The organism is Cupriavidus sp. FW305-26 (genome assembly GCF_058787975.1).
Map to the genome: position 1 here is coordinate 1 of NZ_JBYTAH010000053.1, position 47,744 is coordinate 47,744.

Annotated in this window: 54 protein-coding genes and 4 tRNA genes; 53 read left to right on the forward strand and 5 right to left on the reverse strand. The window is 63.6% G+C overall.

The features are described 5' to 3' along the window. Positions 1-337: 337 nt before the first annotated feature. The 11 genes from AC3WQZ_RS24920 to rplL all read left to right on the forward strand — a co-directional run bounded on the left by AC3WQZ_RS24920 (position 338) and on the right by rplL (position 5,764). Positions 338-423, forward strand: a tRNA-Tyr gene (locus tag AC3WQZ_RS24920). Positions 424-474: 51 nt separating this feature from the next. Beyond that, positions 475-548: transfer RNA gene (locus tag AC3WQZ_RS24925), tRNA-Gly, on the forward strand. Between the two features lie 37 nt (positions 549-585). Further along, a tRNA-Thr gene (locus AC3WQZ_RS24930) sits at positions 586-660 on the forward strand. A 45-nt stretch (positions 661-705) separates the two neighbouring features. After that, complete coding sequence (gene tuf, locus AC3WQZ_RS24935) at positions 706-1,896, forward strand: elongation factor Tu (RefSeq protein ID WP_010810470.1); 1,191 nt, start codon at positions 706-708, stop codon at positions 1,894-1,896. Positions 1,897-1,980: 84 nt separating this feature from the next. Further along, positions 1,981-2,056, forward strand: a tRNA-Trp gene (locus AC3WQZ_RS24940). A gap of 59 nt (positions 2,057-2,115) precedes the next feature. Then, positions 2,116-2,496, forward strand: coding sequence for a preprotein translocase subunit SecE (gene secE / locus AC3WQZ_RS24945; RefSeq protein ID WP_010810469.1), 381 nt, complete (start codon positions 2,116-2,118; stop codon positions 2,494-2,496). Positions 2,497-2,506: 10 nt separating this feature from the next. After that, entirely contained in the window at positions 2,507-3,088 is a 582-nt protein-coding gene (gene nusG / locus AC3WQZ_RS24950) for a transcription termination/antitermination protein NusG (RefSeq protein WP_010810468.1), read from the forward strand. Between the two features lie 159 nt (positions 3,089-3,247). Beyond that, entirely contained in the window at positions 3,248-3,679 is a 432-nt protein-coding gene (gene rplK, locus AC3WQZ_RS24955) for a 50S ribosomal protein L11 (RefSeq protein WP_010810467.1), read from the forward strand. Continuing rightward, positions 3,680-4,375: a 50S ribosomal protein L1 gene (gene rplA / locus AC3WQZ_RS24960; protein ID WP_010810466.1), complete on the forward strand. Its 696-nt coding sequence runs from the start codon at positions 3,680-3,682 to the stop codon at positions 4,373-4,375. A gap of 423 nt (positions 4,376-4,798) precedes the next feature. Further along, positions 4,799-5,320, forward strand: a complete 522-nt coding sequence (gene rplJ / locus AC3WQZ_RS24965; RefSeq protein WP_010810465.1) for a 50S ribosomal protein L10 — start codon at positions 4,799-4,801, stop codon at positions 5,318-5,320. Between the two features lie 69 nt (positions 5,321-5,389). Further along, entirely contained in the window at positions 5,390-5,764 is a 375-nt protein-coding gene (gene rplL, locus AC3WQZ_RS24970) for a 50S ribosomal protein L7/L12 (protein WP_010810464.1), read from the forward strand. A gap of 158 nt (positions 5,765-5,922) precedes the next feature. On the opposite strand, the gene AC3WQZ_RS24975 is transcribed toward rplL, so the two are convergent. Then, the gene (locus AC3WQZ_RS24975) at positions 5,923-6,303 is read right to left on the reverse strand and encodes a hypothetical protein (protein WP_162166395.1); all 381 of its coding nucleotides are present in this window, start codon (positions 6,301-6,303) and stop codon (positions 5,923-5,925) included. On the opposite strand from AC3WQZ_RS24975, the gene rpoB reads away from it, so the two are divergent. The 8 genes from rpoB (at position 6,184) to rpsJ (ending at position 21,999) form a co-directional block, all read left to right on the forward strand. Continuing rightward, the gene (gene rpoB, locus AC3WQZ_RS24980; RefSeq protein WP_010810463.1) at positions 6,184-10,290 is read left to right on the forward strand and encodes a DNA-directed RNA polymerase subunit beta; all 4,107 of its coding nucleotides are present in this window, start codon (positions 6,184-6,186) and stop codon (positions 10,288-10,290) included. The genes AC3WQZ_RS24975 and rpoB overlap by 120 nt on opposite strands. A 125-nt stretch (positions 10,291-10,415) precedes the next feature. Beyond that, positions 10,416-14,663, forward strand: coding sequence for a DNA-directed RNA polymerase subunit beta' (rpoC, locus tag AC3WQZ_RS24985; protein ID WP_010810462.1), 4,248 nt, complete (start codon positions 10,416-10,418; stop codon positions 14,661-14,663). A gap of 185 nt (positions 14,664-14,848) precedes the next feature. Beyond that, a complete protein-coding gene (gene recQ / locus AC3WQZ_RS24990) occupies positions 14,849-16,696 on the forward strand; it encodes a DNA helicase RecQ (protein ID WP_010810461.1) in 1,848 nt (615 codons plus the stop codon). Between the two features lie 347 nt (positions 16,697-17,043). Continuing rightward, complete coding sequence (gene rpsL, locus AC3WQZ_RS24995; protein ID WP_010810460.1) at positions 17,044-17,421, forward strand: 30S ribosomal protein S12; 378 nt, start codon at positions 17,044-17,046, stop codon at positions 17,419-17,421. Between the two features lie 225 nt (positions 17,422-17,646). Continuing rightward, on the forward strand, positions 17,647-18,117 hold the full coding sequence (rpsG, locus tag AC3WQZ_RS25000; protein WP_010810459.1) for a 30S ribosomal protein S7: 471 nt from the start codon (positions 17,647-17,649) through the stop codon (positions 18,115-18,117). A 117-nt stretch (positions 18,118-18,234) separates the two neighbouring features. After that, positions 18,235-20,343, forward strand: a complete 2,109-nt coding sequence (gene fusA / locus AC3WQZ_RS25005; protein WP_010810458.1) for an elongation factor G — start codon at positions 18,235-18,237, stop codon at positions 20,341-20,343. A gap of 78 nt (positions 20,344-20,421) precedes the next feature. Then, a complete protein-coding gene (gene tuf / locus AC3WQZ_RS25010; RefSeq protein ID WP_010810470.1) occupies positions 20,422-21,612 on the forward strand; it encodes an elongation factor Tu in 1,191 nt (396 codons plus the stop codon). A 78-nt stretch (positions 21,613-21,690) separates the two neighbouring features. After that, a complete protein-coding gene (gene rpsJ / locus AC3WQZ_RS25015) occupies positions 21,691-21,999 on the forward strand; it encodes a 30S ribosomal protein S10 (RefSeq protein ID WP_006160488.1) in 309 nt (102 codons plus the stop codon). A 193-nt stretch (positions 22,000-22,192) separates the two neighbouring features. Here the strand turns inward: rpsJ and AC3WQZ_RS25020 are convergent, their stop codons facing one another. After that, complete coding sequence (locus tag AC3WQZ_RS25020) at positions 22,193-23,194, reverse strand: AraC family transcriptional regulator (RefSeq protein ID WP_439671050.1); 1,002 nt, start codon at positions 23,192-23,194, stop codon at positions 22,193-22,195. Between the two features lie 285 nt (positions 23,195-23,479). Between AC3WQZ_RS25020 and AC3WQZ_RS25025 the strand changes: the two genes are divergently transcribed. The 34 genes from AC3WQZ_RS25025 to dsbD all read left to right on the forward strand — a co-directional run bounded on the left by AC3WQZ_RS25025 (position 23,480) and on the right by dsbD (position 44,469). Then, positions 23,480-24,709, forward strand: a complete 1,230-nt coding sequence (locus AC3WQZ_RS25025) for a dienelactone hydrolase family protein (RefSeq protein ID WP_492301447.1) — start codon at positions 23,480-23,482, stop codon at positions 24,707-24,709. 84 nt (positions 24,710-24,793) lie between these two features. Beyond that, the gene (locus tag AC3WQZ_RS25030; protein WP_010812400.1) at positions 24,794-25,582 is read left to right on the forward strand and encodes an SDR family oxidoreductase; all 789 of its coding nucleotides are present in this window, start codon (positions 24,794-24,796) and stop codon (positions 25,580-25,582) included. Between the two features lie 33 nt (positions 25,583-25,615). Then, positions 25,616-26,857 carry a styrene monooxygenase/indole monooxygenase family protein gene (locus AC3WQZ_RS25035; protein WP_010812399.1) on the forward strand — a complete coding sequence of 414 codons (1,242 nt, stop codon included), beginning with the start codon at positions 25,616-25,618 and terminating at the stop codon, positions 26,855-26,857. 1 nt (position 26,858) lies between these two features. Then, the gene (locus AC3WQZ_RS25040; RefSeq protein WP_439668335.1) at positions 26,859-27,359 is read left to right on the forward strand and encodes a flavin reductase family protein; all 501 of its coding nucleotides are present in this window, start codon (positions 26,859-26,861) and stop codon (positions 27,357-27,359) included. Positions 27,360-27,658: 299 nt separating this feature from the next. After that, entirely contained in the window at positions 27,659-28,309 is a 651-nt protein-coding gene (gene rplC / locus AC3WQZ_RS25045) for a 50S ribosomal protein L3 (protein ID WP_492301449.1), read from the forward strand. A 12-nt stretch (positions 28,310-28,321) separates the two neighbouring features. Beyond that, on the forward strand, positions 28,322-28,942 hold the full coding sequence (gene rplD, locus AC3WQZ_RS25050) for a 50S ribosomal protein L4 (protein WP_010812396.1): 621 nt from the start codon (positions 28,322-28,324) through the stop codon (positions 28,940-28,942). Continuing rightward, positions 28,939-29,253: a 50S ribosomal protein L23 gene (gene rplW / locus AC3WQZ_RS25055; protein WP_006576245.1), complete on the forward strand. Its 315-nt coding sequence runs from the start codon at positions 28,939-28,941 to the stop codon at positions 29,251-29,253. The genes rplD and rplW overlap by 4 nt, the downstream gene beginning before the upstream one ends. Positions 29,254-29,255: 2 nt before the next feature. Next, complete coding sequence (rplB, locus tag AC3WQZ_RS25060) at positions 29,256-30,086, forward strand: 50S ribosomal protein L2 (RefSeq protein WP_010812395.1); 831 nt, start codon at positions 29,256-29,258, stop codon at positions 30,084-30,086. 22 nt (positions 30,087-30,108) lie between these two features. Next, positions 30,109-30,384, forward strand: coding sequence for a 30S ribosomal protein S19 (gene rpsS / locus AC3WQZ_RS25065; RefSeq protein ID WP_010812394.1), 276 nt, complete (start codon positions 30,109-30,111; stop codon positions 30,382-30,384). A gap of 9 nt (positions 30,385-30,393) precedes the next feature. Further along, positions 30,394-30,723 (forward strand): 50S ribosomal protein L22, encoded by a 330-nt coding sequence (rplV, locus tag AC3WQZ_RS25070; RefSeq protein ID WP_010812393.1) that lies wholly within the window; start codon positions 30,394-30,396, stop codon positions 30,721-30,723. A 9-nt stretch (positions 30,724-30,732) separates the two neighbouring features. After that, positions 30,733-31,530: a 30S ribosomal protein S3 gene (rpsC, locus tag AC3WQZ_RS25075; RefSeq protein ID WP_010812392.1), complete on the forward strand. Its 798-nt coding sequence runs from the start codon at positions 30,733-30,735 to the stop codon at positions 31,528-31,530. A 2-nt stretch (positions 31,531-31,532) separates the two neighbouring features. Then, the gene (rplP, locus tag AC3WQZ_RS25080; RefSeq protein ID WP_010812391.1) at positions 31,533-31,949 is read left to right on the forward strand and encodes a 50S ribosomal protein L16; all 417 of its coding nucleotides are present in this window, start codon (positions 31,533-31,535) and stop codon (positions 31,947-31,949) included. An 11-nt stretch (positions 31,950-31,960) separates the two neighbouring features. Beyond that, positions 31,961-32,155, forward strand: a complete 195-nt coding sequence (gene rpmC / locus AC3WQZ_RS25085) for a 50S ribosomal protein L29 (RefSeq protein ID WP_010812390.1) — start codon at positions 31,961-31,963, stop codon at positions 32,153-32,155. After that, positions 32,152-32,430, forward strand: coding sequence for a 30S ribosomal protein S17 (gene rpsQ / locus AC3WQZ_RS25090; protein ID WP_010812389.1), 279 nt, complete (start codon positions 32,152-32,154; stop codon positions 32,428-32,430). Before rpmC ends, rpsQ begins: the two co-directional genes overlap by 4 nt. Before the next feature lie 279 nt (positions 32,431-32,709). Next, positions 32,710-33,078, forward strand: coding sequence for a 50S ribosomal protein L14 (gene rplN / locus AC3WQZ_RS25095; RefSeq protein ID WP_010812388.1), 369 nt, complete (start codon positions 32,710-32,712; stop codon positions 33,076-33,078). 9 nt (positions 33,079-33,087) lie between these two features. Further along, complete coding sequence (gene rplX, locus AC3WQZ_RS25100; RefSeq protein WP_010812387.1) at positions 33,088-33,396, forward strand: 50S ribosomal protein L24; 309 nt, start codon at positions 33,088-33,090, stop codon at positions 33,394-33,396. Positions 33,397-33,421: 25 nt separating this feature from the next. Next, positions 33,422-33,964 (forward strand): 50S ribosomal protein L5, encoded by a 543-nt coding sequence (gene rplE / locus AC3WQZ_RS25105; protein ID WP_010812386.1) that lies wholly within the window; start codon positions 33,422-33,424, stop codon positions 33,962-33,964. Positions 33,965-33,973: 9 nt separating this feature from the next. Then, positions 33,974-34,279, forward strand: coding sequence for a 30S ribosomal protein S14 (rpsN, locus tag AC3WQZ_RS25110; RefSeq protein ID WP_010812385.1), 306 nt, complete (start codon positions 33,974-33,976; stop codon positions 34,277-34,279). A 27-nt stretch (positions 34,280-34,306) separates the two neighbouring features. Continuing rightward, on the forward strand, positions 34,307-34,702 hold the full coding sequence (gene rpsH / locus AC3WQZ_RS25115) for a 30S ribosomal protein S8 (RefSeq protein ID WP_010812384.1): 396 nt from the start codon (positions 34,307-34,309) through the stop codon (positions 34,700-34,702). Positions 34,703-34,712: 10 nt separating this feature from the next. Next, positions 34,713-35,246 carry a 50S ribosomal protein L6 gene (gene rplF / locus AC3WQZ_RS25120; RefSeq protein ID WP_010812383.1) on the forward strand — a complete coding sequence of 178 codons (534 nt, stop codon included), beginning with the start codon at positions 34,713-34,715 and terminating at the stop codon, positions 35,244-35,246. Between the two features lie 11 nt (positions 35,247-35,257). Next, positions 35,258-35,614 carry a 50S ribosomal protein L18 gene (rplR, locus tag AC3WQZ_RS25125; protein ID WP_010812382.1) on the forward strand — a complete coding sequence of 119 codons (357 nt, stop codon included), beginning with the start codon at positions 35,258-35,260 and terminating at the stop codon, positions 35,612-35,614. Between the two features lie 21 nt (positions 35,615-35,635). After that, positions 35,636-36,154, forward strand: a complete 519-nt coding sequence (gene rpsE, locus AC3WQZ_RS25130; RefSeq protein ID WP_006160449.1) for a 30S ribosomal protein S5 — start codon at positions 35,636-35,638, stop codon at positions 36,152-36,154. Between the two features lie 10 nt (positions 36,155-36,164). Then, the gene (gene rpmD, locus AC3WQZ_RS25135) at positions 36,165-36,347 is read left to right on the forward strand and encodes a 50S ribosomal protein L30 (protein ID WP_010812381.1); all 183 of its coding nucleotides are present in this window, start codon (positions 36,165-36,167) and stop codon (positions 36,345-36,347) included. 22 nt (positions 36,348-36,369) lie between these two features. After that, positions 36,370-36,804, forward strand: a complete 435-nt coding sequence (gene rplO / locus AC3WQZ_RS25140; RefSeq protein WP_010812380.1) for a 50S ribosomal protein L15 — start codon at positions 36,370-36,372, stop codon at positions 36,802-36,804. A gap of 43 nt (positions 36,805-36,847) precedes the next feature. Next, the gene (gene secY / locus AC3WQZ_RS25145) at positions 36,848-38,191 is read left to right on the forward strand and encodes a preprotein translocase subunit SecY (protein WP_010812379.1); all 1,344 of its coding nucleotides are present in this window, start codon (positions 36,848-36,850) and stop codon (positions 38,189-38,191) included. A gap of 23 nt (positions 38,192-38,214) precedes the next feature. After that, complete coding sequence (gene infA, locus AC3WQZ_RS25150; protein ID WP_010812378.1) at positions 38,215-38,433, forward strand: translation initiation factor IF-1; 219 nt, start codon at positions 38,215-38,217, stop codon at positions 38,431-38,433. Between the two features lie 30 nt (positions 38,434-38,463). Next, positions 38,464-38,580, forward strand: coding sequence for a 50S ribosomal protein L36 (gene rpmJ / locus AC3WQZ_RS25155; RefSeq protein ID WP_008642959.1), 117 nt, complete (start codon positions 38,464-38,466; stop codon positions 38,578-38,580). A 19-nt stretch (positions 38,581-38,599) separates the two neighbouring features. Beyond that, complete coding sequence (gene rpsM, locus AC3WQZ_RS25160; protein WP_010812377.1) at positions 38,600-38,965, forward strand: 30S ribosomal protein S13; 366 nt, start codon at positions 38,600-38,602, stop codon at positions 38,963-38,965. Positions 38,966-38,989: 24 nt separating this feature from the next. Further along, entirely contained in the window at positions 38,990-39,388 is a 399-nt protein-coding gene (rpsK, locus tag AC3WQZ_RS25165) for a 30S ribosomal protein S11 (protein WP_010812376.1), read from the forward strand. 303 nt (positions 39,389-39,691) lie between these two features. Continuing rightward, the gene (rpsD, locus tag AC3WQZ_RS25170) at positions 39,692-40,315 is read left to right on the forward strand and encodes a 30S ribosomal protein S4 (protein ID WP_010812375.1); all 624 of its coding nucleotides are present in this window, start codon (positions 39,692-39,694) and stop codon (positions 40,313-40,315) included. Positions 40,316-40,482: 167 nt separating this feature from the next. After that, a complete protein-coding gene (locus AC3WQZ_RS25175; protein WP_010812374.1) occupies positions 40,483-41,463 on the forward strand; it encodes a DNA-directed RNA polymerase subunit alpha in 981 nt (326 codons plus the stop codon). 136 nt (positions 41,464-41,599) lie between these two features. Next, the gene (gene rplQ / locus AC3WQZ_RS25180) at positions 41,600-41,995 is read left to right on the forward strand and encodes a 50S ribosomal protein L17 (RefSeq protein ID WP_010812373.1); all 396 of its coding nucleotides are present in this window, start codon (positions 41,600-41,602) and stop codon (positions 41,993-41,995) included. A gap of 120 nt (positions 41,996-42,115) precedes the next feature. Then, positions 42,116-42,499 (forward strand): divalent-cation tolerance protein CutA, encoded by a 384-nt coding sequence (cutA, locus tag AC3WQZ_RS25185; protein WP_010812372.1) that lies wholly within the window; start codon positions 42,116-42,118, stop codon positions 42,497-42,499. 71 nt (positions 42,500-42,570) lie between these two features. Then, positions 42,571-44,469, forward strand: coding sequence for a protein-disulfide reductase DsbD (dsbD, locus tag AC3WQZ_RS25190; RefSeq protein WP_010812371.1), 1,899 nt, complete (start codon positions 42,571-42,573; stop codon positions 44,467-44,469). Positions 44,470-44,493: 24 nt separating this feature from the next. On the opposite strand, the gene AC3WQZ_RS25195 is transcribed toward dsbD, so the two are convergent. From AC3WQZ_RS25195 to yihA, 3 genes are all read right to left on the reverse strand, one after another. Further along, complete coding sequence (locus AC3WQZ_RS25195; protein WP_010812370.1) at positions 44,494-45,708, reverse strand: magnesium transporter CorA family protein; 1,215 nt, start codon at positions 45,706-45,708, stop codon at positions 44,494-44,496. 22 nt (positions 45,709-45,730) lie between these two features. Next, positions 45,731-46,723: a porphobilinogen synthase gene (gene hemB, locus AC3WQZ_RS25200; RefSeq protein WP_010812369.1), complete on the reverse strand. Its 993-nt coding sequence runs from the start codon at positions 46,721-46,723 to the stop codon at positions 45,731-45,733. A gap of 264 nt (positions 46,724-46,987) precedes the next feature. Then, positions 46,988-47,689, reverse strand: coding sequence for a ribosome biogenesis GTP-binding protein YihA/YsxC (gene yihA, locus AC3WQZ_RS25205; protein WP_010812368.1), 702 nt, complete (start codon positions 47,687-47,689; stop codon positions 46,988-46,990). Positions 47,690-47,744 lie beyond the last annotated feature (55 nt).

The window sequence follows — 47,744 nt, forward strand, 5'->3', positions numbered from 1 at the left end:
AGGTCCGTGAAACAGCTCCGCGCCGATGATAGTGCGGATTCCCGTGTGAAAGTAGGTCATCGCCAGGCTCTTATTCCCAAAACCCCTCGACAGCGTGTGCTGCGAGGGGTTTTGTCTTTTCCGGCTCGTGGTGGCGAGCGGCCTCAGAGCCTCCAGGAGCGACGCTGGAAAGCCCCTATAGGGTGAGAACGCAGAAATCTAAACTGCGCTTGTGGGAGCGATCAGGCGGTTCAAGCGCCACGCTGGAACGCCTTCCCTGGCCTGGCCAAGTACAGCATCCGCAACGGAAAGTGCTTGACAGGCAAGGTGAGAAGCCCCATAATCGATAGTTCTCTGCGGAGAGGTGCCCGAGTGGCTAAAGGGGGCAGACTGTAAATCTGTTGGCTTACGCCTACGCTGGTTCGAATCCAGCCCTCTCCACCAGAATGCAAGACAGCAGCCGGCAGTGCCGGTGAAGAAGCAGGAAAGAACCGGGCGGGTGTAGCTCAATGGTAGAGCAGAAGCCTTCCAAGCTTACGACGAGGGTTCGATTCCCTTCACCCGCTCCAGTCGCGCGGTTGCTGTCAGAGTAGTACGTCAAGTTTCGCCCATGTGGCTCAGTGGTAGAGCACTCCCTTGGTAAGGGAGAGGTCGGCAGTTCGATCCTGCCCATGGGCACCAAATACCACGCACTGGCAATATCGCTACCGAGACAGGAGTCGCGAAATGGCAAAGGAAAAGTTCGAGCGGACCAAGCCGCACGTGAACGTTGGTACGATTGGTCACGTTGACCATGGCAAGACCACGCTGACCGCAGCGATTGCCACGGTGCTGGCAGCCAAGTTTGGCGGTGCCGCCAAGAAGTACGACGAAATCGACGCAGCGCCGGAAGAAAAGGCACGCGGTATTACCATCAATACCGCGCACGTCGAGTACGAAACGGCCAACCGCCACTACGCGCACGTTGACTGCCCGGGCCACGCTGACTATGTGAAGAACATGATCACGGGTGCCGCCCAGATGGACGGCGCGATCCTGGTTTGCTCGGCTGCTGACGGCCCGATGCCGCAAACGCGTGAGCACATCCTGCTGGCCCGCCAGGTTGGCGTGCCGTACATCATCGTGTTCCTGAACAAGTGCGACATGGTGGACGACGCTGAACTGCTCGAGCTGGTCGAGATGGAAGTTCGCGAGCTGCTGTCGAAGTACGAGTTCCCCGGCGACGACACCCCGATCATCAAGGGTTCGGCCAAGCTGGCGCTGGAAGGCGACAAGGGCGAGCTGGGCGAAGTGGCCATCATGAACCTGGCCGACGCGCTGGACACCTACATCCCGACGCCGGAGCGTGCCGTTGACGGTACCTTCCTGATGCCTGTGGAAGACGTGTTCTCGATCTCGGGTCGCGGCACCGTGGTGACCGGCCGTATCGAGCGCGGCGTGGTGAAGGTCGGTGAGGAAATCGAAATCGTCGGTATCAAGCCGACGGTGAAGACCACCTGCACCGGCGTGGAAATGTTCCGCAAGCTGCTGGACCAGGGTCAAGCCGGCGACAACGTTGGCCTGCTGCTGCGCGGCACCAAGCGTGAAGACGTCGAGCGCGGCCAGGTGCTGTGCAAGCCGGGTTCGATCAAGCCGCACACCCACTTCACCGGCGAGGTGTACATCCTGTCGAAGGACGAAGGCGGCCGTCACACCCCGTTCTTCAACAACTACCGCCCGCAGTTCTACTTCCGTACCACCGACGTGACCGGCTCGATCGAGCTGCCGAAGGACAAGGAAATGGTCATGCCGGGTGACAACGTGTCGATCACCGTCAAGCTGATCGCCCCGATCGCCATGGAAGAAGGCCTACGCTTCGCTATCCGCGAAGGTGGCCGTACCGTCGGCGCCGGCGTCGTGGCAAAGATCCTCGACTAAGTTGTTTGATAGCGAACGCGGCACCAACCGGCCGCGTTCGTTGCCAGAAGGGGTTGGCGCCAGCGCCGGCCCCACAGTTGTTTTAGGGGTATAGCTCAACTGGCAGAGCGTCGGTCTCCAAAACCGAAGGTTGGGGGTTCGATTCCCTCTGCCCCTGCCAAATCAATCAGCCGCGTCGCGAAGAGCAATCGTGACGCGGCTTAGTCTCGTTTGCGAAACATGGCCAATCCCAATGTTGAAACCGTGAACGCCAGCAGCGGCAAGTGGATGCTTGGCGTGGCGGTGCTGCTGGTGGTTGCGGGCGTCATCGGTTTCTATGCACTGGCACAGCAACCGTCTTATGTACGTGGCGCCGCACTGTTCGGTGGTATTGCACTGGGTATCGTAGTTGCGCTGGTGTCGGCACCAGGCAAGGACTTTATCGGGTTCGCCAAGGAATCGTATCGGGAAGTTCGCAAGGTCGTCTGGCCGACGCGCAAGGAAGCCGGGCAAATGACGGGGCTGGTCTTCGTCTTTGTCGTCATCATGGCGCTGTTCCTGTGGTCGGCTGACAAGCTCATCGAGTGGGTCGTCTTCTCGCTCGTGCTGGGCTGGAAATAAGAGGTAGCACATGACGGATAACGCTCAGCAGGAAACCACCGCGCCGGAATCGCCTTCGTCGAAGAAGCGCTGGTATGTCGTGCATGCCTATTCCGGCATGGAGAAGAGCGTGCAGCGCGCGCTGCAGGAGCGCATCGAACGCGCCGAGATGCAGGACAAGTTTGGCCGCATCCTGGTGCCGTCCGAAGAAGTCGTGGAAATCAAGGGCGGCCACAAGTCGGTCACCGAGCGTCGTTTCTTCCCCGGCTACGTGCTGGTGGAAATGGAAATGACCGACGAGACCTGGCACCTGGTGAAGAACACCAGCAAGGTCACCGGTTTCGTGGGCGGCGCCCGCAACCGCCCGAGCCCGATTTCGCAGCGCGAAGTCGACAAGATCATGACCCAGATGCAGGAAGGGGTCGAGAAGCCGCGTCCCAAGACGCTGTTCGAAGTGGGCGAAATGGTGCGCGTCAAGGACGGCCCGTTCACCGATTTCAACGGCAACGTGGAAGAAGTGAATTACGAGAAGTCGCGCCTGCGCGTCTCGGTCACGATCTTCGGGCGTGCCACGCCGGTCGAACTCGAGTTCGGCCAGGTCGAGAAGGTTTAAGGAATTTGCCGGTTGCGGCCTGAAAGGGCGGCAACGGGCAACGGCGCCGCCCCGGTGGCGGCGCCAAGAGGAGCGTGAGGCCGTGCCGAAGGTGCGGCGACAGCGCGTTACGACTCAACAGGATCGCATCCCGAAAGAGCGATCCGGATTGGAGTAGAGATGGCCAAGAAGATCATTGGCTTTATCAAGCTGCAGATTCCGGCTGGTAAGGCAAATCCCTCCCCGCCCGTTGGTCCCGCACTGGGTCAGCGTGGTCTGAACATCATGGAGTTCTGCAAGGCGTTCAACGCCCAGACCCAGGGTATGGAACCCGGTCTGCCGGTGCCGGTGGTGATTACCGCCTTCGCCGACAAGAGCTTCACCTTCGTGATGAAGTCGCCCCCGGCCACCGTGCTGATCAAGAAGGCAGCAGGCATCACCAAGGGTTCGCCGAAGCCCCACACCGACAAGGTTGGCAAGATCACCCGCGCCCAGGCTGAAGAAATCGCCAAGGCCAAGAACGCTGACCTGACCGCCGCCGACCTGGACGCCGCCGTGCGTACCATCGCCGGTTCGGCTCGTTCGATGGGCATCACCGTGGAGGGTCTGTAAATGGCTAAGGTTTCCAAGCGCGTCGCCGCCAACAAGGCGAAGATCGAGCGTACCAAGTTTTACCCGATCGACGAGGCCCTGGGCCTGGTGAAGGGCTGCGCTTCGGCGAAGTTCGACGAGTCGATCGACGTGGCCGTGCAGCTGGGCATTGACGCCAAGAAGTCGGACCAGGTGGTTCGTGGTTCGGTGGTGCTGCCCGCAGGTACCGGCAAGTCGGTTCGCGTGGCTGTGTTCGCCCAGGGCGAAAAGGCCGAAGCCGCCAAGGCCGCCGGTGCTGACATCGTCGGCATGGAAGACCTGGCCGAGCAAGTCAAGGCCGGCAACCTGAACTTCGACGTCGTGATCGCTTCGCCGGACACGATGCGTATCGTCGGTACGCTGGGCCAGATCCTGGGCCCGCGCGGCCTGATGCCGAACCCGAAGGTCGGTACCGTGACGCCCGACGTGGCCCAGGCTGTGAAGAACGCCAAGGCTGGCCAGGTGCAGTTCCGTGTCGACAAGGCCGGTATCATCCACGCCACCATCGGCCGCCGCTCGTTCGACGACGCAGCGCTGAAGAGCAACCTGTCCGCACTGCTGGAAGCCCTGGTGAAGTCCAAGCCGGCTACGAGCAAGGGCGTGTACCTGCGCAAGATCGCTGTCTCGTCCACCATGGGCGTTGGCGTGCGCGTGGAACAAGCTTCGCTGTCGGCCTGAGCTGACGGCATGGGCTGACCGGACCCGATAACACCGGTCGGCCGCGAATTGAAGATCCTGGCGTAAGCGGGGATCGGCTCCGGACCTGGTTCTGCCAAGCGGCAGCACAAGGACAGGGAGCAAGGCTTTGGGCAGTGGCGGCAGCCGGACACGTTGTGTTCAGGCAGTCGCCGCTGGTTATCAAAGACCGCTGGTGTCCACATGACCGCAGTCAGGCATGCGGGCTTAATCGGCCGGGAGGTACAAGCAGGGCCAGGTGCCGTGCATGACCAACCCCGGGCAGCCAGCGCAGATGGCGCACCCGAAGGGATTGATGAATCCGGGCCTGTCCCGGGTGATTCGGGCCAATCGGACGCCGTTCGTTTGTGCTGACGTGAAGACTCCGGTATTGCCGGAGGGCTAGCGTCATTTTGGAGCTTAACCGTGCCACTCAATATTGAAGATAAGAAGGCCGTCGTTGCTGAGGTTTCGGCGCAAGTCGCCAAGGCCCAGACCATCGTCGTGGCCGAATATCGCGGCATTACGGTTGGCGATCTGACCAAGCTGCGTTCCACCGCACGTCAGCAAGGCGTGTACCTGCGTGTTCTGAAGAACACGCTGGCCCGCCGCGCCGTCGAAGGTACGCCGTTTGCAAGCCTCGCAGAGCAGATGACCGGTCCGCTGATCTACGGTATTTCCGAAGATGCAGTGTCGTCGGCCAAGGTTCTGAACGACTTCGCCAAGACCAACGACAAGCTGGTCCTGCGCGCCGGGTCGTATGACGGCAAGGTTCTCGACGCTGCCGCCGTGAAGGCGCTGGCCTCGATCCCGAGCCGCGACGAACTGATTGCTCAGCTGCTGGGCGTGATGCAGGCACCGGTGTCGGGCTTCGCCCGTCTGCTGGCTGCACTGGCTGCCAAGAACGCCGAAGGCGCTCCCGCGGAAGCGGAAGCCGCTGGCGCCTAAGGCAATCCAGGCCTCGCATCGAAAGATCGCATTACCGATACCGAATCAAATCTAGTAGGAGTATTTCAAATGGCAATCACCAAAGACGACATCCTGGAAGCCGTTGGCGCGATGTCCGTGATGGAACTGAACGACCTGGTCAAGGCGTTCGAAGAGAAGTTTGGCGTGTCGGCTGCTGCCATGGCTGTGGCTGCTGCCCCGGGCGCCGGCGGTGCCGCCGCTGCTGAAGAGCAGACCGAGTTCAACGTGATCCTGGCCGAAGTCGGCGCCAACAAGGTTGGCGTGATTAAGGCTGTTCGCGAAATCACCGGCCTGGGCCTGAAGGAAGCCAAGGACCTGGTCGATGGCGCACCGAAGCCCGTCAAGGAAGGCGTGGACAAGGCTGCTGCTGCCGAAGCCAAGAAGAAGCTGGAAGACGCTGGCGCGAAGGTCGACGTCAAGTAAGCCATTGCTCGCGTGCCCTTTCGGCACGCGGATGGGGCTGGCAAAGGGAAATTCCCGGCGCCAGCCTTTTTGCGCTTGTGCGAAAGTGTTTTGAGAAGCACTCTTCGCAACAAAAAGTGATGTTTGCGAGTCTCGATGCCCTCGGGCATGCCGGAGTCTCAGCAGAGGCCAAACATCAGTGGCACACTAAGTGGTTGCTGCTGATGTTTGTCTTCTGAACCGACTGCAGAAGACAAGTTTGGTCGGGTGTCCCCCGGGCGAGTACAGGCGTTGCGCTTGATGCGACGACCACACCGCCCGCAGCGTGCGGACACCGTCAGCCAGAGGTTGGTAGCGGCCAACCGCCAAATCCCCTCCCAGTCGCTGAACACCTCAGGTCCGGCCAGGTCCAGCCAGCCCTGCGATGATTCGGAGATCCCATGGCGTACAGCTTCACCGAAAAGAAGCGCATTCGCAAAAGCTTTGCGAAGCGCGCGACGGTACATCAGGTTCCATTCCTGCTTGCCACCCAGATTGAATCCTACACTCAGTTCTTGCAAGCGGAAACGCCGACCGCGCGTCGCAAGACCGAAGGCCTCCAGGCCGCTTTCAACGCAATCTTCCCGATCTCCTCGCATAACGGGCTTGCCCGTATGGAGTTCGTCTCGTATCACCTGTCCAATCCGCCGTTCGACGTCAAGGAATGCCAGCAGCGTGGCCTGACGTTCCACTCGGCCCTGCGTGCCAAGGTTCGCCTGATCATCAACGATCGCGAGAACCCGGGCAAGGTCAAGGAAGTGAAGGAGCAGGAAGTCTACATGGGCGAAATCCCGCTGATGACTTCCACGGGTTCGTTCGTCATCAACGGCACCGAGCGTGTCATCGTCTCGCAGCTGCACCGCTCGCCGGGCGTGTTCTTCGAGCACGACAAGGGCAAGACCCACAGCTCGGGCAAGCTGCTGTTCTCGGCACGTATCATCCCCTACCGCGGTTCGTGGCTGGACTTCGAGTTCGACCCGAAGGACATCCTGTACTTCCGCGTCGACCGCCGCCGCAAGATGCCGGTGACGATCCTGCTGAAGTCGATCGGCCTGACCCCGGAACAGATCCTCGCGCACTTCTTCGTGTTCGACAACTTCACGCTGCAGGCCGAAGGCGCGCAGCTGGAGTTCGTGCCCGAGCGCCTGCGCGGTGAAGTCGCGCGCTTCGACATCGCCGACAAGAACGGCCGCGTGGTGGTCGAGAAGGACAAGCGGATCAACGCCAAGCACATCCGCGACCTGGATTCGGCCGGCACCAAGCTGATCAGCGTGCCGGAAGACTACCTGCTGGGCCGCGTGCTGGCCAAGAACATCATCGACCCGGATACCGGCGAGGTGATTGCCAACGCCAACGACGAGCTGACCGAAACCCTGCTCGAGAACCTGCGCGAAGCCGGCGTCAAGCAGATCCAGACCCTGTACACCAACGACCTGGACCAGGGCCCGTACATGTCGCAGACCCTGCGCGTGGACGAGACCGCCGACCAGACCGCTGCGCGTATCGCGATCTACCGCATGATGCGCCCGGGCGAGCCGCCGACCGAGGAAGCCGTGGAAGCGCTGTTCCAGCGCCTGTTCTACAGCGAAGAGTCGTACGACCTGTCGCGCGTTGGCCGCATGAAGGTCAACAGCCGCCTGGGCCGCCCCAGCGGCGAAGGCGCCATGGTGCTGCAGGACGAGGACATCCTCGAGACCATCAAGATCCTGGTCAACCTGCGCAACGGCAAGGGCGAGGTCGATGACATCGATCACCTGGGCAACCGTCGCGTGCGTTGCGTCGGCGAACTGGCCGAAAACCAGTTCCGCGCCGGCCTGTCGCGCGTGGAGCGTGCCGTCAAGGAACGTCTGGGCCAGGCCGAGACCGAGAACCTGATGCCGCACGACCTGATCAACTCGAAGCCGATCTCGTCGGCGATCCGCGAGTTCTTCGGTTCGTCGCAGCTGTCGCAGTTCATGGACCAGACCAACCCGCTGTCCGAGATCACGCACAAGCGCCGTGTCTCCGCACTGGGCCCGGGCGGCCTGACGCGCGAGCGCGCCGGCTTTGAAGTCCGTGACGTGCACCCGACCCACTATGGCCGCGTGTGCCCGATCGAAACGCCGGAAGGTCCGAACATTGGTCTGATCAACTCGCTGGCACTGTATGCCCGCCTGAACGAATACGGCTTCCTGGAAACGCCGTACCGCAAGGTGGTCGACAGCAAGCTGACCGACCAGGTCGACTACCTGTCCGCGATCGAGGAAGGCAAGTACGTGGTGGCGCAGGCCAACGCGACCGTTGACGCCGACGGCAACCTGACCGACGAACTGGTGTCGGCGCGTGAAGGCTCCGAGCGTGAAACCCGCATGGTCACGCCGGACCGCGTGCAGTACATCGACGTGGCGCCGTCGCAGATCGTGTCGGCCGCTGCCTCGCTGGTTCCGTTCCTGGAACACGATGACGCGAACCGTGCACTGATGGGCGCGAACATGCAGCGCCAGGCCGTGCCTTGCCTGCGTCCGGACAAGCCGCTGGTCGGCACCGGCATCGAGCGCACCGTTGCGGTCGACTCGGGTACGGCCGTGCAGGCGATGCGTGGCGGCGTGGTCGACTACGTCGACGCGATGCGTATCGTGATCCGCGTGAACGACGACGAAGCCGTTGCCGGTGAAGTCGGCGTGGACATCTACAACCTGATCAAGTACACGCGCTCGAACCAGAACACCAACATCAACCAGCGTCCGATGGTGAAGGTCGGCGACCACGTTGCCCGCGGCGACGTGATTGCCGACGGCGCCTCGACCGACCTGGGCGAGCTGGCACTGGGCCAGAACATGCTGGTGGCGTTCATGCCGTGGAACGGCTACAACTTCGAGGATTCGATCCTGATCTCGGAGCGTGTGGTGGCCGAAGACCGCTATACCTCGATCCACATCGAGGAGCTGTCGGTCGTTGCCCGCGACACCAAGCTGGGACCGGAAGAAATCACGCGCGATATCTCGAACCTGGCCGAAGCCCAGCTGGCTCGCCTGGACGAGTCGGGCATCACCTACATCGGCGCTGAAGTCGAAGCCGGCGACGTGCTGGTTGGCAAGGTCACGCCGAAGGGCGAGACCCAGCTGACCCCGGAAGAGAAGCTGCTGCGCGCGATCTTCGGCGAGAAGGCTTCGGACGTGAAGGACACCTCGCTGCGCGTGCCCTCGGGCATGAGCGGCATCGTGATCGACGTCCAGGTCTTCACCCGCGAAGGCGTGACGCGCGACAAGCGTGCCCAGTCGATCATCGACGACGAACTGAAGCGCTACCGCCTGGACCTGAACGACCAGCTGCGTATCGTGGAAGGCGACGCGTTCCAGCGTCTGGAGCGCCTGCTCATCGACAAGACCGTCAATGGCGGTCCGAAGAAGCTGGCCAAGGGTGCCAAGATCACCAAGGAATACCTGGCGGATATCGACAGGTACCACTGGTTCGACATCCGTCCGGCCGACGAAGAACTGGCTGCCCAGCTGGAAGCCGTCAAGGAAGCCATCGAGCAGAAGCGCCACGAGTTCGACCTGGCCTTCGAAGAGAAGCGCAAGAAGCTCACGCAGGGCGACGAACTGCCGCCGGGCGTGATCAAGATGGTCAAGGTGTACCTGGCCGTCAAGCGCCGCCTGCAGCCTGGCGACAAGATGGCCGGCCGTCACGGCAACAAGGGTGTCGTGTCCAAGATCACCCCGATCGAAGACATGCCCTACATGGCCGACGGTACGCCTGCCGACATCGTGCTGAATCCGCTGGGCGTGCCTTCGCGGATGAACGTGGGTCAGATTCTCGAGACCCACCTGGGCTGGGCCGCGCGCGGCCTGGGCGAGCGCATCGGCAACATGCTGAAGGCGCAAGCCAAGGCAGCCGAAGTGCGCAAGCTGCTCACGCAGATCTACAACGAGAGCGGCAAGGTCGAAGACCTCGACAGCCTGTCGGATTCGGAAGTCCTGGAGCTGGCCGAGAACCTGAAGAAGGGCGTGCCGTTCGCGACGCCGGTGTTCGATGGTGCGCATGAGGACGAAATCCGCCGCATGCTGGACCTCGCCTATCCGGAAGAGATCGCGAAGGAGAAGGGCCTGACCGCTTCCAAGCAGCAGGTCACGCTGTTCGACGGCCGCACCGGCGAAGCGTTCGAGCGTCCGGTCACGCTGGGTGTGATGCACATGCTGAAGCTGCACCACCTGGTCGACGACAAGATGCACGCGCGTTCCACCGGCCCGTACTCGCTGGTGACGCAGCAGCCGCTGGGTGGTAAAGCCCAGTTCGGTGGCCAGCGTTTCGGTGAGATGGAAGTTTGGGCACTGGAAGCCTACGGCGCGTCGTACGTGCTGCAGGAAATGCTGACGGTCAAGTCCGATGACGTGAACGGCCGTACCAAGGTGTACGAGAACATCGTCAAGGGCGAGCACTCGATCGATGCCGGCATGCCGGAATCGTTCAACGTGCTGGTGAAGGAAATCCGCTCGCTGGGTATCGACATCGACCTCGATCGCTACTGATCGGGCAGGTGAGGGGAGCCGGTTGCGGCCGGCTCCCTGTCGACACTACAGGCGAAGGATTTCCCACAGGATGAATGCCATCGACCCGGACCAACTCCGGGGCGGTGGCGAAACAAGGAGTTGCAATGAAAGCATTGCTCGATCTCTTTAAGCAGGTACAGCAGGAAGAGCAGTTCGACGCGATCAAGATCGGCCTGGCCTCGCCCGAGAAGATCCGTTCGTGGTCGTACGGCGAAGTGAAGAAGCCGGAAACGATCAACTACCGTACCTTCAAGCCGGAACGCGACGGCCTGTTCTGCGCCAAGATCTTTGGCCCGATCAAGGACTACGAGTGCCTGTGCGGCAAGTACAAGCGCCTGAAGCACCGTGGCGTGATCTGCGAGAAGTGCGGCGTTGAAGTGACGCTGGCCAAGGTGCGCCGCGAGCGCATGGGCCACATCGAACTGGCCGCGCCGACCGCGCACATCTGGTTCCTGAAGTCGCTGCCGTCGCGCCTGGGCATGGTCCTGGACATGACGCTGCGCGACATCGAGCGCGTGCTGTACTTTGAAGCATTCGTGGTGATCGAACCCGGCATGACCCCGCTCAAGAAGAGCCAGATCATGTCCGAGGACGACTACCTGGCGAAGTGCGACGAGTACGGCGAGGGCGAGTTCGTCGCCATGATGGGTGCCGAGGGCATCCGTGAACTGCTGCGCGGCATCGACATTGAGAAGCAGATCGAACAGATCCGCGCCGAGCTGCAGGCCACCGGCTCCGAAGCCAAGATCAAGAAGTTCGCCAAGCGCCTGAAGGTGCTCGAGGCCTTCCAGCGTTCGGGCATCAAGCCCGAGTGGATGATCCTCGAAGTGCTGCCGGTGCTGCCGCCCGAGTTGCGTCCGCTGGTGCCGCTGGACGGCGGCCGCTTCGCGACCTCGGACCTGAACGACCTGTATCGCCGCGTCATCAACCGTAACAACCGCCTGAAGCGCCTGCTGGAGCTGAAAGCGCCTGAAATCATCGTGCGCAACGAAAAGCGCATGCTGCAGGAAGCGGTTGACTCGCTGCTGGACAACGGCCGTCGCGGCAAGGCGATGACCGGTGCCAACAAGCGTCCGCTGAAGTCCCTGGCCGAAATGATCAAGGGCAAGGGCGGCCGTTTCCGTCAGAACCTGCTGGGCAAGCGCGTCGACTACTCGGGCCGTTCGGTCATCGTGGTGGGCCCGACGCTCAAGCTGCACCAGTGCGGCCTGCCCAAGCTGATGGCGCTCGAGCTGTTCAAGCCGTTCATCTTCCACAAGCTGGAAACGATGGGCATCGCCACCACCATCAAGGCGGCGAAGAAGGAAGTCGAAAGCCAGACCCCGGTGGTGTGGGACATCCTCGAAGAGGTGATCCGCGAGCACCCGGTGATGCTGAACCGTGCGCCGACGCTGCACCGCCTGGGTATCCAGGCGTTCGAGCCGGTGCTGATCGAAGGCAAGGCCATCCAGCTGCATCCGCTGGTCTGCGCGGCGTTCAACGCCGACTTCGACGGTGACCAGATGGCTGTCCACGTGCCGCTGTCGCTGGAAGCGCAGATGGAAGCCCGCACCCTGATGCTGGCCTCCAACAACGTGCTGTTCCCGGCCAACGGCGATCCGTCGATCGTGCCGTCGCAAGACGTGGTGCTGGGTCTGTACTACACGACCCGCGACAAGATCAACGGCCGCGGCGAGGGCATGACCTTTGCCGACATCAGCGAAGTGATTCGCGCCTACGAGAACAAGGAAGTCGAACTGGCTTCGCGCGTGAACGTGCGTATCACCGAGTATGAGCTGGTCGACAAGGACGCCGAGGGCGACGCCCGTTTCGCACCCAAGATCACGCTGCAGGCCACCACGGTCGGCCGCGCGATCCTGTCCGAGATCCTGCCCAAGGGGCTGCCGTTCTCGGTGCTGAACAAGCCGCTCAAGAAGAAGGAAATCTCGCGCCTGATCAACACCGCGTTCCGCAAGTGCGGCCTGCGCGAGACTGTGATCTTCGCCGACAAGCTGCTGCAGTCGGGCTTCCGCCTGGCTACCCGTGCCGGTATCTCGATCGCCATCGACGATATGCTGGTGCCGCCGCAGAAGGAAAAGATCATCGCCGAGGCCTCGGCCAAGGTGAAGGAATACGACAAGCAGTACATGTCGGGTCTGGTGACCGACCAGGAACGCTACAACAACGTCGTTGACATCTGGGGCGCCGCCGGCGACCAGGTGGGCAAGGCGATGATGGAGCAGCTCCAGCACGAGGACGTGGTCGACCGCGAAGGCAAGACCGTGAAGCAAGAGTCGTTCAACTCCATCTATATGATGGCCGACTCGGGTGCACGGGGCTCGGCAGCGCAGATCCGCCAGCTGGCCGGTATGCGTGGCCTGATGGCCAAGCCGGACGGCTCGATCATTGAAACGCCGATTACGGCGAACTTCCGTGAAGGCCTGAACGTTCTGCAGTACTTCATCTCGACCCACGGCGCCCGTAAGGGCCTGGCCGATACGGCACTGAAGACCGCGAACTCGGGTTACCTGACCCGTCGTCTGGTCGACGTGACGCAGGATCTGGTCGTGGTGGAGGACGATTGCGGCACCTCCAACGGCGTGGCCATGAAGGCCCTGGTCGAAGGCGGTGAAGTGATCGAAGCCCTGCGCGACCGTATCCTCGGCCGTGTGACCGTGGCCGACGTGGTCAACCCTGAAACCCAGGAGACCGCGATCGAAGCCGGCACGCTGCTGGACGAAGACCTGGTCGAGCTGATCGACAACATCGGCGTGGACGAAGTCAAGGTCCGCACCCCGCTGTCGTGCGACACGCGCTACGGCCTGTGCGGCAAGTGCTATGGCCGCGACCTGGGCCGCGGCGTGCTGGTGAACTCCGGCGAAGCGGTGGGCGTGATTGCCGCTCAGTCGATCGGTGAGCCGGGCACGCAGCTGACCATGCGTACGTTCCACATCGGTGGTGCGGCATCGCGTGCGGCAGTGGCATCGAGCGTGGAAGCCAAGGCAACCGGTACCGTGCGTTTCACGGCGACCATGCGTTACGTCACCAATGCGAAGGGCGAACTGATCGTCATCTCGCGTTCGGGCGAGGCGCTGATCACCGACGACCACGGCCGCGAGCGCGAACGCCACAAGATCCCGTACGGCGCCACGCTGCTGGTGCAGGACGGCCAGGCCATCAAGGCTGGCACGCAGCTGGCCACGTGGGATGCGCTGACTCGCCCGATCGTTTCGGAATACACCGGTACGACCAAGTTCGAGAACGTCGAAGAAGGCGTGACCGTCGCCAAGCAGATGGACGAAGTGACGGGCCTGTCGACCCTGGTGGTGATCGACGCCAAGCGCCGCACGGCTGCAACCAAGGGCATCCGCCCGCAGGTCAAGCTGCTCGACGCCAACGGCCAGGAAGTGAAGATCCCGGGCACGGACCACTCCGTGACCATCGGCTTCCAGGTCGGCGCGCTGATTACCGTGAAGGATGGCCAGCAGGTGCACGTGGGTGAAGTGCTCGCGCGTATCCCGACCGAGTCGCAGAAGACCCGCGACATTACCGGTGGTCTGCCGCGAGTGGCCGAGCTGTTCGAAGCGCGTTCGCCGAAGGACGCCGCCGTGCTGGCGGAAGTCACCGGCACGACCTCGTTCGGCAAGGACACCAAGGGCAAGCAGCGCCTGGTCATCACCGACCTGGACGGCAATGCCCACGAGTTCCTGATCGCGAAGGAAAAGCAGGTGCTGGTGCACGACGGCCAGGTGGTGAACAAGGGTGAAATGATCGTGGAAGGTCCGGCGGACCCGCACGACATCCTGCGCCTGAAGGGCATCGAAGAGCTGGCGCACTACATCGTGGACGAAGTCCAGGACGTGTACCGTCTGCAGGGCGTGAAGATCAACGACAAGCACATCGAAGTGATTGTTCGTCAGATGCTGCGCCGCGTGCAGATCGCCGACGTGGGCGACACCAAGTTCATCCCGGGTGAACAGGTGGAGCGTTCGGAACTGCTCGACGAGAACGACCGCGTGATCGCCGAAGGCAAGCGTCCGGCCACGTACGAGAACCTGCTGCTCGGTATCACCAAGGCGTCGCTGTCGACCGACAGCTTCATCTCGGCGGCATCGTTCCAGGAAACCACGCGCGTGCTGACCGAAGCCGCGATCATGGGCAAGACCGACGACCTGCGTGGTCTGAAGGAAAACGTGATCGTCGGCCGTCTGATCCCGGCCGGTACCGGCCTGGCCTACCACCGCGCCCGCAAGGCGCGCGAGGCCTCCGAGCGCGAACGCGCCCAGGCGATCGCCGAAGAAGAGCAGTCGCTCTTCATCGAGCCGGCGCCGGTGGTGCAGGCGACGACCGAAGGCGAAGGCGACAACGCCTGATCGCAGTAAGCTGTTTGCCGCCGCAAGGTGGCCCGAAAGCCCGGCTGATCCAGCCGGGCTTTTTTTCTTTCCGCCCGCAGCCGGCCCTGTCGTGAGAATGTTCGGACTGTTAGCCCGGCGGGCACGGAAGCGGCCCCCTTAGTGGTATGGTTACGGCTTTTCCGGCTTCAGCAATTCCGTTGTCTATGTCGCACGCGCTGGCGATCCTCAAAGATGTGTTCGGCTACCACGCCTTCCGTGGGCGCCAGGCCGAGATCATCGACCACGTTGCGACGGGCGGCGACTGCCTGGTGCTGATGCCGACCGGCGGCGGCAAGTCGCTGTGCTACCAGATCCCGGCGCTGCTGCGCCAGCGTGCCGGCGACGGCGTCGGCATCGTGGTGTCGCCGCTGATCGCGCTGATGCAGGACCAGGTCGCGGCACTGACTGAAGCCGGCGTGCGCGCCGCAGTGCTCAATTCGACGCTGACCGGAGCCGAGGCCTCGGCGGTCGAGCGCGACCTGCTGGCCGGGCGCATCGAGATCCTCTACGTGGCGCCGGAGCGGCTGATGACGCCACGCTTCCAGGACTTGCTCGAGCGCATTCGGGTCGGGCTCTTTGCCATCGACGAAGCGCACTGCGTGTCGCAGTGGGGCCACGACTTCCGCCCCGAGTACATCCAGTTGTCGGTGCTGCACGAGCGCTTCCCATACGTGCCGCGCATCGCGCTGACGGCAACGGCCGACGCACTCACGCGCAACGAGATCATCGAGCGGCTGGCGCTGGACAACGCCCGCGTCTTCATCTCTAGCTTCGACCGGCCCAATATCCGCTACCGCATCGTCGAGAAGGACAATGCGCGCCAGCAGCTGCTGGCCTTCATCAAGGCCGAGCACACCGCGGCCGACGGCACCCATGACAGCGGCATCGTCTATTGCCTGTCACGCAAGAAGGTGGAGGACACGGCGCAGTGGCTGAGCGGACAGGGCATCAATGCGCTGGGCTACCACGCCGGCATGGATGCCCAGGTGCGCCAGCACCACCAGGCCCGCTTCCGCGAGGAAGAAGGGCTGGTGATGGTGGCGACGATCGCCTTCGGCATGGGTATCGACAAGCCCGACGTGCGCTTTGTCGCCCACCTGGACCTGCCCAAGAGCATGGAAGGCTACTACCAGGAAACCGGGCGCGCCGGCCGCGACGGCCTGCCGGCCAATGCCTGGATGGCCTACGGCCTGGGCGACGTGGTGCAGCAGAAGCGCATGATCGACGAGTCCGAGGCGGACGACGCCTTCAAGCGCGTGTCGTCGTCCAAGCTCGATGCGCTGCTGGGCCTGTGCGAGACCGCAGGCTGCCGGCGCGTGCGTATCCTGGCGTATTTCAATGAGGCCAGCGAACCCTGCGGCAACTGCGACACCTGTCTGGAGCCGCCGGCCACCTGGGACGGCACGCGCGAGGCGCAGATGGCGCTGTCCTGCGTGTACCGCACCGCGCAGGCGAGCCGGGTTCACTTCGGCGCCACCCACCTGATCGACGTGCTGCGCGGCAACAGCTCGGAGAAGATCCGCCAGTGGGGGCACGACAAGGTGTCCACCTTCGGCATCGGCAAGGACCGCTCGGTGCATGAATGGCATACGGTGTTCCGCCAGCTGATCGCCCAGGGTCTGCTGACCATCGACCATGGCGGGCATGGCGCGCTGCTGCTGGGCGAGGACGCGCGCGCGGTGCTCAAGGGCGAGCGCCAGATCATCCTGCGCCGCCAGGCCACCAAGCCGGGCAAGTCCGGCGAGCGTGCCGCACGCGGCACCCGCACCGACCACACCGCGGACATGGACGCAGACATGCTGGCCAACTGGGAGGCGCTGCGCCGCTGGCGCACCGAGGCCGCGCGCGAGCACGGCGTGCCGGCCTATGTCATCTTCCACGATGCAACGCTGGCGGAGCTGGCCCGGACCGCGCCGGGCTCCCTGTCGGCGATGCAGGGCATTCCCGGGATCGGTGCCTCCAAACTGGAGCGCTATGGACAGTCCATCCTGGAAGCGCTCCGCGGGGTCTGACCGAGGGCAGCGTCAGCGCGTCCCGGGTCGGGTATACGGCTTGACGGTATACGATTCCCCTGCTAGGATGCCAGATTCGAGTTTTTGGCTTTGGATTTCGCTCGCCCGTCGGAGAAGTGGCCTTTAGGCCGCGGCCGGCAAGCCTTCCGGACTGGGTTCCCATGGACCGGTGGCGGCAGACGCGGGATCCGGGTGCCGGCTCGCGCTCTTTGGCATGCTGTTACCGCACAGTCCCGTCTCCAGAGCGCGTCCGCTCATCTCTCCCGCCCAAAACCCGTAGTTGCCTCTCCATTTCGGTGCATGCCGGTGCGAGGGGCGTTTTTCGTCAAACCAAGCTGGATTGAACAATGCCAACTATCAACCAACTGGTTCGCAAGCCGCGCGTCTCTGAAGTCGTCAAGAGCAAGAGCCCGGCGCTTGAGAACTGCCCCCAGCGCCGTGGCGTGTGCACCCGCGTGTACACCACGACGCCGAAGAAGCCGAACTCGGCACTGCGTAAGGTTGCCAAGGTGCGCCTGACCAACGGTTTCGAAGTGATTTCGTACATCGGCGGTGAAGGCCACAACCTGCAGGAACACTCGGTCGTGCTGATCCGCGGCGGCCGTGTGAAGGATCTGCCGGGTGTGCGTTACCACATCGTCCGTGGCTCGCTCGACCTGCAAGGCGTGAAGGACCGCAAGCAGGCTCGTTCGAAGTACGGCGCGAAGCGTCCGAAGGCAGCCTAAGCTATAGCAGCCTGGGTCGGAAAGACCCGAAGCAACAAACGATAGCCTGTGGCGCGAGTCATGGTGCTGTCACCAGGCGGCGGTACAACGGAGCGCCTTTTTGGCAACCGTGCCGTCGAGTAAGTGGTCACCCGGCGAATTTGCTGTCTATCGCATGCAAGCTAGTTGGTGGCCGGAGAGCGGGAAAAACTGACCACGCTCTCAACTGAATCTAAAGGAAAGAAGATGCCACGTCGTCGTGAAGTCCCCAAGCGGGATGTTCTGCCTGATCCGAAGTTCGGCAACGTTGAAGTTGCCAAGTTCATGAACGTGCTGATGCTGGACGGCAAGAAGTCGGTTGCCGAACGTATCGTCTATGGCGCGTTCGACCAGATCGAAAAGAAGGCAGGCAAGGCCCCCATCGAAGTGTTCTCCGTTGCCATCAACAACGTGAAGCCGGTGGTGGAAGTGAAGAGCCGTCGCGTGGGCGGCGCCAACTATCAGGTTCCGGTCGAAGTCCGTCCGTCGCGTCGTCTGGCATTGGCGATGCGTTGGCTGCGCGAGGCCGCGAAGAAACGCAGCGAGAAGTCGATGGCGCTGCGCCTGGCAGGTGAGCTGCTGGAAGCATCGGAAGGCCGTGGCGGCGCAATGAAGAAGCGTGACGAAGTGCACCGCATGGCCGAAGCCAACAAGGCGTTCTCGCATTTCCGCTTCTAAGCGCGCGATAGCGTTTGTTGGTTGCCGGGCGGGCTGTGTTTTTACACATCTCGCCCGTTTGTGTTAGGGGCGCGGGCCATGAGATGCCGGCGCCTCACGGACGAATAGAGGATTAAAGTGGCTCGTAAGACTCCCATTGAGCGCTACCGCAATATCGGTATCTCGGCTCACATTGACGCGGGTAAAACCACCACGACCGAGCGCATCCTGTTCTACACCGGTGTGAACCACAAGATCGGTGAAGTCCATGATGGCGCGGCCACCATGGACTGGATGGAGCAGGAGCAGGAGCGCGGCATCACCATCACGTCTGCTGCGACCACCGCCTTCTGGAAGGGCATGGCCGGCAACTACCCCGAGCATCGCTTCAACATCATCGACACCCCGGGACACGTGGACTTCACCATCGAGGTGGAGCGTTCCATGCGCGTGCTGGACGGCGCGTGCATGGTGTACTGCGCAGTGGGTGGCGTGCAGCCGCAGTCGGAAACCGTCTGGCGTCAGGCCAACAAGTACAAGGTGCCGCGTCTGGCGTTCGTCAACAAGATGGACCGTACCGGCGCGAACTTCTTCAAGGTCTACGACCAGCTGAAGACCCGCCTGAAGGCCAACCCGGTGCCCGTCGTGGTGCCGATCGGCGCTGAAGACGGCTTCCAGGGCGTCGTCGATCTGCTGGAAATGAAGGCGATCATTTGGGACGAAGCCAGCCAGGGCGTGAAGTTCGAATACCAGGACATCCCGGCCGAGCTGCAAGCCACCGCTGACGAATGGCGCGAGAAGATGGTCGAGTCTGCCGCCGAAGCCAGCGAAGAGCTGATGGAAAAGTACCTGGGCGGCGAAGAGCTGACCCGCGCCGAGATCGTCAAGGCGCTGCGTGACCGTACCATCGCCTGCGAAATCCAGCCGATGCTGTGCGGCACCGCGTTCAAGAACAAGGGCGTGCAGCGCATGCTCGACGCCGTGATCGACTTCCTGCCGTCGCCGGTCGACATTCCGCCGGTTACGGGCACGGACGAGGACGACAGCGAGAAGAAGCTCGAGCGCAAGGCTGACGACAACGAAAAGTTCTCGGCACTGGCGTTCAAGATCATGACCGACCCGTTCGTTGGTCAGCTGATCTTCTTCCGCGTGTACTCGGGCAAGATCAATTCGGGCGACACCGTGTACAACCCGGTCAAGAGCAAGAAGGAACGCCTCGGCCGTATTCTGCAGATGCATGCCAACCAGCGCGAAGAAATCAAGGAAGTGCTGGCCGGCGACATCGCCGCTGCGGTGGGTCTGAAGGACGCCACCACGGGCGACACGCTGTGCGATCCGGCTGCACCGATCGTGCTCGAGCGCATGGTGTTCCCGGAGCCGGTGATCTCGCAGGCTGTCGAGCCGAAGACCAAGGCTGACCAGGAAAAGATGGGCATCGCCCTGAACCGCCTGGCCGCTGAAGATCCGTCGTTCCGCGTGCGTACCGATGAAGAATCGGGTCAGACCATCATTTCGGGCATGGGCGAGCTCCACCTCGAAATTCTGGTCGACCGCATGAAGCGCGAATTTGGCGTGGAAGCCAACATCGGCGCGCCGCAGGTGGCTTACCGCGAAACCATTCGCAAGACGGCTGAAGGCGTCGAGGGCAAGTTCGTCAAGCAGTCGGGCGGCCGCGGCCAGTACGGTCACGCTGTGATCACGCTGGAGCCGCAAGAGCCGGGCAAGGGCTTCGAGTTCATCGACGCCATCAAGGGCGGTGTGATTCCTCGCGAATACATCCCGGCGGTCGAAAAGGGTATCGTCGACACGCTGCCGAACGGCATCCTGGCTGGCTTCCCGGTGGTGGACGTGAAGGTCACGCTGACGTTCGGTTCGTACCACGACGTGGACTCGAACGAAAACGCGTTCCGCATGGCCGGCTCGATGGCTTTCAAGGAAGCCATGCGCAAGGCCAGCCCGGTTCTGCTCGAGCCGATGATGGCCGTGGAAGTGGAAACGCCGGAAGACTACACGGGTACCGTGATGGGCGACCTGTCGTCCCGCCGCGGCATCGTGCAGGGCATGGACGACATGGTGGGCGGCGGCAAGATCATCAAGGCCGAAGTCCCGCTGTCGGAAATGTTCGGTTATTCCACGTCGCTGCGCTCGGCCACGCAAGGCCGCGCCACGTACACCATGGAATTCAAGCACTACGCTGAAGCACCGAAGAACATCGCCGAAGCCGTGATGTCGGCCAAGGGCAAGTAATTGGAAGTTTGCCGCCGCGCCTGCCGGTGCGGCGGCGCGATGAAACAACAAGACTGCATTCCTATCAGGAGTTAAGAAATGGCAAAGGAAAAGTTCGAGCGGACCAAGCCGCACGTGAACGTTGGTACGATTGGTCACGTTGACCATGGCAAGACCACGCTGACCGCAGCGATTGCCACGGTGCTGGCAGCCAAGTTTGGCGGTGCCGCCAAGAAGTACGACGAAATCGACGCAGCGCCGGAAGAAAAGGCACGCGGTATTACCATCAATACCGCGCACGTCGAGTACGAAACGGCCAACCGCCACTACGCGCACGTTGACTGCCCGGGCCACGCTGACTATGTGAAGAACATGATCACGGGTGCCGCCCAGATGGACGGCGCGATCCTGGTTTGCTCGGCTGCTGACGGCCCGATGCCGCAAACGCGTGAGCACATCCTGCTGGCCCGCCAGGTTGGCGTGCCGTACATCATCGTGTTCCTGAACAAGTGCGACATGGTGGACGACGCTGAACTGCTCGAGCTGGTCGAGATGGAAGTTCGCGAGCTGCTGTCGAAGTACGAGTTCCCCGGCGACGACACCCCGATCATCAAGGGTTCGGCCAAGCTGGCGCTGGAAGGCGACAAGGGCGAGCTGGGCGAAGTGGCCATCATGAACCTGGCCGACGCGCTGGACACCTACATCCCGACGCCGGAGCGTGCCGTTGACGGTACCTTCCTGATGCCTGTGGAAGACGTGTTCTCGATCTCGGGTCGCGGCACCGTGGTGACCGGCCGTATCGAGCGCGGCGTGGTGAAGGTCGGTGAGGAAATCGAAATCGTCGGTATCAAGCCGACGGTGAAGACCACCTGCACCGGCGTGGAAATGTTCCGCAAGCTGCTGGACCAGGGTCAAGCCGGCGACAACGTTGGCCTGCTGCTGCGCGGCACCAAGCGTGAAGACGTCGAGCGCGGCCAGGTGCTGTGCAAGCCGGGTTCGATCAAGCCGCACACCCACTTCACCGGCGAGGTGTACATCCTGTCGAAGGACGAAGGCGGCCGTCACACCCCGTTCTTCAACAACTACCGCCCGCAGTTCTACTTCCGTACCACCGACGTGACCGGCTCGATCGAGCTGCCGAAGGACAAGGAAATGGTCATGCCGGGTGACAACGTGTCGATCACCGTCAAGCTGATCGCCCCGATCGCCATGGAAGAAGGCCTGCGCTTCGCTATCCGCGAAGGTGGCCGTACCGTCGGCGCCGGCGTCGTGGCAAAGATCCTCGACTAAGCACTTCCTGGGACATGCCTGTCGGGCATGTCCCCATTCAACGGGCACGTTGCCCAATCGCTCTTTTAAGGAAATATCATGCAGAACCAGAAGATCCGTATCCGCCTGAAGGCTTTCGACTACCGCCTGATCGACCAGTCGGCCGCCGAAATCGTGGATACCGCCAAGCGTACCGGCGCAATCGTCAAGGGCCCGGTGCCCCTGCCGACCCGCATCCAGCGCTTCGACATCCTGCGTTCGCCGCACGTCAACAAGACCAGCCGCGATCAGTTTGAGATCCGCACGCACCAGCGCCTGATGGACATCGTCGACCCGACCGACAAGACGGTTGACGCGCTGATGAAGCTCGACCTGCCGGCAGGCGTGGACGTCGAGATCAAGGTGTAATCATGCTTCGGGCCGCGCCCGCGGCCTGCTGCAGCAAGACGGCGAACCGTATGGTTCGCCGTTTTTGTTTTCAAGGCTTGCATACAGCAGCCTTGCTCCCCGGATTGCTCCCCTGCCGCGCCAGCTACAGTTGCGCGATGAGCTGAGCGATCGCGGCGGCTGCCCGAAGCGGCAGCACTGAATTCACACAAGCCTAGCCCGCTCCGCGCCGCCGCAAGGTCTGCGCGGGGCACTCCCCGAACGCGCGCCGGTATTCCGCGCTGAACCGCCCCAGATGGGCAAAGCCCCAGCGCAGCGCGGCCGCGCTCACTGACGACACCGACGCGACGTTAAGCAGGTCGTGCCGCACGCGCTCCAGCCGCACCATGCGCAGGTAGGCCATCGGCCCGGTGCCGCGATGCTCGCGGAAGCCGGCGAACAGGCTGCGTACGCTGACGCCGGCAACCTCGGCCAGCACGGCGGGGGTCAGCTCCGCCGCGGCGTTTGCGTGAATATATTCCTCCACCACTTTCACATGGCGCGGTGCCAGCGGCTTGCCGTGCTCGCGCAATGCATCCGACAGGCTGTGCGGCTGCGACGTCAGCAGCGTGCCGATCACCAGCTGTTCCAGCTGGCAGGCGGTCAGCGGATGGCGTGCGGTCTCGGGCGCGGTTGCCAGCATCGCGGCGAGATAGCGCATCAGCTCATACCACGCGCCGCTGCGCCAGGCCATGCCGAGCGCAAAGCGCAGCGGCCGCTCGGACCGCCGGCCCAGATGGGCCGCGCAGATGCGTTCCAGCGCACTGCGTTCGATGCGCACGATCAACTGGTCGTTGTCGGCGCTCCAGCGCATGGCCAGCGCATCGCTGGGCGTCAGCACCGAAGCGCAGTCGGGCGTGGAAACGATGTGCTGGTCGCCGCAGCGGATCTCGGCCTGTCCTTGCAGCGGCATCTGCACCAGCAGGAAGTCGCCGAGCGGGCCGGGGTCGATGGTGACGTCGGCGCCGTAGGCGAGGCGGTTGAACGAGACCGCGCCAAGCGGCGCATGATGCATGCGTGCCTGCAAGCGGGTGCCGCGTATCTCGAGCCGGTGCGGCTTGAACACGCGCCCGACGGCGGCGCGCGTCTCGGCCAGGTCGGTCGAGGCGAACACGCACCGGGCGGGATCGCCGAGCAGGGCGCTCGCCAGCGGTCCGGCGGCGGGGGGCAGCTGCATTGTCTCGCTCCTCTGGCGGGGCCGCGGCGCTGCCGGTGACCGTGCGCGCCGCTGATTCCGGGGCCGGCCCGGCATGACGGCCGGGGCACGGTTTCCCACGCGATCCACTATAGCGGATGGCCTCGCCGTCTGCGCTGCGGCGTTGACCGAGCCCGAAGTTTCCTGCACTAATCGGATAGCCGCTGCGCCCAGCGGCTAGTTTGCTGCGGTGCGGAGCCACCATTATGGAAGCCAGCACGGCAGCCCCACCAGACACCGGAAAGAGAACGACAAGGAGCGCAGGCCATGGGCCAGACCATCCAGATCCAGACCCCCGAAGGCAGTTTCAGCGGTTATCTCGCCGCCCCGGCGGCAGGCAAGGGCCCGGGCATCGTGTTGTGCCAGGAGATCTTCGGCGTCAACGCGACCATGCGGCAGGTGGCGGACTACTACGCCGAGGAGGGCTATACGGTGCTGGTGCCCGACCTGTTCTGGCGCATCGCGCCCGGGATCGAGCTGACCGACCGCGGCGAGGACTTCCAGCGGGCGCTGGGCCTGTACCAGCAGTTCGACGAAGCCGCGGGCGTGCAGGATGTGGGCGCCGCGCTTGAAGCGCTGCGTGCGCGGCCGGAATGCGTCGGCCAGACCGGCGTGCTGGGCTTCTGCCTGGGCGGCAAGCTGGCCTACCTGGCGGCCTGCCGGCTGCCCGACGTGGCCTGTGCGGTGGCGTACTACGGCGTGGGCATCGAGCACGCGCTGGGCGAAGCCGCCAACGTGCGCGGCCGCCTGGTGCTGCATATCGCCGAGAAAGACGGATTCTGCCCGCCGCAGGCGCAGGCTGCGATCCGCGCAGCCCTGGCCGGGCGCGAGAACATCGAGGTCTACGTCTACGCCGGCGTCGACCATGCCTTTGCCCGCACCGGTGGCGAGCACTTCGACAAGCCCTCGGCGCTGATGGCGCACCAGCGCTCGATCGCGGCGCTGCGCGGTGAAATGGGTCCGCACTACGATTTCTCCGCGCTGTGGGACAAGCACTGCGAATACGAATTTGCCACCCGCGATGTCGACGCCACCATGGCGACGATGGTGCCGCAGCCCTATGTGAACCATATCCCGACCATGACCGGCGGGGTCGGCTACGCGCAGCTGCGGCGTTTCTACCAGCACCATTTCGTGCACAGCAATCCGCCCGACACCACGCTGATCCCGCTGTCGCGCACGGTCGGGGCCACGCAGATCGTCGACGAGATGCTGTTCTGCTTCACGCATAGCTGCGAGATCGACTGGATGCTGCCCGGCGTGCCGCCCACCGGCAAGCGCGTGGAGATCCCGCTGATCGCCATCGTCAAGTTCCGCGGCGACAAGCTGTACCACGAGCATATCTACTGGGACCAGGCCAGCGTGCTGGTGCAGATCGGCAAGCTGGATCCGGCGGGTTTGCCGGTCGCGGGCGTGGAGACCGCGCGCAAGCTGCTGGACGAGACCCTGCCGTCGAACACACTGATGGCGCGCTGGCAGCAGAGCGAAGGCAAATAGGCTGCGCCCGCCGCATCGATCCGGAACGGGCCCGCAGAGGCCCGCCCGCAACCATCGCCGGCTGTGCCGGCACAGGAGACAAGCATGAAAGGACTGCAGGGCAAGGTGGCCATTGTCACCGGCGGCGCCACGCTGATCGGTGCCGGCGTGGCGCGGGCCTTTGTCGAGGCCGGCGCGCGCGTGGCGATCTTCGACATCGATGCCGCCAACGGCGAGCGCGTGGCCGCGCAGCTGGGGGCGAACGCGCTCTTCATCGCCACCGACATCACGCGTGACGAGCAGGTTCGCGATGCCGTGGCGCAGGTGGTGCAGCGCTTTGGCGGCGTGGACTGCCTGGTCAACCTGGCCTGCACCTATCTCGATGACGGCTTCCGCTCGAATCGTGCCGACTGGCTGGCGGCGCTCGACGTCAACGTGGTGTCGGGCGTGATGCTGGCGCAGGCGGTGCACCCGCATATGCGGGCGCGCGGCGGCGGTGCGATCGTCAATTTCACCAGCATCTCTGCCAACGTGGCGCAGACCGGGCGCTGGCTCTACCCGGTGTCGAAAGCCGCCATCGCGCAGCTGACGCGCAGCATGGCGATGGACCTGGCGCCGGACCGCATCCGCGTCAACGCGGTGTCGCCGGGCTGGACCTGGTGCCGGCTGATGGACGAGGTCAGCGGCGGCAACCGTGCCCGCACCGATGCGGTGGCCGCGCCGTTCCACCTGCTGGGCCGCGTCGGCGAGCCCGACGAGGTGGCCCAGGTGGTGCTCTTCCTCTGTTCCGACCATGCCAGCTTCGTCACCGGTGCCGACTATGCCGTCGACGGCGGCTATTCCGCCATGGGGCCGGAGCAGAACGTGCCCGCCATCGGCAAGCTGGCCGGCTGAACGCCGCCGAACGATCCTTCAGGAGAAAACGTCATGAGCCAACGCATCGCCATCGTCGGAGCCGGCCAGTCGGGCCTGCAAATGGCCCTCGGGCTGCAAGCCAACGGCTACCGGGTCACGCTGCTGTCCAACCGGACCCCCGAGCAGATCCGCGGCGGGAAAGTCATGTCCAGCCAGTGCATGTTCGACCGCGCGCTGCAGGCCGAGCGCGAGCTCGGGCTGAACTGGTGGGACGATGCCTGCCCGCCGGTGGAGGGCATCGGCCTGGCCGTGCCGCATCCCGAGCAGGCCGGTGCCCGCGCGATCGACTGGGCCGCGCCGCTGGACCGCCCGGCACAGGCGGTGGACCAGCGCCTGAAGATGCCCGCGTGGATGGAGGCCTTCGTTGCGCGCGGCGGCGACCTGCGCATCGCCGATGTCGGCCTGGATGAACTGGAGGACCTGACCCGCGAGCATGACCTGGTGCTGCTGGCCGCCGGCAAGGGCGAGATCGTCAGCCGCTTCGAGCGCGATGCCTCCCGCAGCCCGTTCGACAAGCCGCAGCGCGCGCTGGCGCTGACATATGTGACCGGCATGCAGCCGCGCACGCCGTTCTCGCGGGTTTGCTTCAACCTGATCCCGGGCGTGGGTGAATACTTCGTCTTCCCCGCGCTGACGCTGTCGGGGCCGTGCGAGATCATGGTGTTCGAAGGCATCCCGGGCGGCCCGATGGACCGTTGGGCCGAGGCGCGCACGCCGGCGCAGCACCTGGCGGAAAGCCAGCGCATCCTGCAGACCTACCTGCCATGGGAGGCCGAGCGCTGTGAGCGGGTCGCGCTGACCGACGACAACGGCATCCTTGCCGGACGCTTCGCGCCAACGGTGCGCAAGCCGGTGCTGACGCTGCCGTCCGGGCGGCTGGTGTTCGGCATGGCCGATGCCGTGGTGGTCAACGACCCGATCACGGGGCAGGGTTCGAACAACGCCGCCAAATGCTGCAAGGTCTATCTCGATGCGATCCTGGCACGCGGCGACCAGCCCTTCGACCAGGACTGGATGGAGCGCACCTTCGACCAGTACTGGCAGTACGCGGGCGACGTGGTGGCGTGGACCAACTCGCTGCTGACCCCGCCGCCGCCGCATATCCTGGCGCTGCTGGGCGCCGCGGGGCAGGCGCCGGCACTGGCCGCGCGCATCGCCAACGGTTTCGACAATCCGCCGGACTATTTCCCGTGGTGGCTGGATCCACAGGCCTGCCACCAGCTGATCAACCAGTACGTCGCCGAGGCCGCCTGACATGCACGCCGCCACGCCCGCCACTTCCGTCCATGATCCCCGCGAACTGCGCCGGGTTTGCGGCCGCTATGCCACCGGCGTGGCCGTCATCGGCGCCTGCGGGGCGCAGGGCCGGCCCGTCGGCTTGACGGTGAACTCGTTTGCCTCGCTGTCGCTGGCGCCGCCGCTGATCCTGTGGAGCCTGGCGCTGCACTCGCCGAATGCGGGCCTGTTCGTGCCCGGCGCGCCTTTCGGCGTCAGCATCCTGCGCGCCGGCCATGGCGAACTGGCGCGCCGCTTCGCCACGCCGGTGGCGGACAAGTTCGCGGGCGTCGCCCACGGGCGCTGCGAGCGCGGCGTGCCCTACCTGGACGAAGCACTGGCGACCCTGGCCTGCCGCGTGGAGCGGGCCGACCCGGTAGGCGATCATCTGCTGATTGTCGGCGCCGTCGAGGCATTCGAGGCAGGGGAGGGCGAACCGCTGGTATTCTATGGCGGCGATTTCGTGCGCCTCGCCGCCTGAGCAACCATCCCCCGGATGCGCTTCGCGGCACTTCAACTACCGCCCGTCGCCTCCACACCACACCCCAAGTCACGCAAGCGCCACTACTGCGGCACGCCTGCCTACAACCCTGCAGGCGAATCCGCAATTCATATTGCCCTTTCCAAACCGCTGCGATATAGTGTAAGGCTACCCGTTTCCTCGGGTAGCGGGCTGGCCACTTTGGCCGCGCGCAGTCTTCTTTAGCGCAAGCCCACAGCAAACACAGTTTTCGTGTATCAATCAGCCCCGGCCAATCGCAGCTGGGAATGGAGCAAACCATGAGCCTTGGCCTTGTAGGTCGCAAGGTTGGCATGACCCGTATTTTCACGGACGACGGTGAAGCAATTCCCGTTACCGTGGTCGAGGTCGGCGACAACCGCGTGACGCAAATCAAGACGGACGAGACCGACGGTTATACCGCGGTTCAAGTCACCTTCGGCGCACGACGCGCAAGCCGCGTTACCAAGCCGCTGGCGGGTCATCTCGCCAAAGCCGGCGTGGAAGCCGGCGAAATCATCCGCGAATTCCTTATCGATGCAGCCAAGGCTGCCGAACTGCAAGCTGGCGGTTCGCTGTCGGTCGACCTGTTCGAAGTCGGTCAGAAGATCGACGTGCAGGGCGTGACCATCGGTAAGGGCTACGCCGGTACCATCAAGCGCTATCACTTCGCCTCCGGCCGTGCCACCCACGGTAACTCGCGCTCGCACAACGTGCCGGGCTCGATCGGTATGGCGCAGGATCCGGGCCGCGTGTTCCCGGGCAAGCGCATGACCGGTCACCTGGGCGATGTCACCCGCACCGTGCAGAACCTGGAAATCGCCAAGATCGACGCAGAGCGCAAGCTGCTGCTGGTCAAGGGCGCCATCCCCGGCTCCAAGAACGGCAAGGTCATCGTTACCCCGGCCGTCAAGGCCAAAGCCAAAGCTTAAGGAGCGCATGTAATGGAACTCAAGCTCCTCCAGGACAATGGCCAGATCGGCGCGGGCGTTGACGCTTCGCCCGAAGTGTTCGGCCGTGACTACAACGAAGCCCTCGTTCACCAGATCGTCGTCGCTTACCAGGCCAACGCTCGCAGCGGTAACCGTAAGCAGAAGGATCGTGAAGAGGTCAAGCACACGACCAAGAAGCCGTGGCGCCAGAAGGGTACGGGCCGTGCTCGTGCCGGTATGTCTTCCTCGCCGCTGTGGCGCGGGGGCGGCCGTATCTTCCCGAATTCGCCGGAAGAGAACTTCACCCAGAAGGTCAACAAGAAGATGTTCCGTGCCGGCATGCGCTCGATTTACTCGCAGCTCGCACGTGAAGGTCGTATCAACGTGGTGGACGGTTTCACTGTCGACGCGCCCAAGACCAAGCTCTTGGCCGACAAGTTCAAGGCCATGGGCCTGGACTCGGTGCTGATCATCACCGACAGCCTCGACGAAAACCTCTACCTGGCTTCGCGCAACCTGCCGCACGTGGCAGTTGTCGAGCCGCGCCAGGCTGATCCGCTGTCGCTCGTGCACTACAAGAAGGTGCTGGTGACCAAGGCAGCCGTCGCGCAGATCGAGGAGTTGCTGAAATGACGCAAGTAGCCAAGAACGATCATCGTTTGATGCAGGTGCTGCTCGCGCCGGTGGTTTCCGAAAAGGCAACCCTGGTCGCCGACAAGAATGAACAAGTCGTGTTCGAAGTGGCCCGCGATGCCAACAAGGCAGAAGTGAAGGCCGCCGTCGAACTGCTGTTCAAGGTCGAGGTGCAGTCCGTTCAGATCCTGAACCAGAAGGGCAAGCAGAAGCGTTTTGGCCGTTTCATGGGGCGTCGCAACCACGTGAAGAAGGCCTACGTTTCGCTGAAGCCGGGTCAGGAAATCAATTTTGAAGCGGAGGCCAAGTAATCATGGCACTCGTCAAGACCAAGCCGACTTCCCCGGGTCGTCGCTCGATGGTGAAGGTGGTCAACAAGGACCTTCACAAGGGCGCCCCGCACGCTCCGCTGCTGGAAAAGCAATTCCAGAAGTCGGGCCGTAACAACAACGGTCATATCACCACCCGCCACAAGGGCGGTGGTCATAAGCACCACTACCGCGTGGTCGACTTCAAGCGCAACGACAAGGACGGCATCCCCGCCCGCGTCGAGCGCCTGGAATACGATCCGAACCGCAGCGCCAATATCGCGCTGGTGCTGTTCGCCGACGGCGAGCGCCGCTACATCATCGCCACCAAGGGCATGGTTGCCGGCCAACCGCTGATGAACGGCTCGGAAGCGCCGATCAAGGCCGGTAACAACTTGCCGATCCGCAACATTCCGGTCGGTACCACGATCAACAACGTGGAAATGCTGCCTGGCAAGGGTTCGCAGATCGCACGTGCCGCCGGCGGTTCCGCCGTGCTGCTGGCTCGTGAAGGCCTGTACGCCCAGGTTCGCCTGCGCTCCGGTGAAGTGCGCCGCGTGCACATCGAGTGCCGCGCCACCATCGGTGAAGTGGGCAACGAAGAGCACAGCCTGCGCGTCATCGGCAAGGCCGGTGCGACCCGCTGGCGCGGTATCCGCCCGACGGTCCGTGGTGTCGTGATGAACCCGGTCGACCACCCGCACGGTGGTGGTGAAGGCAAGACCGCTGCTGGTCGCGATCCGGTTTCGCCGTGGGGTACCCCGGCCAAGGGTTACCGTACCCGCAGCAACAAGCGCACGGACAGCATGATCGTCCAGAAGCGCCACAAGCGTTAATCGGTAGGTAGGAGCTAAAGATATGACTCGTTCCGCTAAAAAGGGTCCGTTCTGCGACGCCCACCTGCTGAAGAAGGTGGAAGTCGCATCGAGCGGCAAGGACAAGAAGCCCATCAAGACTTGGTCGCGTCGCTCGACCATTCTGCCGGAGTTCATTGGCCTGACGATCGCCGTTCACAACGGCCGTCAACACGTGCCGGTGTACGTTACGGAAAACATGGTTGGCCACAAGCTCGGTGAATTTGCGATTACCCGCACGTTCAAGGGCCACGCGGCTGACAAGAAAGCGAAGAGGTAAGGTGCCATCATGGAAGTGAAAGCGATTCATCGCGGTGCCCGCATCTCCGCCCAGAAGACGCGCCTGGTCGCTGACCAGATCCGTGGTCTGCCGATCGAGCGCGCGCTCAATGTCCTGACGTTCAGCCCGAAAAAGGCTGCCGGGATCGTGAAGAAGGTGGTCGAATCGGCCATCGCCAACGCTGAGCACAACGAAGGCGCCGACATCGACGAACTGAAGGTCAAATCGATCTTCGTCGACAAGGCAACCTCGCTCAAGCGCTTCACCGCACGGGCGAAGGGCCGCGGCAACCGCATCGAGAAACAAACCTGTCACATCACTGTGACGCTCGGCAACTAAGGAGTCACGATGGGACAGAAGATTCATCCGACTGGCTTCCGCCTGGCTGTCAGCCGTAACTGGGCTTCGCGCTGGTACGCCAGCAACACGAAGTTCGCCGGCATGCTGAAGGAAGACATTGAAGTTCGAGACTTCCTGAAGAAGAAGCTGAAGAACGCATCGGTTGGCCGCGTCGTGATCGAGCGCCCCGCCCGCAATGCACGCATCACCATTTACAGCTCGCGTCCGGGCGTGGTGATCGGCAAGAAGGGTGAGGACATCGAACTGCTCAAGGCTGAACTGCAGCGTCGCATGGGCGTGCCCGTGCACGTGAACATCGAGGAAATCCGCAAGCCGGAAACCGATGCTCAGCTGATCGCCGATTCGATCACCCAGCAGCTCGAGCGCCGCATCATGTTCCGCCGCGCCATGAAGCGCGCCATGCAGAACGCGATGCGCCTGGGCGCCCAGGGTATCAAGATCATGAGCGCCGGCCGTCTGAACGGTATCGAAATCGCACGTACCGAGTGGTACCGCGAAGGCCGTGTGCCCCTGCACACCCTGCGCGCCGACATCGACTACGGCTTCTCCGAAGCAGAAACCACCTACGGCATCATCGGTGTCAAGGTGTGGGTCTACAAGGGTGATCACCTCGGCCGCAACGACGCGCCGGTGGTGGAAGAGCCGCAGGACGACCGTCGTCGTCGCCCGGGTCGTCCGGAAGGCCGCCGCCGTGAAGGTGAAGGCCGTCCGGGTGGCAACCGCCGCGGCGGTGCCGGTGCCGGTCGCCGCGCTGCGCCTGGCGCAGATGCGAAGAGTGGAGAATAACGATGCTGCAACCTAAGCGCAGAAAATACCGCAAGGAGCAGAAAGGCCGCAACACGGGTAAGGCTACCCGTGGTAACGCCGTGTCTTTCGGCGAATTCGGCCTGAAGGCCATGGGCCGTGGCCGCCTGACCGCTCGTCAGATCGAGTCGGCACGTCGTGCGATGACCCGCCACATCAAGCGTGGCGGCCGCATCTGGATCCGGATTTTCCCGGACAAGCCGATCTCGAAGAAGCCTGCCGAAGTCCGTATGGGTAACGGTAAGGGCAATCCGGAGTACTACGTGGCTGAAATCCAGCCGGGTAAGATGCTGTACGAAATGGATGGCGTGAGCGAAGACCTGGCACGTGAGGCGTTCCGCCTCGCGGCCGCCAAGCTGCCGATCGCCACCAATTTCGTGGTGCGCCAGGTCGGGACGTAAGGAGAGCAGGGATGAAAGCATCCGAACTTCGCGGCAAGGACGCCGCCGGGCTGAACCAGGAGCTCTCCGAGCTGCTGAAGGCCCAATTTAGCCTGCGCATGCAAAAGGCGACCCAACAGCTGCAGAACACCAGCCAGCTGAAGAAGGTTCGCAAGGACATCGCGCGTGTGCAAACCGTGCTGACTCAAAAGGCAAACGCGAAATGACTGAAGCTGCACAAACGGAAAAGTCGCTTCGCCGTACCCTGGTCGGCCGTGTCGTGAGCGACAAGATGGACAAGACCGTTACGGTCTTGGTGGAAAACCGCGTCAAGCATCCTCTGTACGGCAAGTACGTGCTGCGTTCGAAGAAGTACCACGCACACGACGAAGCCAACCAGTACAAGGAAGGCGACAAGGTCGAGATCCAGGAAGGCCGTCCGCTGTCGCGGACCAAGTCCTGGGTGGTTTCCCGGCTGGTAGAGGCTGCACGCGTCATCTAAGAACAACACGTTCTTAGCTTGACTTGCAAGTCCAGGATTATGTAGCTATAATCCTGGACTTCCGCTTTGTTGCGTTCGCCTTTGCATTACCACCCGGGCGGGCCTGTGAAGCGAGCCAGGACCGAGCGCCCTCAACAAATAGTTGAGATCGCCTGGTTCCTACCGACTTCAAAGTTGATCAACCCATACGGAGCTGGCGCAATGCCGGAGCCGACGGGACCAAGACTGACCGATGGGCGCTTTTTGCACCTGACGGATTAAGTTGGGAAGACAAACACCATGATTCAGACAGAAAGCCGGCTCGAAGTAGCCGATAACACTGGTGCGCGCGAAGTGCTGTGCATCAAGGTGCTGGGTGGCTCCAAGCGCCGCTACGCAAGCGTTGGCGACATCATCAAGGTGACCGTCAAGGACGCAGCGCCGCGCGGTCGCGTGAAGAAGGGCGACATCTACAACGCCGTCGTCGTGCGTACCGCCAAGGGCGTGCGCCGCGCTGACGGTTCGCTGATCAAGTTCGACGGCAACGCCGCCGTCCTGCTGAACAACAAGCTCGAGCCGATCGGCACCCGTATCTTCGGGCCGGTGACTCGTGAACTCCGTACCGAGCGCTTCATGAAGATCGTGTCGCTCGCTCCGGAAGTGCTGTAAGGAGCCGCCATGAACAAGATTCGCAAAGGCGACGAAGTCATTGTGCTGACCGGCAAGGACAAGGGCAAGCGCGGTACCGTGCAAGCCGTCCTGGGCGACAAGGTTGCGGTGCAAGGCGTGAACATCGCCAAGAAGCATGCCCGCCCGAACCCGATGCTGGGCACTACCGGTGGTGTGGTCGACAAGGTCATGCCCCTGCATATTTCCAACGTTGCGCTCGTGGATGCCAATGGCAAGCCGTCGCGCGTCGGCATCAAGGTGGAAGACGGCAAGCGCGTGCGCGTGCTGAAGACCACCGGCGCCGTCGTGGCAGCTTGATTCTGGGCACGTATAGGAGTTGAGCATGGCAGCACGTCTGCAAGAGTTTTACAAAGAACAGGTTGTGCCGAAGCTGATCGAACAGTTCGGCTACAAGTCGGTCATGGAAGTGCCGCGCATCACCAAGATCACCCTGAACATGGGTCTTGGCGAAGCCATCAATGACAAGAAGATCATTGAGAACGCCGTCGGCGACCTGACCAAGATCGCCGGTCAGAAGCCGGTCGTGACGAAGGCCAAGAAGGCTATCGCCGGCTTCAAGATCCGTCAGGGCTACCCCATCGGTGCGATGGTGACCCTGCGCGGCGAGCGCATGTTCGAATTCCTCGATCGTTTCGTTACCGTGGCCCTGCCGCGCGTGCGTGACTTCCGTGGTGTGTCGGGCCGGTCGTTCGACGGTCGTGGCAACTACAACATCGGTGTGAAAGAGCAGATCATTTTCCCCGAAATCGAGTACGACAAGATCGACGCACTGCGTGGTCTGAACATCAGCATCACGACGACGGCAAAGAACGACGAGGAAGCCAAGGCACTCCTCGGTGCGTTCAAGTTCCCGTTCCGCAATTAAGGGGTAACCGTGGCTAAACTGGCTCTGATTGAACGTGAGAAGAAGCGCGCCAAGCTGGTGGCGAAGTATGCCGCCAAGCGCGCCAACCTCAAGGCCATTATCGATGACCAAGAGAAGTCGGAAGAAGAGCGTTACAGCGCGCGTCTCGAGCTGCAACAGCTCCCGCGCAACGCGAACCCGACTCGCCAGCGTAACCGCTGCGCGATCACCGGTCGTCCCCGCGGTACCTTCCGCAAGTTTGGCCTGGCGCGTAACAAGATTCGCGAAATCGCCTTCAAGGGCGAAATCCCGGGTCTGACGAAAGCCAGCTGGTAATTACGCACAGGCTACAGGAGAAACAGTATGAGCATGAGCGATCCTATCGCCGATATGCTGACGCGCATCCGCAACGCCCAGGGCGTGCAGAAAGCGTCGGTTGTCATGCCGTCGTCGAAGCTGAAAGTGGCAATCGCCAAGGTCCTGAAGGACGAAGGCTACATCGACGACTACGCCGTCCAGGAAGATGGCGGCAAGGCACAACTGAGCATCGGTCTCAAGTACTACGCCGGCCGTCCGGTCATCGAGCGCATTGAGCGCGTCTCGAAGCCCGGCCTGCGCGTGTACAAGGGCCGCAGCGACATCCCGCAAGTGATGAACGGCCTGGGTGTGGCGATCATTTCGACCCCGCAGGGTCTGATGACCGACCGCAAGGCTCGCGCCACTGGCGTGGGCGGCGAAGTTCTCTGCTACGTCGCTTAAGGAGAGAACCATGTCCCGTGTAGGTAAGGCTCCCATCGCGCTCCCCAAGGGCGCGGAAGTGAACGTGGCGGCTGGCGTGCTCTCCGTAAAGGGCCCGCTCGGTACGCTGTCGCAGCCGATTCACAGCCTGGTCAAGGTCAATGTCGAGAACGACACGCTGACCTTCAGCCCGGCTGACGAATCGCGTGAAGCAAACGCTCTGCAGGGCACCATGCGTGCTCTGGTGGCCAACATGGTCAAGGGCGTAACCACCGGTTTCGAGCGCAAGCTGAACCTCGTCGGCGTGGGCTATCGTGCCCAGCTGCAAGGCGCTGCGCTGAAGCTCCAGCTTGGTTTCTCGCACGACGTGATCCATGAGATGCCGGAAGGCGTGAAGGCGGAAACGCCGACGCAGACCGAGATCATCATCAAGGGTGCGGACAAGCAGAAAGTCGGTCAGGTTGCCGCGGAAGTCCGCGCGTACCGCCCGCCTGAGCCCTACAAGGGCAAGGGTGTGCGTTACTCGGACGAGCGCGTCATCCTGAAGGAAACCAAGAAGAAGTAAGGGGTGCAATGATGAACAAGAAAGACGCTCGTTTGCGCCGTGCACGTCAGACCCGCGCCAAGATCGCGGAGATGAAAGTCAATCGTCTGACCGTGTTCCGTACGAATTCGCATATTTACGCCCAGGTTTTCTCGGAGTGCGGCACCAAGGTGCTGGCTTCCGCGTCGACCGCCGAGGTGGAAGTGCGCAAGGAACTGGATGGCAAGGGCGCTACCGCCGCTGCCGCCACCGTGGTTGGCAAGCGCATCGCCGAGAAGGCGAAGGCTGCCGGCGTGGAAACTGTCGCGTTCGATCGCGCCGGCTTCCGTTTCCATGGCCGCGTCAAGGCCCTGGCAGACGCCGCCCGCGAAGCCGGCCTGAAGTTCTAAGCGCATAGAGAGAGATACGTCATGGCAAAGATGCAAGCAAAAGTCCAACAGGACGAACGCGACGACGGCCTCCGCGAGAAGATGATCTCGGTCAACCGCGTCACCAAGGTGGTGAAGGGTGGCCGGATTCTCGGTTTCGCTGCGCTGACCGTGGTTGGTGACGGCGATGGCCGCATCGGCATGGGCAAGGGCAAGGCTAAGGAAGTGCCGGTTGCTGTTCAGAAGGCAATGGACGAAGCCCGTCGCAAGATGGTCAAGGTCTCGCTGAAGAACGGCACGCTGCAACACGAAGTCGTTGGCAAGCACGGCGCCGCCAAGGTGCTGATGATGCCCGCCAAGGAAGGTACCGGCGTGATCGCCGGCGGCCCGATGCGCGCGATCTTCGAAGTGATGGGCGTCACCAACGTGGTGACCAAGTCGCACGGCTCCACCAACCCGTACAACATGGTTCGCGCCACGCTGGACGGCCTTCAGAAGATGAGCACGCCGGGCGAAATCGCCGCAAAGCGTGGCAAGTCGGTCGAAGACATCCTGGGTTAAGGTGAACGCAATGTCGCAGAAAACCGTAAAAGTGCAACTCGTGCGCAGCCTGATCGGCACGCGCGAGGATCATCGCGCCACTGTTCGTGGCCTGGGCCTGCGCCGCATCAACTCGGTGTCGGAGCTGCAGGACACGCCCGCTGTGCGCGGCATGATCAACAAGGTCTCGTACCTGGTCAAGGTTCTGGCCTGATACCGGGAACTCGGAGAGCAAGATGCAACTGAACAACCTGAAACCGGCCGCCGGTTCGAAGCACGCCAAGCGTCGCGTCGGTCGCGGTATCGGCTCCGGCCTGGGCAAGACTGCCGGTCGCGGTCACAAGGGTCAGAAGTCGCGTTCGGGCGGCTTCCACAAGGTGGGCTTCGAAGGCGGTCAAATGCCGCTGTATCGTCGCCTGCCCAAGCGCGGCTTCACCTCGCTGACCAAGGCGTTCAACGCCGAAGTCACGCTGCGTGACATCGAGCGCCTGGAAGCGGCCGAAGTCGACCTGCTGGTCCTGAAGCAAGCTGGCCTGGTGGGCGAGCTGGTCAAGAGCGCCAAGGTCATCAAGGCTGGCGAACTGACCCGCAAGGTGACGATCAAGGGTCTGGGCGCCACCGCTGGCGCCAAGGCCGCGATCGAAGCCGCCGGCGGCCAGATCGCAGCCTGACAGGCATTTATCGCAGCATAGGCAGTTATAGTCGGAGCATCGTTTGGCCACGGCGAAACCCAATGCAAGCGCGCAAGCCAGGAACACGGCGAAGTACGGCGACCTCAAGCGCCGGCTGATGTTCCTGGTGCTGGCCCTGATCGTATACCGCATCGGCGCTCATATTCCGGTGCCCGGTATCGATCCGGAGCAGCTTGCGAAGCTTTTCCAGAGTCAGTCGGGTGGCATCCTCGGGATGTTCAACCTGTTCTCGGGCGGGGCGCTGTCGCGCTTTACCGTCTTCGCGCTCGGCATCATGCCGTACATCTCGGCGTCGATCATCATGCAGTTGCTGACGATCGTGCTGCCGCAGCTGGAGGCGCTGAAGAAGGAAGGGCAGGCAGGGCAACGCAAGATCACGCAGTACACGCGCTACGGCACCGTGGTCCTGGCCACGTTCCAGGCGCTGTCGATTGCGGTGGCGCTGGAGTCGCAGCCTGGGCTGGTGCTGGATCCGGGCCTGATGTTCCGGGCCACGGCAGTGATTACGCTGGTGACCGGCACGATGTTCCTGATGTGGCTGGGTGAGCAGATCACCGAGCGTGGTCTGGGCAACGGCATCTCGATCATCATCTTCGGCGGTATCGCGGCGGGCCTGCCCAACGCGATCGGCGGACTGTTCGAACTGGTCCGCACGGGTTCCATGAGCATCATCGCGGCGATTTTCATCGTGGCGATCGTGATCGGTGTGACCTTCGCCGTGGTGTTCGTCGAGCGAGGCCAGCGCAAGATCCTGGTGAACTATGCCAAGCGTCAGGTCGGCAACAAGGTGTACGGCGGCCAGTCGTCGCACCTGCCGCTGAAGCTGAACATGGCAGGGGTGATTCCGCCGATCTTCGCATCGTCGATCATCCTGTTCCCGGCGACGATCGCGGGCTGGTTCACGTCCGATGCGACGGGCTCGGTTGGCGGGTTCATCAAGGACCTGGCTGCCACGCTGTCGCCGGGCCAGCCGGTCTACATCCTGCTGTACGCTGCTGCGATTGTATTTTTCTGCTTCTTTTACACGGCCCTGGTGTACAACAGCCGTGAAGTGGCAGACAACCTGAAGAAAAGCGGTGCCTTCATTCCGGGCATTCGTCCGGGCGAGCAGACGACGCGCTATATCGACAAGATTCTGGTGCGCCTGACGCTGGCTGGTGCGGTCTATATCACACTGGTCTGCCTGTTGCCGGAATTCCTGGTGCTGCGGTGGAACGTTCCGTTCTACTTTGGCGGAACCTCGCTGCTGATCATCGTGGTCGTCACGATGGACTTCATGGCTCAGGTTCAGTCTTACGTGATGTCGCAGCAATATGAGTCGCTGCTGAAGAAGGCGAATTTCAAGGGCAATCTGACCTTGCGCTGACTTCGGATCGGTACAGGCTAGGTATGGCAAAAGACGACGTCATCCAGATGCAGGGGGAGGTCCTGGAAAACCTTCCCAATGCGACGTTCCGGGTCAAGTTGGAAAATGGCCATGTAGTACTGGGCCATATCTCCGGCAAGATGCGAATGAACTACATCCGGATTCTTCCGGGTGACAAGGTGACGGTCGAGCTGACCCCATATGATCTGTCGCGCGCACGAATCGTCTTCCGGACGAAGTGAGCGAACAGGAATTGAAGGAAGAGGAAAATTATGAAAGTGCTGGCTTCTGTTAAGCGCATTTGCCGCAACTGCAAAATCATCAAGCGCAACGGTGTCGTGCGCGTGATCTGCTCGTCGGATCCCCGCCACAAGCAACGCCAAGGCTAATCGGAAAGAGGATTGACGAATGGCACGTATCGCAGGGGTTAACATCCCGAACCACAAGCACACCGAAATCGGCCTGACGGCCATTTATGGTGTCGGCCGCTCGCGCGCTCGCAAGATTTGCGAGGCCACCGGTGTACCGTTTGACAAGAAGGTCAAGGATCTGACCGACGCCGACCTGGAAAAGCTTCGTGACGAAGTGGGCAAGGTCACGGTCGAGGGTGACCTGCGTCGTGAAACCACGATGAACATCAAGCGTCTGATGGACCTTGGTTGCTATCGTGGCATGCGTCACCGCAAGGGCCTGCCCATGCGCGGTCAGCGTACCCGGACCAATGCCCGCACCCGCAAGGGTCCGCGCAAGGCCGGCGTGGCTCTGAAGAAGTAAAGCCGAAGGCAGAGGAAGAAACTAATGGCAAAAGGTCCGAATAACGCCGCTCGCGCGCGTAAAAAGGTCAAGAAGAACGTTGCCGACGGCATTGCGCACGTCCACGCCTCGTTCAACAACACCATCATCACGATCACCGACCGCCAGGGCAACGCCCTGTCGTGGGCGACCGCCGGTGGCCAGGGCTTCAAGGGTTCGCGCAAGTCGACCCCGTTCGCTGCCCAGGTTGCTGCCGAGAACGCCGGTCGCGTGGCGCAAGACCAGGGCATCAAGAACCTGGAAGTGCGCATCAAGGGCCCCGGCCCGGGTCGTGAATCGGCTGTCCGCGCGCTGAACGCGCTGGGCATCAAGATCGCGATCATCGAAGACGTCACGCCGATTCCGCACAACGGCTGCCGTCCGCCGAAGCGCCGCCGCATCTGAGCGTTGGTGTGTCCGGGCCCGGTGGGTTTACCTGCCGGTTTCGGATATGGTAGTATCGCGCGTTGACCTGCTGCATTTTAATGCGGCAGGTTTTCGTTTTGCGTCGAGGGAATGTCTCTTGCGGCACATTCCCATGCCGGCGCACTGTAAATGCTTGCAGCGTCGTACCCGGCAACGGGGCGCGCTTAATAAGCCCACCGTCCGTCACGGTCTCCCCGGGTGCAGAATTGCACTGCGGAAGTACTGCGTTGACGGACTCGCGGCGCGTCTTGAAGGCGTCGCGATCGATCAAAGGAAGACAACGTGGCACGTTATACCGGCCCGAAGGCCAAACTTTCCCGCCGTGAAGGCACCGACCTGTTCCTGAAGAGCGCCCGTCGCTCGCTCGCCGACAAGTGCAAGCTGGACAGCAAGCCGGGCCAGCACGGCCGCACCTCGGGTGCACGCACCTCCGACTACGGCAACCAGCTGCGTGAAAAGCAGAAGGTCAAGCGCATCTATGGTGTGCTCGAGCGCCAGTTCCGCCGCTACTTCGCCGAAGCCGACCGCCGCAAGGGCAACACCGGCGAAAACCTGCTGCAACTGCTGGAATCGCGCCTGGACAACGTTGTGTACCGCATGGGCTTTGGCTCGACCCGCGCTGAAGCGCGCCAGCTGGTGTCGCACAAGGCGATCCTGGTGAACGGTCAGACCCTGAACGTGCCGTCGGCCCAGATCAAGTCTGGCGACGTCGTCACCATCCGCGAACAGTCGAAGAAGCAAGTCCGTATCGCTGAAGCGCTGTCGCTGGCCGAGCAGTCGGGCTTCCCGACCTGGGTGGCGGTGGATTCGAAGAAGTTCGAAGGTACCTTCAAGCAAGTGCCGGATCGCGCCGATATCTCGGGCGACATCAACGAAAGCCTGATCGTCGAACTGTACTCGCGTTAATCACGCGAGCGGAACGGCCCAGAGCTTGCGTTCGCCGCAAAGCTTCCCTTCCAGCCCGACGCGCTGTACGCGCGGTCGGGCTTCGCCCATCTCGCGATGGGATTTTCAGGTTCCAAACGTCAGCCTTATCGGTGTAACGAGCCGAGGGTATTGAAAAGGACAACCTAATGCAAACAGCACTCCTCAAGCCAAAAATCATCGCCGTCGAGCCTCTGGGCGACCATCACGCCAAAGTCGTGATGGAGCCGTTCGAGCGCGGCTACGGCCATACGCTCGGTAACGCCCTGCGTCGCGTGCTGCTGTCGTCGATGGTCGGCTATGCACCGACCGAAGTCACGATCGCTGGGGTGGTCCACGAGTATTCCACCATCGACGGCGTGCAGGAAGACGTCGTCAACCTGCTGCTCAATCTGAAGGGCGTGGTGTTCAAGCTGCACAACCGCGACGAAGTCACGGTGTCGCTGCGCAAGGATGGCGAAGGCGTGGTCACGGCTGCCGATATCGAGCTGCCGCACGACGTCGAGATCATCAACCCGAACCACGTGATCGCCCATCTGTCCGCCGGCGGCAAGCTGGACATGCAGATCAAGGTCGAGCAAGGCCGCGGCTATGTGCCGGGCAACGTGCGCAAGTTCGGCGACGAGTCGGGCAAGGTCATCGGCCGCATCGTGCTGGACGCTTCGTTCTCGCCGGTGCGCCGCGTCTCGTACGCGGTTGAATCCGCTCGCGTGGAACAGCGTACCGACCTGGACAAGCTGGTGATGAACATCGAAACCGACGGCGTGATCTCGCCCGAGGAAGCGATCCGCCAGTCGGCCCGCATCCTGGTCGACCAGCTGTCCGTGTTCGCCGCGCTGGAAGGCACCGAGTCGGCAGCCGAGGCTGCATCGAGCCGCACGCCGCAGATCGATCCGATCCTGCTGCGCCCGGTCGACGACCTGGAGCTGACGGTGCGTTCGGCCAACTGCCTGAAGGCCGAGAACATCTACTACATCGGCGACCTGATCCAGCGTACCGAGAACGAACTGCTCAAGACCCCGAACCTGGGTCGCAAGTCGCTCAACGAGATCAAGGAAGTCCTCGCATCGCGTGGCCTGACCCTCGGCATGAAGCTCGAGAACTGGCCGCCCGCAGGTCTGGAGAAGTAATTGTGGCGCGGGGCATTGGTCCCGCACCGCGGTAACCGCCCTGGCTTCGTGCCAGGGCTCGTATGACTACCGGCCCGCGTCCAGCCGCATCGGACGATAGAAGAGCTGGTCAAACACTTAACTGAAAGGAATCATCATGCGTCACCGTCATGGTCTGCGGAAACTGAACCGCACCTCGTCGCACCGTCTCGCGATGCTGCGCAACATGTCCAACTCGCTGTTCCAGCACGAGCTGATCAAGACCACCGTGCCCAAGGCCAAGGAACTGCGCAAGGTTGTCGAGCCGCTGATCACGCTGGCCAAGAAGGACACCGTTGCCAACCGCCGCCTGGCTTTCGCCCGTCTGCGCGACCGCGACATGGTCACCAAGCTGTTCACCGAACTGGGCCCGCGCTACGCCACCCGTCCGGGCGGCTACACCCGCATCCTGAAGTTCGGTTTCCGTCAGGGCGACAATGCGCCGATGGCGCTGGTCGAACTGGTGGATCGTCCGGAAATCACCGAAGCCCCGGCTGAAGAAGCCGCGGAATAAGGTAGTTTCCCGCCCGCCGCTGCGGCGACGGGTACGGGCACACCGCTTACAATCGAGCCAGGCATCTGCCTGGCTCTTTTGTTTTTGGGCCGCCGCCGTGCCTGCCGCAAGGAGATGTCGATGCAAAGCCATGCCAGCCAGCCGGATGCCGGCGCCCCGGGCGATCCGGCCGAGGTGATCGTCGTGATCACCAATACTCCAGATGCCGAGACCGCGGCGCACCTGTCGCAGGTAGTGCTGGAGGCGCGCGCCGCCGCCTGCGTGAACCGCCTGGCGCCGGTCGAGTCCGAGTACTGGTGGCAGGGCAAGCTGGAGCGCGCGCAGGAGTGGCCGCTGCTGATCAAGACCACGCGTGCACGTTACGCTGCGCTGGAGGCCGTGATCCGGCAACATCACCCCTACGACGTGCCGGAACTCATAGCGTGGCCGGTGACGGCCGGTTACGCGCCGTACCTGGCCTGGGTCAGCAGCGAGACCGAGACCGCCTCAGGGCCGGCAAAGTAGGGGCAACCGCGCCCGCAGCGCAGCAGCAGGTACGCCGCCCCCCCAGTTCAAGACAGACAGGAAACAGCGAGATGACAATCGGTTTGGCACTTCCGGAGCGCGCGCGCGGGCAGGTCTGGGCGCGGCATATTGCCGCAGCGCTGCTGGCGGCATTGGCCTGGGTGTGCCTGGCGGGCGGCGCGCATGCCGCCACCGAAGACGACTTCCTGCCGCCGGAGCAGGCCTTCCGCTTCGCCGCGAGCCAGCTTGACGACAAGACTGTCGAGGTACGCTTCGAGGTTGCCCCCGGCTACTACATGTACCGCGAGCGCTTCGCCTTTGCCGCGCAACCCGCCGACGTGAAGCTGGGAATGCCGGCGTATCCGCCGGGCAAGGTCAAGTTCGACGAGACCTTCGGCAAGGAGATGGAGACCTACCGCGACAGCGTGGTCATCCGCGTGCCGGTGGAGGCGGCGCCGGCCGACGGCAAGTGGTCGCTGACGGTCACCTCGCAGGGCTGCGCCGACAAGGGCCTGTGCTATCCGCCGATGGAGAGCGTGTACAAGGTCGGCGGCAGCGGGCTGGCCGACCTGTTCGGCAAGCGCGGGCGCTCGGATGCGCCGGCGGCCGTGCCTGCCCCTGCGCCAGCCGCCCCCGCGGTGCTGCGCGCCGACGACAGCGACCGCATCGCCGGCGCGCTGGCGAGCCGCAACCTGGCCCTGATCGCCGCGCTGTTCTTCGGCCTGGGCCTGCTGCTGACGTTCACTCCATGCGTGCTGCCGATGGTGCCGATCCTGTCCTCGATCGTGGTGGGCGAGCACGTCACGCGCGGCCGTGCGCTGGTGGTGTCGCTGGCCTACGTGCTGGGCATGGCGGTGGTGTACACCGCGGTCGGCGTGGCTGCCGGGCTGCTGGGCGAGGGCCTGTCGGCCGCGCTGCAGACACCGTGGGTGCTGGGCCTGTTCGCAGCGCTGATGGTGGCCCTGGCGCTGTCGATGTTCGGGCTGTACGAGCTGCAACTGCCGCAGCGCTGGCAGACCCGCCTGACCGAATCGTCGAACCGCCGCCAGGGCGGCCAGGTGGCGGGTGCGGCGGCAATGGGCGCGATCTCGGCGCTGATCGTCGGGCCCTGCGTCACCGCGCCGCTGGCCGGGGCGCTGGCCTATATCGCGCAATCCCGCGACGCCGTGATCGGCGGCGCGGCGCTGTTCGCCATGGCGCTCGGCATGGGCGTGCCGCTGGTGCTGGTGGGCGTGGGCGCGGGCAATCTGCTGCCGCGGGCCGGGCGCTGGATGGAGGTCACCAAGCGCTTCTTCGGCTTCCTGCTGCTGGGTGTGGCACTGTGGATGCTGGGGCCGGTGCTGCCGGCCTGGGCCTCGATGCTGGCGCTGGCGGCGCTGCTGCTGGTGGCGGCGGTATTCCTGGGCGCCTTTGACGGCCTGGGCCCGGATCCGCGCAACCTGGCGCGGGTGGGCAAGGGCGTGGGCGTGCTGTTCGCGATCGCAGCGGCCATCGTGCTGATCGGCGTGGCTTCGGGCGGGCGCGATCCGCTGCAGCCGCTGTCGCACTTGAGCGTGGCACGCGGTGGCGCGGAAGCCGCTGCCGGCGCACAGGCGGTGCGCTTCGAGCGCGTGCGCAGCGTGGCCGAGCTCGATGCCCGCGTGGCGCAGGCCGCCGCCGCAGGCAAACCGGTGCTGCTGGATTTCTACGCCGACTGGTGCGTCAGCTGCAAGGAAATGGAGCGCATGACCTTCGTCGATCCGCGCGTGCGCGCGCGGCTGTCCGAGATCGTGCTGCTGCAGGCGGACGTGACCGCCAACAATGCCGACGACAAGGCGCTGCTCAAGCGCTTCGGCCTGTTCGGGCCGCCCGGCATCATCCTGTTCGGGCCTGACGGGCGCGAGCGCCCGGTGCGCGTGATCGGCTACCAGTCGGCCAACCGCTTCCTGGAAAGCCTGGAGCGGGCCTTCGGCACGCGTACCAGCACCTGACGCGTACCTAGTGCTGCGCGGTGGCTACCGTTCCAGCCGCCGCCCCAGCGCCCACAGCGCGGCCAGCCCCAGCGCCACGGCGCCCATCAGGCCGATCGACCACCAGAACCCGTGCGGCTCGCGCAGCCAGGGCATGCGGTCGAAGTTCATGCCGAAGACACCGGTGATCAGCGTCAGCGGCATGAACAGCGCCGTGATCAGCGTCAGCGCGCGCATGGTGCGGTTGGTCCGGTGCGCCACCGCGGAGAAGTGGATCTGCACCGCCGACTCGATCGAATCCTCCAGCCGGCGCGCGTGCGCCAGCACGCGCTGGATATGCTCCATCACGTCGTTGATGCGCACCAGCAGCACCTCGTCACGCCCCGGCGCATTGGCCGGGCCGCCGGGCTGGTCGCTGCTGAAGCGGTTGTCGAGCAGGCTGTCGCGGAATTCCTGCAGCGCGTCGCGTTGCTCTTCGCTCAGGTGCTCCAGCTTGCGCAGCTGGATGCGGGCATCCAGCAGTCCCTCCCAGCTTGAGAAGCTGCGGCGCGAATTGAGCAGCGCGCGCTGCCAGCGGTCGAGCTGGCGCGTCAGCGGCGCGCGCAGTTCCAGGTAACGGTCGACCATCGCATTGAGCAGGCGCAGCATCAGGTCCTCGGGCCGGCTGGGCGGGCGCACGCCGTGGAGCAGCGGCTGGCCATTGCCACGCACGGGCGTGGCCTGCGGGCGTGGTGCCTGGCATAGCTCGATCAGACGCTGGCGCACCTGGTCAACGGTGCGCGATTGCCCCGAGCGCACCGTGACCAGCACCGTGTCGAACACGAAAAACGTGACCGGCTGGGTGTCGATCTTGGCCAGTGCCGGGAGGAAGCCGGGCGGATAGCGCTTCTGGCGGGCGGCGGACTCGGCAGCGGACGGCTTCGCCGTGCCGGCCACAGGGTCCTGCGGCTCGGCCTCGGCGATGGCGCGGCTGGTCTCGAAGGTGAGCTTGCGGAAGATCACCATGTCGTACGCATTGGTCGTGTCGAAATACGACGGATGCGCGGCATTGGTGGCGTCGGCCAGGTGCAGGTCCAGGATCGGCGCGCCGGCAAGCTGGCGCATGCTCTCGCGCCAGGCATCCGGCGCGGCGGTGACTTCTTCGGTGGAGAAATCCGCCCAGACGAACAGCGACGCGGCATTGCCGCCGAGGAAGTTGCCCGCCTCGGTGAGCGAGGCGAGCGGGTGTACCTGGCTGGCCGAGAAGCCTAGCAGTTCCATAGGCGCTCTGTCGGTTAGCCGCTCAGGCCGTCAGCAGCCGCGCGGCGTCGCGCGCGAAATAGGTCAGGATGCCGTCGGCGCCGGCGCGGCGGAAGGCCAGCAGCGATTCCATCATCACCTTGTCGTGGTCCAGCCAGCCGTTCTGCGCGGCGGCCTTGAGCATCGCGTATTCGCCGCTGACCTGGTAGACGTAGGTGGGGAAGCGGAACTCGTCCTTCACGCGGCGCACGATGTCCAGGTACGGCATGCCGGGCTTGACCATCACCATGTCGGCGCCTTCCAGGATGTCCTGTGCCACCTCGCGCAGGGCCTCGTCGGTATTGGCCGGATCCATCTGGTAGGTCATCTTGTTGCCCTTGCCCAGGTTGGCGGCCGAGCCCACCGCGTCGCGGAAGGGGCCGTAGAACGCCGACGCATACTTGGCCGAGTACGCCATGATGCGCGTATGGATATGGCCGTTGTCTTCCAGCGCGGTGCGCACCGCGCCGATGCGGCCATCCATCATGTCGGACGGGGCCACGATGTCGACACCGGCTTCGGCCTGTGCCAATGCCTGGCGCACCAGGATCTCGACGGTCACATCGTTGATGACGTAGCCGTTGTCGTCCAGCACACCGTCCTGGCCGTGGCTGGTGTACGGGTCGAGCGCCACGTCGCAGAGCACGCCGAGCTCGGGGAAGCGGTCCTTGAGCGCGCGCACGGCACGTGGCACCAGGCCCTCGGGGTTGGTGGCCTCGATGCCGTCCGGCGTCTTCAGCGACGGGTCGATCACCGGGAACAGCGCGATCACCGGGATGCCCAGCTTGACGCAGTCTTCGGCCACCGGCATCAGCAGGTCGACCGACACGCGCTCGACGCCCGGCATCGACGCCACCGCCTGGCGCTGGTTCTGGCCGTCAAGGATGAAGACGGGGTAGATCAGGTTGTCCGGCGACAGGCGATGCTCGCGCATCATGCGGCGGGAGAAATCATCGCGGCGCATGCGGCGCGGGCGGTATTCGGGGAAGGTGGACATGGCGGGCTTCTTGACTGTAGGGCTGGACAGGAAAGCGGGCCGGCAAGCACGGCGCGCGCGGCAAAGCGCGGTCCAAAGCCGCTGGCCGAAGAAAAACTAAACTTTTGAGCGTGCCCGCTATCATACTCGCGGACACTTTGCGTTGCGCCCTGCGTGGCGCGGTGTCCCCCGCTACTCCTCCCTGAGCGGGTACCCGCCCCAGCGGCGGGAAAGTTTGTCCCCGTTGCTTGCAGCGGGGCTTTTTTTTGCGTGCTGACCTGGTGATTACTCTGCGGGATCGGCAGCAGGCGGCTCGCTCTTCTCCGCTGCGGACCGGGCTTCGGCCTTCTGCGCTTCCGGCAGGTTGAGCCAGCCGGCGATCACGCCCTGCGCCTCTTCGATGCCGCGGCGCTTCAGGCTGGAGAAGAGCTGTGCCGTCATCGGCACCGGTGTTTCCATCTGCTCGGCGTAGCCCTGCAGCATCTTGCGGGTCTCGCGCAGCGCCTTGGCGTTGTCGCTGTTGGTCAGCTTGTCGGCCTTGGTCAGCAGCACGTGGATGGGGCGCCCCGTCGGCAGGAACCACTCCACCATCTGGCAATCGAGATCCGTGAACGGACGGCGCGCGTCCATCATCAGGATCAGGCCGGACAGTTGCTGGCGCGTCTGCACATAGTCGCTCAGCAGCCCCTGCCAGTGGTACTTGGCCGAGCCCGAGACCTCGGCATAGCCGTAGCCGGGCAGGTCGACCAGGAAGGCGAGCGGGTCGGGCGCCTTGACCGGCGCCACCGAGAAATAGTTGATGTGCTGCGTGCGCCCGGGGGTGCGCGACGAGAACGCCAGCCGCTTCTGGTTGCACAGGATGTTGATGGCCGTGGACTTGCCGGCGTTGGAGCGGCCGGCGAACGCCACCTCCGGCACGGCCGTGGCGGGCAGGTCGCGCAGGTGGTTCACGGTGATGAAGAAGCGGGCCTGGTGAAGAAGGGACATGCGCTAGAGCGGTGGGGCGGGCCGCGGAGGCTGTGCGCATTGCGCATGCCGGGGC

Excerpts from the sequence above, each read along its gene's own strand:
- tuf (WP_010810470.1), top strand. The coding sequence starts at position 706 with ATGGCAAAGGAAAAGTTCGAGCGGACCAAGCCGCACGTGAACGTTGGT.
- secE (WP_010810469.1), top strand. The coding sequence starts at position 2,116 with ATGGCCAATCCCAATGTTGAAACCGTGAACGCCAGCAGCGGCAAGTGG.
- nusG (WP_010810468.1), top strand. The coding sequence starts at position 2,507 with ATGACGGATAACGCTCAGCAGGAAACCACCGCGCCGGAATCGCCTTCG.
- rplK (WP_010810467.1), top strand. The coding sequence starts at position 3,248 with ATGGCCAAGAAGATCATTGGCTTTATCAAGCTGCAGATTCCGGCTGGT.
- rplA (WP_010810466.1), top strand. The coding sequence starts at position 3,680 with ATGGCTAAGGTTTCCAAGCGCGTCGCCGCCAACAAGGCGAAGATCGAG.
- rplL (WP_010810464.1), top strand. The coding sequence starts at position 5,390 with ATGGCAATCACCAAAGACGACATCCTGGAAGCCGTTGGCGCGATGTCC.
- rpoB (WP_010810463.1), top strand. The coding sequence starts at position 6,184 with ATGGCGTACAGCTTCACCGAAAAGAAGCGCATTCGCAAAAGCTTTGCG.
- rpoC (WP_010810462.1), top strand. The coding sequence starts at position 10,416 with ATGAAAGCATTGCTCGATCTCTTTAAGCAGGTACAGCAGGAAGAGCAG.
- recQ (WP_010810461.1), top strand. The coding sequence starts at position 14,849 with ATGTCGCACGCGCTGGCGATCCTCAAAGATGTGTTCGGCTACCACGCC.
- rpsL (WP_010810460.1), top strand. The coding sequence starts at position 17,044 with ATGCCAACTATCAACCAACTGGTTCGCAAGCCGCGCGTCTCTGAAGTC.
- rpsG (WP_010810459.1), top strand. The coding sequence starts at position 17,647 with ATGCCACGTCGTCGTGAAGTCCCCAAGCGGGATGTTCTGCCTGATCCG.
- tuf (WP_010810470.1), top strand. The coding sequence starts at position 20,422 with ATGGCAAAGGAAAAGTTCGAGCGGACCAAGCCGCACGTGAACGTTGGT.
- rpsJ (WP_006160488.1), top strand. The coding sequence starts at position 21,691 with ATGCAGAACCAGAAGATCCGTATCCGCCTGAAGGCTTTCGACTACCGC.
- AC3WQZ_RS25020 (WP_439671050.1), bottom strand. The coding sequence starts at position 23,194 with ATGCAGCTGCCCCCCGCCGCCGGACCGCTGGCGAGCGCCCTGCTCGGC.
- AC3WQZ_RS25025 (WP_492301447.1), top strand. The coding sequence starts at position 23,480 with ATGGGCCAGACCATCCAGATCCAGACCCCCGAAGGCAGTTTCAGCGGT.
- AC3WQZ_RS25030 (WP_010812400.1), top strand. The coding sequence starts at position 24,794 with ATGAAAGGACTGCAGGGCAAGGTGGCCATTGTCACCGGCGGCGCCACG.
- AC3WQZ_RS25035 (WP_010812399.1), top strand. The coding sequence starts at position 25,616 with ATGAGCCAACGCATCGCCATCGTCGGAGCCGGCCAGTCGGGCCTGCAA.
- AC3WQZ_RS25040 (WP_439668335.1), top strand. The coding sequence starts at position 26,859 with ATGCACGCCGCCACGCCCGCCACTTCCGTCCATGATCCCCGCGAACTG.
- rplC (WP_492301449.1), top strand. The coding sequence starts at position 27,659 with ATGAGCCTTGGCCTTGTAGGTCGCAAGGTTGGCATGACCCGTATTTTC.
- rplD (WP_010812396.1), top strand. The coding sequence starts at position 28,322 with ATGGAACTCAAGCTCCTCCAGGACAATGGCCAGATCGGCGCGGGCGTT.
- rplW (WP_006576245.1), top strand. The coding sequence starts at position 28,939 with ATGACGCAAGTAGCCAAGAACGATCATCGTTTGATGCAGGTGCTGCTC.
- rplB (WP_010812395.1), top strand. The coding sequence starts at position 29,256 with ATGGCACTCGTCAAGACCAAGCCGACTTCCCCGGGTCGTCGCTCGATG.
- rpsS (WP_010812394.1), top strand. The coding sequence starts at position 30,109 with ATGACTCGTTCCGCTAAAAAGGGTCCGTTCTGCGACGCCCACCTGCTG.
- rplV (WP_010812393.1), top strand. The coding sequence starts at position 30,394 with ATGGAAGTGAAAGCGATTCATCGCGGTGCCCGCATCTCCGCCCAGAAG.
- rpsC (WP_010812392.1), top strand. The coding sequence starts at position 30,733 with ATGGGACAGAAGATTCATCCGACTGGCTTCCGCCTGGCTGTCAGCCGT.
- rplP (WP_010812391.1), top strand. The coding sequence starts at position 31,533 with ATGCTGCAACCTAAGCGCAGAAAATACCGCAAGGAGCAGAAAGGCCGC.
- rpmC (WP_010812390.1), top strand. The coding sequence starts at position 31,961 with ATGAAAGCATCCGAACTTCGCGGCAAGGACGCCGCCGGGCTGAACCAG.
- rpsQ (WP_010812389.1), top strand. The coding sequence starts at position 32,152 with ATGACTGAAGCTGCACAAACGGAAAAGTCGCTTCGCCGTACCCTGGTC.
- rplN (WP_010812388.1), top strand. The coding sequence starts at position 32,710 with ATGATTCAGACAGAAAGCCGGCTCGAAGTAGCCGATAACACTGGTGCG.
- rplX (WP_010812387.1), top strand. The coding sequence starts at position 33,088 with ATGAACAAGATTCGCAAAGGCGACGAAGTCATTGTGCTGACCGGCAAG.
- rplE (WP_010812386.1), top strand. The coding sequence starts at position 33,422 with ATGGCAGCACGTCTGCAAGAGTTTTACAAAGAACAGGTTGTGCCGAAG.
- rpsH (WP_010812384.1), top strand. The coding sequence starts at position 34,307 with ATGAGCATGAGCGATCCTATCGCCGATATGCTGACGCGCATCCGCAAC.
- rplF (WP_010812383.1), top strand. The coding sequence starts at position 34,713 with ATGTCCCGTGTAGGTAAGGCTCCCATCGCGCTCCCCAAGGGCGCGGAA.
- rplR (WP_010812382.1), top strand. The coding sequence starts at position 35,258 with ATGAACAAGAAAGACGCTCGTTTGCGCCGTGCACGTCAGACCCGCGCC.
- rpsE (WP_006160449.1), top strand. The coding sequence starts at position 35,636 with ATGGCAAAGATGCAAGCAAAAGTCCAACAGGACGAACGCGACGACGGC.
- rpmD (WP_010812381.1), top strand. The coding sequence starts at position 36,165 with ATGTCGCAGAAAACCGTAAAAGTGCAACTCGTGCGCAGCCTGATCGGC.
- rplO (WP_010812380.1), top strand. The coding sequence starts at position 36,370 with ATGCAACTGAACAACCTGAAACCGGCCGCCGGTTCGAAGCACGCCAAG.
- infA (WP_010812378.1), top strand. The coding sequence starts at position 38,215 with ATGGCAAAAGACGACGTCATCCAGATGCAGGGGGAGGTCCTGGAAAAC.
- rpmJ (WP_008642959.1), top strand. The coding sequence starts at position 38,464 with ATGAAAGTGCTGGCTTCTGTTAAGCGCATTTGCCGCAACTGCAAAATC.
- rpsM (WP_010812377.1), top strand. The coding sequence starts at position 38,600 with ATGGCACGTATCGCAGGGGTTAACATCCCGAACCACAAGCACACCGAA.
- rpsK (WP_010812376.1), top strand. The coding sequence starts at position 38,990 with ATGGCAAAAGGTCCGAATAACGCCGCTCGCGCGCGTAAAAAGGTCAAG.
- AC3WQZ_RS25175 (WP_010812374.1), top strand. The coding sequence starts at position 40,483 with ATGCAAACAGCACTCCTCAAGCCAAAAATCATCGCCGTCGAGCCTCTG.
- rplQ (WP_010812373.1), top strand. The coding sequence starts at position 41,600 with ATGCGTCACCGTCATGGTCTGCGGAAACTGAACCGCACCTCGTCGCAC.
- cutA (WP_010812372.1), top strand. The coding sequence starts at position 42,116 with ATGCAAAGCCATGCCAGCCAGCCGGATGCCGGCGCCCCGGGCGATCCG.
- dsbD (WP_010812371.1), top strand. The coding sequence starts at position 42,571 with ATGACAATCGGTTTGGCACTTCCGGAGCGCGCGCGCGGGCAGGTCTGG.
- AC3WQZ_RS25195 (WP_010812370.1), bottom strand. The coding sequence starts at position 45,708 with ATGGAACTGCTAGGCTTCTCGGCCAGCCAGGTACACCCGCTCGCCTCG.
- hemB (WP_010812369.1), bottom strand. The coding sequence starts at position 46,723 with ATGTCCACCTTCCCCGAATACCGCCCGCGCCGCATGCGCCGCGATGAT.
- yihA (WP_010812368.1), bottom strand. The coding sequence starts at position 47,689 with ATGTCCCTTCTTCACCAGGCCCGCTTCTTCATCACCGTGAACCACCTG.